Origin of the sequence: Candidatus Pelagibacter sp. (assembly GCF_052048095.1) — a bacterium.
In the GTDB taxonomy this organism is placed as follows: domain Bacteria; phylum Pseudomonadota; class Alphaproteobacteria; order Pelagibacterales; family Pelagibacteraceae; genus Pelagibacter.
Map to the genome: position 1 here is coordinate 1 of NZ_JBNAKG010000001.1, position 57,671 is coordinate 57,671.

Genomic DNA, 57,671 nt, shown 5'->3' on the forward strand with positions numbered 1-57,671 from the left:
ATATAAAAATTATCTTTAAAAAGTTTAAACAATAAAAAAGTAATAAAAAAAGCAAATAAAACTAAAATTGGTAAATTAAATATATAAAATAAAATCAGACATAAAGTTAAAGTTAGTATAGAAATTAAACCATAAACTCTCTCAATAAAAAAAAAAGAAAAAATTCTGTCTTTTTTTTTTAATCTTTTACTAATTAGATAATATTTTAACACCTCTCCCATCCCAGTAAACGAGAGGATATTGAATACAAATGAAACAAGGGAAAAAAATAAGTAATCTTTGAAGTTAGTTTTTAAAATATTTTTTGAAATAAAAAAAAGTCGTAGAGAATTTAAAAGAATTAAATTAAGAGTAAAAAAACTAACGATTAGGAAAATTTCTAATTTAAATAACTCTAATTTTGTAATATCTATATTGTATATATTTACAATTGAATACAGAAGTAAAAAGGAAATTACACTCAGTATTATATTCTTCATGAAAAAAATACTTTTATGTTCAGAGTTTTATTATCCACAAGTTGGTGGTGTTGAGATACATAATAAAATTTTATTTGATTATTTCAAGAAAAATAAATTCAAAGTGTATGTTGCTACATCATTTAATGCAAAAAGACTAAGTAATAATAATATTTTTGAATTTAAAATTAAAGGAAACTTTGTAAGAGGTTACTCAGGTGAAACAAAAAGATATCAAGATTTTTTGATAAAAGAGAACTTTGATTTGATATTTTTTAATGCGGCACAACAATGGTCTTTTGATTTGGCTTTACCTGTGATAGAAAATATCAATTCCAAAAAAATATTATTTCCATGTGGATTTTCAAGACTTGGTAACTATTTCTATTTCCCATATTTTAAATTAATAAAACTAAAAATAGATTATTTTGATGAAATAATTTGTTCATACAAAACTTCAAGAGATTATAAATTTTTGAGTGAAATCTTTAAGAAAAAAATCCATCTAATTCACAATGGATCAGAAAAAATAGTTAAAAGATATAATCATAAAAAAATATTTCGTGATTTTAAGATAAAACCAAATACTCAGGTTTTTATGAACGTCTCGAATATTAAATTTAATAAGGGTCAGGAGAGAGTAATAAGTTTATTTGATAAAATACCACATGAAAACTCAATATTGTTTTTAATGGGTCAAAATCACTCAAGTTTTTATTTTGTTTATATTAAAATTTTGATTTTTTTATTTAATAAAAAAAATAAAGGAAAAAAAATTTATCTGTTACCACCAAACAATATAATTAAGCAAAAACTTTATAGTATATCAAATTTTTTTTTATTTGGTTCCAGATTAGAATATGATCCTTTGGTTATGTATGAAGCAATCGTATCAAAAACAAAATTTATATCAAATGATGTTGGGTCATGTAAAAATGTAATCAATGATAATTATGGATTAGTTTCAAATGATGATGACAAAAAGATTCAATACATATTGAGAAAAATAAAAACAAATAGAGTGAAAAATTTAAGTGTTAAAAATTTTTTTTGGGATACAATTTGTAAAAAGTACTTTGGTGTTTTTGAAAAATATTTAAAATAAATTAATTATAAGTTTAAATCTACATTGATCATCTCTTTAACTAGTTGACTTAAATTATATTTTGGTTTCCATTTTAAGATTTTTTTGGCTTTTGAGGAATCTCCTACTAATTTTGGAACTTCTAATGGCCTGAAATATCTTGAATCTATTTTTACAAGTAGTTTTCCATTTTTTTTATTTAACCCAATTTCATTAATACCTTTACCTTTCCATATAATTTTTATTCCTACTTCGTTAAAGGACATTTCAACAAATTTTCTTACTGAAAAAGTTTTTCCTGTTGAAATAACAAAATCATCTGGTTTTTTATAATTAAGTATCTTCCACATACTTTCTATATAATCTTTCGCATGTCCCCAGTCTCTCAAAGCATCTAGGTTACCTAAATAGAGTGTTTTTTGCTCTTTTTTTGCAATTTTTGCTACTGCCATTGTTATTTTTTTTGTCACAAAAGTTTCACCTCTTCTAGGACTTTCATGGTTAAACAAAATTCCATTACTTGCAAAAATACCATATGCTTCTCTGTAAATTTTAGTAATCCAATACGCGTAAAGTTTCGCTGCAGCATAAGGGCTTTGAGGTGAAAATTTAGTTTTTTCGCTTTGGGGATATTCTTTTACATTACCGTATAACTCAGATGTAGAGGCTTGATAAAATTTTATTTTTGGATTAACCGATTTAATAATTTCTAAAATTCTTAAGGAGCCTAATGCATCACAGTTAGCAGTATACTCGGGACTTTCAAAACTAACAGCAACATGAGATTGCGCAGCTAAATTATAAATTTCAGAGGGATTAATTTTTTTTATAATATTCATTAGAGATAAGCTATCGGTTAAATCTCCATAATGTAAATGAAAATTACTTTTGGTTTGTGGTTCTCTGATAATGTGATCGATCCTTTGAGTATTGTAAGAAGAGCTTCTTCTTTTGATGCCATGTACTTTATACCCTTTTGATAAAAGAAATTCTGCTAAATAGGAACCATCTTGACCAGTAATACCTGTAATTAATGCTATTTTTGAATTCATAATTAAAAAATTATTTTCTTAATAACATATAACTAATTTATTAAAATAACTAATCATAATTAAAAGTTAATTTTAATTTAAAATGATATTTTAATTCTATGATTTATTAGTATTTATCTTTTTTTCCCAGTTTATTTGACTTCTTATAGTTTTAATCAAAGGCGTTTTGTATCTTAAAAAACCTGTCTTTTTTAAAAATTTATCATCGCAAAATATTTTTTCTACATCACCTTTTCTTCTATTTGTAATGTTTAATTTAATTTTATTTTTAATGATTTTTTCAAATTCTTTAACAATTTCTAAAACTGATAGTCCATATCCATAACCACAATTAACAATGAATGATTTTTCAATTTTAGCTTTGATTATATTCAAATGAATTGCTGCCAAATCATTTACATCTATATAGTCTCTAATACATGAACCATCATGAGTATCATAATCTTTGCCATAAATATTAATCTTTAATTTTTTATTTATAATATTATTTGCTAAAACTTTGAATAGTTGACCAGAGTTGTTTATTGGACCAAATTTCATATTATGCTCAGCACCCACAACATTAAAATATCTTAAAATAATATATTTGAATGAACTTTTCTGAGAATAATTTTTTATCAATTGTTCGCACATCATTTTTGTTAATCCATAATGACTTTCTGGATCTAAGAAAGATTTCTCTTTTACTTTTACTTCACCAATTTTTGGATTGCCATAAACTGAACATGTAGAGGAAAATATAAATTTTTTTATATTTTTGTTTTTTAAATATTTTAATATTTTTACTGTTTTAAAAACATTATTTAAATAATATTTCTTAGGATTAAGCATAGATTCTTCTACACTTAATGATGCAGCAAGATGTATGATGCTATCTATTTTAAATTTATTAAAAATTTTATCTAAAGATCTCAGATCAGCAAAATCGGACTTAAAAAAATGACATTTATTGTGAACTAACTTCTTATGACCTGTAGATAAATTATCTATTACAATTACATTATATCCTGAAATAATTAATTTTTGTGTAATTATACTCCCAATATAACCAGCTCCACCAGTAACTAAAATATTTTTCATTTTTTTAAAAAATTATTTACAGCTTTTAAAAGATTATTGTAATTTTTTTTTTTCAATTTTTTTGATAGTTGTTCGTTGTTGACTATTATTGATCGAATATGAGCATTTTTTGCAGCCAAATGATCATTTAATGAATTACCTATAAAAATCGAATCTTTTCTATTAATATTATATTTCTTTATGGCTTCATCTATCATTCCAGAATTAGGTTTTCTACAATTACATTTTATCTTTAACTTTTTTACCTCACCTTTAAAACCTTTATGGGGGTGATGTGGACAGTAATATATATCATCCAGATAAACTCCATTTTTACCCAATATTGTTTCCAGTCTATCATGACTTTTATTAACATTTTCTTGCGAAACAAAACCCTTTGCAATAGCTGGCTGATTTGTAATGATTACTACTAGATACTCTGAGTCATTTATCTTTCTTATGGCCTCTATTGTTGTTGGATAAAGTTTGGTTGGATTCGAGTATCTAAAATTTTTTGCTTCGTAATTCATCACTCCATCTCTATCAAGAAAAATACACTTGTTAGTTTTTTTTTTATAAATTCCAGAATTGAAATCTTTTAAAGCTTCATAATATCTTTTTTTTGTGCCAATGTCTTTTGTATACTCTCTAGAATTGTATGTTAAAATCCTTTTTCCTTTCTTTAAACAATCATTTATAAAATTTCTTGTTAAATCTGATTTCGAGTTTTTTTTTATCAAATTAATAAGATTGGAGTTAATTAAATAAATCCCTGACATTACTAAATTTTTAGTAACATAATTTTTTTTTCTATTTTTAAAATATATTTTTTTAACTCTATTATTTTCATCTACCTTTATTAAATCACTATCTGCTGGATGATTATTTGGGTGAGTAAAAAAAGAAATATCTCCTTTGTTTTTTTTATGAAAACTAACAAATTTTTTTAAATCTACATTAAATAATAAGTCTCCCATAATAATTAAAAGTAGCTCGTTTTTTACTTTTAAATTTGTCAAACTGCCGGCAGTACCTTTCAATTTTTTCTCAACAAAATATTTAAATTTTATCTTATTAATATTTAAATAGTTTAATATTTCATGGGACTGATTTCCTAATAAAAAAATTGGAGGTTTGCTAATTTTATTAAATTTAAATTGATTTAATATTAAATCTAAAAGATTTTTTTTTCCAAATTGAGCAAGAATTTTAGGTTTTTCAGATACAGATTTAAATCTCGATCCTTTGCCTCCACATAAAATTATAGCTTGCATCTATTTATTTTTTATTATTGAAAATATTTCACTAAATCTTTTTTCAAATGTATGATCAGTTAAAGTTCGTTTTTTTGCATTTTCAGCAACTTTAGATCTTATATCTTCGTTTGTTAAATAAAAATTAATTTTTTTTTTTAAATCATTGTAATTATCAAAAGTAACAATTTCTTTATCAATAGAGAAATATTTATTTAAATATTCTACATTTTCAGATATTAAAAAACACCCAAGTCCAGTTATTTCAAATACTCTTCCTTTTATTTGTCTAGTATTTTTTTTAAAATAATTTTTTATATTCGTAAATATTGTAAATAAATTATAGAATCTGTATGTATTTCCACTTTTTTTTAAAAATATTTTTATAAAATTTTTGAAGTTTTTATTTGTAGATGATGAAGAAAAATTAAGATTAATTTTACTTTTTTGAAAAATATCAATCATTTCATCAAATTCCACTCTTCCATTTTCCCAGCCATTTCCTCTGCAATAAACGTTAAATCCGTCTTTTGTTAATTTTTTTATAATGTTCCTTCTATTTGAGTGAGGTTGTCCAACAAATGAAACGTCAAAGATTTTTTTCTTATCATTAAGATCAGTATTGGAATAACTGTAATTATTAAAACCCCATTGCGATAATATTATATTGTCAAATCCGTTACTTTTATATTTTAAAACTGAATTTTCATCAGTAGTGACAATATAATTGAACAATTTCAACTTTTTTTTAGAATAATTGTCAAATCTCCAATGATCGTCAGACATCCATGCTATAGAATTAACTTTTGGTTTTTGTTTTAAATATTTTAAAAATTCATCAGAAAATTCATCTTGAAACAAAACAAAAAAAGCAAAATCAAATTGAAAACTATCTATAATTTTTTTTGCCTTCTCATTGAATTTTTTTTCTCCATATAAATTTATTAGATCAGTTGGAAAATTGAAAACTTTGGAATTTTTAAAATTTTGAAATGTTTTAAGAAAATTTACATATTCAAAAGAATATCCTAACTCCTTTTTGCCATAGTCGTATTTGTAACCAGAATAAAATATTTTCATAAAATATACTAAATAAAAAATTTTTTTAACTTTCTTGTTATATAAAAAGAAAATAACAGCGACATAATCTTTAGATTTAAACCATTTATTATCTTTTTTAAAAACCATTTTTCAAAAAATCTGAAATTTAACATTATTTTAATTAGTATTATGCTTTCAAAGACATTCATCTTGTATTGGTTATCATTTATTTTTTTAAAATAATCTAAATTTCGAAAAAAAAATTTTTTTGATTTTATTCTTAATCCACTTTTATATTTCATTTTATACTTAGAGGAAAAAGATTTTGGATGATACCTATGATAGTATAAATATTTATCAATACATCCGATTTTAGCCTTAAAAAACATATTAGTATACATTATATAATCTTCGGGAAATAGGATTTTTCCAGAAGTTTGGTATTTAATAATATTTTTTTGAATTAATTCTTTTTTGAAAAATAAAGATCCATGAGCGAACAAAGAGTCTACACAGAGTTTATTATAGTAAAAATTTTTATTTTTAAAAAAACAATTATTTTTTTCAAATATATTGTTGTTTTTATCAATTCTGTAAAAGTTACAACCAACCATTTCGAATTTGAATTTTTTTAAATAATTAAGTTGTAACTCGATTCTTTTAGGATGACTTATGTCATCAGCATCCATTTTAGCAAAATATTCACATTCGCTTTTTTTTGCTAATTCTAACAGTTTTTGTGATGCTTTTATAATCCCATTATTTTTAGTGTATATATATTTTATTTTTTTATTTGACTTAACAAATTTTAAATACTTTTCTTGATTAACTTTATTAGATCCATCATCTAAGATGAATATTGTGATATTTTTATGAGACTGCTTTAATATTGACTCTACAGCACTAATAAGATAGTTCCCGTCATTAAATGTTTGTATTAGTATACCAACTTTATCTTTATTTTTTACTTTCATTAAATTTCATAATATATATTTCAAAAATTTAATCATGAAAAAAGAAAAAATTTTTATTGCGGGCCATAAAGGCATGGTTGGTAGTTCAGTACTAAGAATATTCAAAAAAAGAAACTATAACATAACAACTTTAGATAAAAAAAAAATTAATCTTTTAGATCAATCAAAAGTATATAAATTTTTAAAAGAAAAAAAATTTGATTCTGTAATAATTTGTGCGGCAAGAGCAGGAGGAATTTTTGCAAATAATAAATATAGGACAAATTTTATTTATGAGAATTTGCAAATACAAAATAATTTAATTTATGGATCTCATCTAAATAATGTTAAAAAATTAATCTTCTTAGGATCTTCATGCATATATCCCAAAGTTACAAAACAACCAATGGCTGAAGAAGATTTATTATCTGGATATTTAGAACCTACAAATGAACCATACGCTATTGCAAAAATAGCAGGAATAAAACTTTGTGAATCAATCAATATACAGTTTAATAGAGATTATAGATGTTTAATGCCTACAAATCTCTATGGTGTGAATGATAATTTTGATTTAAAAAATTCACATGTTATTCCTGCCCTAATAAGAAAATTTCATGAAGCAAAAATTAAAAATAAAAAAAAAACATTAGTATGGGGTACAGGAAAAGTGTATCGCGACTTCTTATATGTTGATGATTTAGCAGATGCAATTTTTAAGATTTATAAATTGCCTAAAAATCAATATAAAAAATTAATCAAAAATGTAAGTCATGTGAATGTAGGGTCTGGAAAACAAATCTCAATAAAAGATATAGCAACAAAAATAAAAGATGTAGTGGGCTTTAAAGGAAAGATAGAATTTGATAAAAATAAACCTGATGGTATGAAATTAAAAATGCTGAGTAATCGAAGAATTTTCAAAACTGGATGGAGACCAAAATTTTCATTAAAACTTGGTTTAAATCTTGCATACAATCACTATAAGACATTGACTAAATAACAATGAAATTCCTTAAACAAAAATTAAGAAAAAAAATTAAAGATGACATCATTGACAATATTGATCTTAAAAAAAAGATAATAAAAAAAAATATTGATGAGATTATTAAAGTACAAGAAATTTGTATAAGCGCCCTAAGATCAGGTGGTAAACTTATATTTTGTGGAAATGGAGGTTCTGCTAGCGATGCTCATCATCTGGCTACTGAGCTTCTAGTTAGGCTGAGACCAAATATTAATAGAAAACCTATACCAGCGATTTCATTAAATTTAGACACAACTTCTTTAACTGCTTGTGGAAACGATTATAGTTATGACATCTATTTATCTAGAATGTTAGAAGCTTTAGGAAATAAGAATGATGTTCTAATTGTAATTTCTACAAGTGGAAACTCAAAAAATATTATAAAAGTTCTTAAAAAAGCAAAAAATATGAAAATCAATTCTGTAGCTTTATTAGGAAAAAAAGGAGGAGCTGCAAAGAATTATTGTGAAAATAATATTATTATAGATTCAATTAATACAGCAAGGATACAGGAAGCTCATATTTGTATAGGTCACATCTTGATGGAAATAATTGAAAATCATTTGATTAATGAAAAAAGTTGAAGTTTCAATAATACTTTCAACTAAAAATTTCAAAGATATTGAAAAAATAAATGAGAATTTTCAAAATTCTCAAGTTAGTTATGAAATAATTGCAGTAGGACCTTCTGAAAAAAATTATGAAATAGATAAACTTAAGATCATTCAAAGTTTTACGAAACCAGTTCAATGTTTGGAGATTGCAAAAAATATTTCTATAGGAGATTGGTTGCTCATTTGGTCTGATGATATGTTTTTTTTAGAGATAAAAAAAGATAATTTAAAGAATTTGATTGATTTAGCAAAAAATAATAAAAACTCCCTTATTTCATGCCAGCTTGTCAATGAGATAAATAGAGATTTAAATTCTCATAGATATGATACTTCAAATCCAAACTCTCCAATTTTGCCCTTTGCCGCTCCTCTGAAGAATGAATGGATTAAGTTAAATGGGTTTTATGACAGGAACTTTATTGCAACTTTAGCAGATATTGATCTTTATTTGAGATTAATGACAAAAGGTTTAAAAGTAAAAATTGGAGATATTAAAATTATAGAAAGGCATAAATCAAATTATTCTCTTAACTCAGACTATCACTCTAAAGACAGAGGGGTATTAAATAAACTCTGGCTTAAAAATATAAAAAGAGGAGTTATTGAGAGAGAAAACGAAATTTCTCCTTTCAACAAAAATCAATTAAATTTACCTCAAGGTCCTCGTGGAAGATGGATATTTAATAATAGCTTCTATTTTAATTATTGTTTAAATTTATATTTTAAAATTTCTAATGAAATATTTAAATTTTATATTATTAAAAAATTTGTTTATATTTTTTTGAAACAAATTCAAAAAATTACAAAAAAATTTTATTTCTATTTTTTTTAAATGGATTTAAGGGATAACCTGCGCTAAAACCACCAAATAGTGGCTTTTTATCAAAAAAAGTAGGTTGAATAGTGATTTCAATAGTATCTCTATTTTTTTTTGGCAAATTAGCCCTGTGGTAAAGATGGTTTGAGTCAAATATTACGATCGGATTTCTGCCACAAACTGAGAAAATTAAAGTTTCATTTTTTTCTGCGTTTAAAATTTCAAGACTTGGATTTTTTTTACCAAAAAATCCTTTATAAATCATTATCTTAACTGTCTTATGAGGAAACATATCATAATGAGCACCTACTTTTTCATTATTTAAACTTTTTGATTCTGGTAAATATCTCCAAATTCTTAAATTTACTATTCTATACTCAGACTTAAAGTAATTCTTTATTATCAAATCAAAATCTTTATCAGATCTTACGTAATCATCAATTTTAATTAAAAATGATTTTTCAATGTCATAAACAAATTGTTGATTATCTTGGTCTGACACTTTTTTTTTAGAATAAGTGAAATTTTCCAAGTGATTATGGATAATTTTCTGATGTGAGTTTAACTTTTTTTCTAGCAAATTAAATAAGATTTCAGGTGTTTCCTTTTCTTTAATTATTTTTTTATAAAATCCATTTTTACAAAAAAAAACAGTTACTTTATTTTTCTTATAATAATTAAAAAAATTAATCATAGTACACAAAAAACTTTTTAATATGTGTAAGATAAATGATTTATTTGGATGTGATACAAAATATGTAAAATAGGGATTAAATTTATAAAATGGATAAATTTTAATTTTTTTTTTTATTTTATTTTTAAGACTCATTAGTAAACGCATTTTTCCTAAACCAAAAACATCCACATGCATAATTATTTTTTGAAACTAAACTTGGATCTGCATTAATTTTTAGACCTGTATTATATCCATCATCATCAATTAAACTAAATTCAATTAATTCAAGTTCTTTAAAATATTCAATTATTTGCTCATAACTAAAAACTCTATGAGCATTAAAATAAATATTTTTTTTTCCAACTGGGACAACAAAAATTAAATTGCCATTATAGTTTAAAACTCTTTTAATTTCATTTATAGCTTTAACGCTCCCATCTATATCAAGATTGTCGCCATATCTGCCAAGACCTATGTGCTCTACAACGTGCATACAACTTAAAAAATTTATTGAGGAGTTTTTGATATCTTTCATGTCTGTTAAGTTAGTTGTTTTAAACTCTAAATTTTCAAGGTTAATATTAGGTTTTTGTATATTGTGATGTATTATTTTAGTATTAGCTGAGCTGATAGTCACAAATCGCAGATCAGATCCAAAATCATGAAGAATTTCAGGTTTTATTTTATTTAATATTCTTGATGCCCAAGCAGTATGATAAAGATAATGAGGATCAAATGGATGTTTTTTTTTATTATCAAATAATTTTGGTAAAATTTTTATTTTAAATATTTCATTAAGATTAAAATTAGAAAATTTTATTAATTGAAAAAAAAAATGTGGAAGTTTAATTATATAAAAAATTCCTTTTAATATTTCTCTCATAAATATTAACTTTTGCTGTAATAAATTATTTGGCTCCCAGTATTGTCAATTCTGAACGGAACTTGCAAAAATTTATTAAAACATTTAAGAAATCTTCTTTGCTTGTTTTTTGGTACTAGAAATAAAATAAATCCACCACCACCAGCACCTAAAATTTTACCTCCGTAAGCACCTTGTGAATATGCTTCAGAAAAAATTTGATCTATTTGATAATTAGTGACCTTTTCTGATAGTTTTTTTTTTAAATCCCATTGGTCTTTAAGTGCTTCACCGAATTTTTTAAAATCTATTTTTTTTTTAAAAAAAATTTCTTCTAATGCCTGATCGGTTAATCTTGATATATCATTGAGACTATTTATGTTTTTATTACTTTTGATATTTTTCACTTTATCTTTTGCTATTGAATTTGCTTTCCTTTGTAATCCAGTAAATAATAAAATAGAGTTTTCCTCTAGCTTAATTATCTCCTCTTTAGAGAAAAAGATATTATTTACTTTTAAATTACCATTATTTTCAAATACAATATGATTTAACCCGCCAAAAGCAGCTGCAGTTTGATCTTGTGAACCAACCTTTTCCCCAATTAAATTCCTTTCAACATGGATTGCCTCCATTGCTAACTGTTTTTTTGTAATGTTTTCATTTCTTAATGTATAAAGAGCGTGCAAAAGAGAAACTGTAAATGTCGAGCTTGAACCTAGACCAGACAAAGCAGGAAGATCTGCGCTATGAACAATTTCTAGCCTATCATTATTTTTAAATTGCAAAAATTTTAAACATTCTCTTATTGATGGATGTTTTATTTCAACAATTTTTTTAACTTCTTCTTTTTTAAAATAACGCAATCGATAATTATAATTAAAAAAAGGTGGTAATGATCTTAGATTAATATAACAGTATTTATCTATGGTGGTGCTTATTACTGATCCGTTATTATCTTTATACCATTCTGGATAATCAGTTCCGCCTCCAAAAAAAGATATTCTAAAAGGTGTTCTAGAAATTATCATTTAGTTAAACTATATTTTCTCTATACCATTTTATGGTATTAAATAAGCCTTCTTTCATCTCAATTTTTGGATTAAAGTTTAATAATTTCTTGGCCTTAGAAATGTTTATCAGTCTTTTTGGTATCATTGTTGGCTTTGATTTATCAAACTCAATTTTTAAAGACTCAGCACTTTCTAATTCAATAATTAAATTTAATATTTCCTTAATTGTGATACCTTTACCAGACGCTAAGTTAATTATATCAAATTCATTGAAATCAAAGACAATCTTATTCAAACCATCAATAAAATCATCAATATATAAAAAATCCTTAAGATCTTCGCCATCCCCCCACACATTAATTGGGTTTTGTTTTTCAACAACTTTTCTAATTAGTGAAGCAATAACTTTGGATTTCTCAATATCAAATTTGTCATAAGGCCCATATAAATTACCAGGTCTTACAATTATTGTAGTCATTTTTCTTTTTATTTTTTTTGAATATATTTCACATACTTCTTCAGTAAATTTTTTCATCCAGCCAACAACATGATATTTCTCAAAAAATGAATATTGCGAATCCTCTTCTTTAACAGCATAATCAACATGGGGATACACAGTATTGCTACTTATAAAAACAAATTTTTTTACACCACATTCGTATGCGGCCTCGAGCATATTTAAGTTCATTCTGATGTTTGGAGTAAGATGGACTAATGGAGTTTTTTCCATAATTGCTGCACCAGAGGAATTTGCGGCACACATCACTACTACATCAATTTCTCTACACAGTTCTTTGCATTCTGAGATATTCTCTAAATCAGCTTTTTTGTAATCTACACCTTTTATTTTTAAAAAATTTTCATTATGGAAATAATTTGACCTAATAACATTAAACTTTCCTATTATTGATTTAAGATAATTTGTACCTATAAATCCAGAACCTCCAGTTACTAATATATTTTGCATTTTTACTTATCTCTATCAGAAAGAATGGGGTTATCTATTTTCCAATTGAAACCGAATTCAGGATCATTCCACTTAATAGTAAATTGAGACTTCCTATCATATTGGGTATTTTGTTTGTAATGAAAAATTGCTTTTTCACTTAAAACAACATGTCCATTACCAAACTTTGGCGGAACTAGAATTTGCAACCTATTCTCTGATGAAAGATCAAAACTTTCCCATTTTTTAAATTGATTAGAGTTTTTATCGTTATTGACTACAATTAATTGAAAGTTTCCATATAAACATGAAATTAATTTCCAGGTGTCATCATTCCCATGGATTCCCCTTAGTACATTTTTCCTTGAAACTGAAATGTCATCTTGTAAGAAATTTATATCTATCTTATTTTCAATCATAAAATCTTTGTTATAAGTCTCAATATATTCTCCTCTAAAGTCCTTAAAAACAGATGGTGTGATTTTTACTACTCCGTCTAATGAAGTCTTTTCTAAAATCCAATTATCGTAAGTTTTAGCTGTCATTCTTAAAATAATTATGTCTTAGATCGTTTTCATTCTTATTTTTTAAATACCAATTCCAAGTTCTTTTAAGACCTTCTTGTAAGTCAACTTTTGGCTCATATCCAATAATTTTTTTTGCATTATCTATGTTCATTATTCTTCTTGGAAAACCAGAATTTTTGGTAGTATCAAATTCATAATTAAATTTTTGAACTTTCGTAAGACTTTCAACCAACTGTTTTATAGAATATCCTTTTCCACTACCCAAATTTAAAAATTCCTGTTCACCAGTACCTTTAATTAAAGTTAAAATTACACCATCAGCAACATCCTCTGCATAAGCAAAATCTCTAATTGAAGATCCATCACCCCAAATCACAACAGGATTTTCTTTATTATAAATCCTATTCATCAGAGTTGGTATTACCATTGCATTTTCAGGATCGAAATTGTCACCAGGTCCATAAACATTACAAGGTCTTACAATATAATAATCTTTTAGATCATATTGTTTTTTATAAGCTTGAATTTGCAATTCTGCCATTCTTTTGGCCCAGCCTGGAAACATATCCATTGGTGGTTCAGAAAAACTTGAATCTTCCTCTTTAAAAATTTCTCTACTTGAGTATGCACCAATTGAACTTGTATAGACTAGTTTTTTTATTGAATTTTGCCGACATGCTTCTAAAAAATTTGTGTTCATCATTATTAATGGGACAAAAAAACTTGCAGGTTTTTCAATAGTAACTTTTACAGAACCTTTAATACCCGACATATGAAGTGCATAATCTTTGTTTTTTGAAACCTTTTTACAGAAGTTAAAATCTGTTAAATCTCCAAAAACATGCTCTGCTCTTTCATCAACATTTATTTTATCCAATGAAATAATTGTAACTTCGGCCTCATAATCACATAATTTATTAACTACAGATCTTCCAATTAAACCTGTGCCACCTGTAACAATTACTTTTTTTTTTTTAAAAAAATCTATTAACTTATCTTTTTTCATAATTTATTTTTCGCCAATATAGATTATTTCATCACAAAAACTATATAATTCTTTCTGATGAGCAATTATTATAATAATTTTTTCCTTCTTGATCTCCAAAATTGTTTCTTTAAATTTATTAATATTTTCAACATCTAAATTATTTACTGGTTCATCAAAAAAAAGAACATCTGAGTTTTTATAAATTGCTCTTGCAATTGCAAGTCTTTGTTTTTCTCCACCAGAAATCATTTTTGCATTATTTTTAATTGTAGTATTGGTTCCATATTCAAGGTTTTTTATAAAGCTTTTTAAACCTGACTCCTCTAATGCTGAATTTGCTTTATCAATTTCTTTTGAAATTTTTTGCTTTTGATCGTCTAAAATAACATTATTTAGCAATGTATCTTCGTTAATAAAAATATTTTGAGGAACAATTGTGATTTTATGAAACCAACTTGATTTATCAATAGTTCTTAAATTTGATCCATTGACCAAAATATCACCTTTATAATTTTCAATTAAACCCGCAATAATGTTTAATAATGTAGATTTTCCAATCCCTGACTCACCTTTGATTGCATATATTTTGTTTTTTTCAAATTTATATGAAAAATTTTTTAATAAATCATTTTGAGAATTTTGATGTTTAAAAGAAAGATTTTTAATTTCAATGGACTTAATTTTACTTAATTCATTATTAACATCAGTTTCTCGCTGAAGAAATGTTTCTTTTTTAAAGTTATATTCTAGAGGATTTTTTAAAGCACTTACTGATGAAAAATGTCCTTTTACAGATATAAATAAACTATAAACTAATTGAAAAGATGGAGCAACTTTTACAAAAACAATAAAGATTAGTGCAATTTTAGCAAGATAAAGAAAAAATTTATTTTGATCAAACAAATAAAAAATTAACACCATACCAAATATGAAAAAAATAATTTCTAATAAATGCTTAGGAAGTATTGCTATAATATCATTTTTTGCCTCAAGTCTGTTTAATTTCGACGAAAAATTAAATAGTTTGTCACTTTGCTTTTTGAGCAAATTTGAGATTTTAAAAAAAATAAAATTATTTATTGTCTCATCAACACTTTTTATAACTTTTTGAAATTGATCAGATAATCCTAATGAATTTCTTTTAGCTGCCTTTTTAAGAATTTTATAAATTGAAATATAATAAAGAAATAAAACACCAAACATAATGAAAGAAATTTTTGGTTCTACATAGGTGACTCCTAAAACCATGATTATTATAGTAAAAAGTTTATTTAAAATTGTTGAGATTGGTGAAACGAACATTGATATAAATCTTTTTACTTCAAAAATTATATCTTTCAAAATAGAGGCGCTATTAATATTTAACAAATTTAGATATTCCATTTCAGTATAATATCTAAAAACACGGTATTGAAATTTTCCAATTATTTTACTCCAAAAATATGAAAAGTTATATAAAAGTATTAGATTAAAAATATTAAATAAAATAAAAAAAACAATTATTAAAATAAATAAAAGTTTTACGAAATCATCTAATTCATAATTTAAAAATATTCTAATGGCTTCAATTTTGTCATTAGGAATAATTTGGTTTCCAGACAGATTTTGGAGGCTTAAAATAAAGGGATAAATTAAAATTATACTTAAGAATTCTAATATTGATAAGAATAAAGATGCAACTGTAAGAAAAATTAACCTTATTTTTTCTTTTTTTGAAATATTTTTTAAAAAGAATTGATATGCTTGAAAAATATTCATTTTTCTACTTATAGTTAAAAAATTTTTTATTTTTAAACACTTCAATAATTTTATTCAAAAAACCTAACCAAAAACTTTGATAAATTAAATTGATTAATTTGCTAAAAAGAAAATGTAGAGAGTAAATTGGTCTTATTTTTTTAAATTGAGGAAAAAAAATGAGATAAAAAAAATATTGAAAAAAAAAATTAAACTTAATTGAATTATTTACATAAGAAATTTTATTAATATCCCTATCTTTAAAAATAAAATTTCTTAAATTTTTTAGAATAAATCTTTTTCTTGCTTTTGAAATTTGATTTCTTGTTTTTGAAACATTTTGCATATTATTAAATTTCTCAGTCAAACTTTTTTCGTGCTCACGTCCATAATTTGCAATGGTATTTATATACTTTCCAAGAAAACCTTCTTTAATGGCAAGAAATTCTAATGTTTCAAAAAAATCAAAATTTAAATTTTGGCTATCAAAAGAATATAAATTAGTAGCTGGCTGTTCAATTATGTTTTTGACTACTTTAGTGGACCAAACACAATTTAATTCATTAATGTGATACCCTGTTGCGGCATAAAAAGGTAAAAAATTTTCATGACTAGGCATTTTACACTTTAAATAAAATTCTTGATTTATACTGTTCAATTTTTGATTTCTTTTCCTTTGTAAGCTATTGGCATATACGAATGAGAGCTTTTGATCAGACTCGAGTTCAAAAACTGCTGTGCTAAACCATTCATTATCTATATATCCATCTGTTGATGTTGTAAAAGTGATATATTTTGTATTTACGTTCTTTATTCCATGTAAATATGCATCACAAGTATTTACATTTTTATCTACATTAAATATTTTGATTTTATCATTTTTTAGTAATTTAATTTTTTCTAATGAGTTATCAGTAGAGTCACTATCAACCAAATATACTTTAAAATTATCAAAATTTTGTGATAAAATACTTAAGCATGTTTGTTTAATATATTTGCCAGAATTTTTATTGATCATTACTACTGTTAAGTCACTCATATCAACTTTCTAAATTTTAAAATACATTCTATTAAAAAATTTTTAATTCTCTTAATAATTAATAGAAGAGGGAAAAAAATGATAAAGATAATTTTTATAATAATGCCTAATTTAGAGTTAAACACAGCATTAATAGAATAAATAATTAGGTTTATATCATGAATTAATTTTTCTTTTAAGAAACTAAAGAAGTTTTTTGGCATCTTATTTTCATGAAATCTTTCATGATAATCATACACTCTACAATAAAAAAGTGTCTCTTCTAATACATCAATTTTAAGGTTGCTTAATATCTTGATACCCATAAGAGTATCCGCATCATTTTCAAATTTACTCAAATTAAGATAAGGCAACATGTTTTTAAAAGTCTTTTGTAGTATAACTGAGGACAAGAGTAATGGTATTACATCACCCTTAAAAAAGAAATTTATAATTTTAAAAATATTAGGCCTGCCTTTAAAATAAATATTTTTCTTAAAAAAAATTTTTTTTTTTTTTGAATTTTCGTTAATATAATAACCATTACAGATGACCATATCTGAGTTTGTTTCTTGAATTTTTTCAATCAGTTTTAAAAAAAAATTTTGATCTAAATAATTATCATCATTTAAAACGATCAAATATTTTCCAGAAGCATGTTTAATCAATACCGAAAAACAATCATTACCATTTCTTTTCTTTGTATCCAAAATATATTTGATTCTTTCATCTCTTTTTTGAAATGATTTAATTATTTTTTGGGAATTATCAATTGATTGATTATCTAAAATTATCAATTCAAAATTTCTAAATGTTTGTCTAGTTACGCATTCTAGTGTTTCTTTTAAATATTTTTCACCATTGTACACTGGCATTAATAAAGATAATAAAACCTGGTTATTATTATGAACTTCGCTCACTTACTTTAAAATAATAAATATAAAATGTTTAATATTTTTCTACCGATCAATTTAAATATTACTAAATTGCATTGGTAACTCCTCCATCAATCACAATATTACTTCCATTAATATAACTAGATTCATTAGAGGCTATAAACAAACATAATTTTGCTACATCTTCCGATACTCCAATTTTCTTAGTTGGAATATATGAATTAACAAATTGTTTAAATTTTTTTGGATTTTTTTTTTTTTCATAATCCCATCCTGTGTCTTTAATTAATATTGGGCCTGGAGATATAGAATTAAAAGTTATATTTTTTTTTGTAAAAGCATGCTTGTGTGAAAAAGATTTAATTATTGCATGTTGAGCAGATTTTGCAGCATTAAACCAAATTCTATCACCTTTCTTGGCTTCTATTCCGCAAGTTGAACCAATTGCAATTACTCTTCCCCAATTATTTTTAATCATAGATGGCAAAAAATTTTTTGAAAAAAGAATAACTCCTCTGTTATTTTTTTCATAAACTTCCTCCCATACTTTATTGTTCGTTTTAAATAAATCATCATTTCCCCATCTACCACCACCACCAACATTATGAATTAAAATATCAATTTTTTTAAAATATCTTAAAACTTTAAGAGAAAATTTATCTGGAAAATCTCTATCTAAAATATCTCCATTTTCTATCAAGCTTTTAGTTTTAAATTTTGAAAGTTTTTTTTTTGTATTCAATATTTTTTTGTCATCTCTAGAAAAAGAGACAATATTAGCACCATGTTTAGCAAATATTTCAGCACAAGCTAATCCTATTCCATGCGTACCTCCAGAAATAAAAGCAGTTTTATTTTTTAGATTAAAATTCAAATTATTTTGGTCTCCAAGCAATAAAATTATATCCCTCGATCATTAAGCTACCAAACGGACTTTTCATTTTTTTTAAGATTTTAATTTTATTTTTTTTTTCTAATTTTTTTAAATATTCTAATAAATTATCTGTGTATCCTCTTTTTCTTTGAAAGAAATCAGCTGTAAAATCAACTAATTTACTTGTGTCATAAAATTGTGGTGCAGGTTCTACATGTAAAACAATTTTAGGTTTTTTGGCAATAACAAAATTTATAAAATCATAGATTTTGCCAGACAGTTGTTCTAAAGCTCCAGACGTATATATTGCAGAATTATTTTTAATCTCTAGTTTCTTATTTGGTTTGATCATATCAAATTGAAAACATCTCATGTTTAATTTTTTCTTTTTTGAAACCAATTTAAGTAAGTCTACTGAAGTACTTACAAAATCTGATGCATATAGTTTTTTATTAGGAAATATCTTAGATAATTCAACCATATTATGGCCAGTACCAGCGCCAAACTCATAAATATTTTCTACATTTTTGAGGTATTTTCTAAAATACCAGTTTCTATATATGTTTACCATTTCTACCTCAAAATTTGGGGATCGACTTTTGATTAATTCTCCACCGAGTCTAAAATATTTATTCTCTCTTGCTGTATAAAATTTTGGTGTTAATGAATTTGATTTTTTATATAAAGAAAGGGCTTCTCCCCAGCCATTATGCCATTTCTCAGTTCTACCTTTCCCAGCAATAATTTGACTATCAAGTCTTATTCTTTTTAATATATCAACAAGAACTTTGTCTCTCTCTTCGCCTTTAATATAGTTAAAGATAATTTTTTTTTTAACTAAATGAGAGCAAAAATTTTTAATTTCTGATTTATTTGTTTTAAATAGCTCTGATAAAATTTTTATATTTATTTTCATATTATTGAATGTATACTTAATTAATTTAAATTTTATAGCACAAAAATTATTATCATATGAAATCTGCACTTATAACTGGAATAACTGGAATGGTTGGCTCGCACCTAGCAGATTATTTACTTAAAAATACCAATTGGAAAATTTATGGATTATCAAGATGGAGAAGTCCATTGGATAACATTGATCATTTGTTAAACATTGCAAATAAAAAAAATTCTAATTTGAAGTTTATTTATGGAGATTTAAATGACTATAGCTCGCTGGTTGACTGTATAGAATTATCAAAACCAGATTATGTCTTTCATTTGGCAGCTCAAAGTTATCCGAAAACAAGTTTTACAGAAGGAAATCTTACATTAGAAACTAATATTATTGGAACATATAATTTGTTAAATGCAATTAATAAATCAAAATATAATCCATATATTCATGTTTGTTCTTCATCAGAAATTTTTGGTAAAGTTCCCAAAGATAAATTGCCAATAGATGAAAAGTGTAATTTCCATCCAGCTTCACCCTATGCAATATCAAAAGTGGGGACAGATTTAATTGGAAGATATTTTTATGAGGCATTTAATTTAAAAATTTTGGTTACTCGAATGTTTACTCATACAGGACCAAGAAGAGGAGATGTATTTGCAGAGTCAACATTTGCTAAACAGATAGCTTTGATTGAGAGAAAAAAAATTCCACCTATAATTAAAGTTGGAAATTTAAAGTCTCTGAGAACATTTGCTGATGTAAGAGATGCGGTCAGAGCATATTTCATGCTATTAACAAAAAGACCAATACCTGGCGAAGCCTATAATATTGGGGGCAATTTTACTTGCACAGTAGGTGAAATGCTTAATTATTTAGTTTCATTGTCAAAAGTTAAAAAAATAAAAATCATGACAGATAAGAATAGATTAAGACCAATTGATGCTGACCTTCAAGTTCCAAATACCTTAAAGTTTCAAAAACATACTGGCTGGAAACCTAAGATTAAATTTGAAAAAACAATGCTTGACTTATTGAATTATTGGAGAGACAAGGTCCAAAAAAATAATTATCTAGATAGATAAATGATTACTAAAAAAGAATTAATTGATTTCGAGTTAGAAATAAAAAAGATCTATGAAGCTGGTAAAATAAGAGCCCCTATTCATTTATCAGGAAATAATGAGGATCAGTTGATAAAAATATTTAAAAATATAAAAAAAAATGATTGGGTGTTTTCAACATGGAGAAATCATTATCATGCTCTTCTAAAAGGTATACCAAAAGATTGGTTAAAAAAAGAAATAATTGCTGGAAGGAGTATGGGAATAAATAATATAAAACATAGATTCTATTCCTCAGCTATTGTAGCTGGAATAATACCAATTGCTTTAGGTGTAGCAAAATCTCTTAAAATAAAAAAAAAATCTAACTCCAGCAAAGTTTGGGTGTTTATTGGTGATATGACTTTTGAGACTGGTATATTTCATGAATGTTATAAATACGCTAAAAATCATAAACTACCGATAAAATTTGTGATTGAAGATAATGGACTAAGTACAAATACGCCCACTAAAAAAGTTTGGATTAAAAAAAGTAAAATACCAAAAGATATTATCTATTATAAATACAAAAGGAAATTTCCTCACCATGGAACTGGTGGTTGGATTTTATTTTAAGCAAATTATGAAATACAAAAATGAATTAATTAAATCAATGAATTATCTTGCTAAGAAACCAAATACACTGTTTCTAGGTCAGTCTGTAGAATTTTCTGGAAATGCCATTTACAATACGCTAGTTGGAGTTCCTAAGAAAAAAAAATTAGAAATGCCAGTATTTGAAGACGCACAGATGGGCATGTCTTTGGGTTTAGCTATGAACGGTTACATTCCTATAACTTGTTACCCAAGGTTTGATTTTTTAATTTTGGCTTTTAATCAACTCGTAAATCATCTCGACAAAATAAGATTAATGTCTCGAGGTGAGATTAAGCCACAAGTAATTATTAGAACTTCTATTGGATCAAAAAACCCTCTAAACGGTGGCCCACAACATACTCAAGACTATACAGAAATTTTTAAAAAAACTTTAACTGAAGTAAAAGTAGTTTTTCTAAACACACCAAAACAAATATTCCCTGCTTTTAAAAAAGCATACAATGATAAAAACAAACACTCATACTTATTTATTGAACATGGTGATTTTTATAATCAAAAATGAACAATGATAAAATAAGTGTAATTATTCCCACTAATAATCCTAATAACTTAAATAGTATTATTAAGAACTTATCGTCTAAAAAAATAGACTACGAAATAATATTTATTGGACCTTTTAAGGTTAATAAAAGAAAGGTTAAAAAAAAGGTTAAATTCATTGAATCATATCTAAAACCCACTCATTGTTTGCAGTTAGGTTTGTTTTATTCCACAGGCAATTATTTAATTCAAATGGCAGATGATTGTTTATTAAAAGGTCATAATGATCCACTTTATTATTTATATAAAAAAACTAAATCAAATCCCAAAAAATTAATTTCTTGCAAATATAGCGTGAATGGAGTGCCTTCAAAAAATTATGAATATAATTATCTACCTTGGGATGATTCTACTAATTTGCCTATTGCACCTTTAATGAAAAAAAAAGATATAATAAGAGTTGGGGGTTACGATAAAACATTTATTGCAGTTTTGTCGGATATAGATTTATACTTAAGGTTAAGACAATCATGTAAATTAGATTTTTATTATTCGAAAATATTTGTTGATGAAAATAAAAAACATAATAAATCTAACAATCTCCTACCTACTTACTGGAACCATGATAGAAATAATTTAGATAAATTTTGGGTGAAAAATAAAAAAAAACCATACCTATCAAAAAAAAGAAATGAAATAATTCAAAAATTTGACAATTCTCCAAAACTTATAAATAAACCTCAAGGAAATCTAGGGAAATGGCTTTATAATAACAAATATTATTTTAAATTCATTGACAATAGGTTTTCAAAAATATTATTTTTTATAATTGGTATTACTAACAATACACGGCGTTATTATATAAATAGTATTTTAAAAAAATTTAAAATGATATAAGAATTTTAAATTATATGAATGTTGCAGAAATAATTGCTTTAGAGTTAAAAAAAAATTCAATTAAAGATATTTTTATGCTTACTGGTTATGGTGCGATGTATCTAAATGATGCAATTGAACAAACTGGTATAAAGTACTATGCGGCAAGAAATGAAGCTGCAGCGCCTATGATGGCTGAAGCATATGCAAAGGCAAAAAATCAAATGGGCGCGGTCTGTGTAACAGCAGGTCCAGGTGCAACTAATGCTTTACCTGGATTAGCGGAAGCATTTGTAGATAGTGCACCAATAATTGTAATAAGTGGCCAAGTAGAAAATAGATTTTGTGCTGATACTTATAAAAATTTAAATATTAGAACACTTGGCACAGCAGAGTTTAGTATAACAAGAATCTTAGATAAAATAACAAAATATGCAATCAAGATAGATAATCCTAATAAATGTTTGTACCTGATCCAAAAGGCTCTATACTTGGCAAGATCTGGTAGACCTGGTCCTGTTTGGATTGAAGTACCATTAGATATTCAGTCAGCTAAAATTAAGAGCCCGAATAAACTTAAGAAATACTATCCTCCTAAAAAAAATACAAAAAATAATACTAAAGATATTATTAAAATAATTGAAAAAATTAAAAATTCAAAAAAACCTCTATTTGCGATTGGAAATGGATTAAAACAATCAGATCAATTAAAAAATTTTAAAAAATTACTATCAAAAACAAAAATTCCTTTTATTACAACTAGGTTTGCTAATGACTTATTTCCCTATTCACATAAACAAAACCTTGGTTTATGTGGCATAAAAGGAGTTCCTCATTCAAAAAAAGTTACGGATGACTGTGATCTTTTAATTTCTTTTGGCAATAGGTTTTCACCAACTTTTTGCTTAGGAAATCCTAAAACTTTTGCAAAAAATGCATATTGTGTATCGATTAATAACGATAAAGATGAATTAAATTTAGATTTAAAAACAATAAATCAAAAAGTTACTGCGGATCTAGAAACTTTTATACCTAAATTTTTGGAAATAGCTTCAAAAATAAAATTTCCAAATTTTGATGATTGGGTGAAATTTTGCAATATCCAAAAAACCAAAGATGTAATTCCAAACCTTTATAGTAAAAAAAATCCAATAGACCTTTATAGGTTTATGTATTTATTAGGAAACAAATGTACAAAAAAACATACCCTAGTTACCGATGCAGGATCAAACTATTATATTGGTGGACAAGCTTGGCATTTCAATAATGGTGGCAAAGAAATATCTTCAGGGGCTAATGCAGCAATGGGGCTATCTTTGCCTTTGTCAATTGGAGCAGCTGTTAGTGATAAGAAAAGTCAAGTACTCTCAGTAACAGGAGATGGATCAATAGAACTTAATATTCAAGAACTTAAAACAATTTCACATTATAAGCTTAATATTAAAACATTTGTAATTAATAACGGCGGTTATGTTTCAATGAAAAAATGGCAAGATAATTTCTTTGCTGGTAATAGACTTGATACAGAAGATCTAACCGGTGTAGGCACTCTAAATTTTCACCAAATAGCTAAAGCATTTGATCTTAAATATGAAATAATAAGCAAAGAAAAAGAAATAAATTCCAAATTAAAAAAAATTCTTTCTAACAATCAGCCATACTTAATTGAAGTTGTTACAGACCCTAATCAAAAAATTTATGGTAAAGAATTCTAAAAAAATACTTAAATTAAAAAAAAAAATTAGAGAAATAAGATTTAACTTTTTAAAGCTAATAAGCAAAGGAGTAAAATATCACATAGGTGGTAGTCTATCAATTTTAGATATAATCGTTTGCTTGATCTATACTAAAAAAATTGACTTGACCAAAACATCAAAAACTAGAAATAAATTTATTTTGAGCAAAGGTCACGCATTAGGAATATTTTATACAATATTGATGGATCTAAATTTATTGAGTGAAAAAAAATATTTTAGTCAAATTAAAAAACATAAATTTGGAGGCCAATTAGACACTTATAATTGCAAATATGTTGATTGGAGTACTGGTTCATTAGGACATTCAATAGGTGTCTCAATAGGGATGGCTATAGCTAACCCTAATAAAAAGATTATTACTATCGTTGGAGATGCTGAAATTGATGAAGGATCTGTTTGGGAAGGATTATTTTTTATTTCTGAGAAAAAGATTAAGAATGTTCATATTATCATTGACAGAAATAGACTATCAGCAAGTAGTTTTATAGAAAAAAAAGAAGTATTAGATAAAAAAATATTAAATCAGCTTGATTTGAATATTTATAGAGGCAATGGTCATAATTTAAAAGATATTTTTAAATACTTAGAAATAATTGATAAAAGTAAGTCATCATTGGCTATTTTTGATACCATTAAGGGAAATGGAATTCCAGAATTTGAAAATAGCTTAAAATATAGTCATGGACAACCTGATAAAAAATTAATTACACAAGTGTTAAAAAATCTACAAAGCTAAAATATGAAAAAAGATATAAGAGACATTTTTTTTGAAAATATTAGGGATCAATTTTTAAAAGATAAAAAAATGCATATTTTGACTAATGATGCTGACGTCTACAGTCTTCAGTCAATAAAAACAAATAAAAGATTTATTGATGCAGGCGTTGCTGAACAAAACTTAGTAAATATGGCTGCAGGTTTAGGGGTTTATAACAAAAAAGCTTTAGTTTATGGTTTCTGCACCTTTTTGACTTTTAGGTGTTATGAACAATTAAAATTTAATATAGCAAGTCATAATTCTAATTGTAAGATAATTGGAGTAGGTCCTGGTTTTTCATTTTCTAATGACGGCCCTACCCATCATGGAATACAGGATATTCAATTATTCAATCTAATTCCTGAATTTGAAATAATAAATATTTCAGATAATAATTTAGCTAATATTGTATCTAAAAACTTATTCAAAATTAAAGGGCCTGTATATGTGAGATTAGAAAAAGGTGTTCAAAATTATAATTCAAATATAATTTACAATTTAGATCAAGGCTTCCAATTTACTAAAAAAAATAAAACTTCAAAAAAAGTGATCATTACCTCTGGCTATTTTTGTAAAATAGCTAATGAAGTATCAGATAAAAAAAAAATTGATGTGTTAAATTTGTTTAGGTTAAAAAATTTTAATCACAAAAAATTTATTAATATTTGTTCTAAATATGATGAAATAGTGATCTACGATGAGAATACAGAATATGGTGGTATTTTACCAATAATATTAAACATATTTAATAAGGGAAAAATAAAAGCAAAAATAAAAACATTATGTATTAAAGACAAACAATATTTCATTTACAGTGATAATAGAGAAAAAATCTTATTTAAATTAAAAATTGATAGAAAGTCGTTAGAAAAAATTGTTTAATTTTATTAAGAAGATCTGATTTCTTTAAACATTTTAGCGAGATATTTTACAATCATCAAATGTTTTGTTTTTAAATAGATGTTGTAAACAAAACTAAACTCTAGTCTTAAAATCTTATCTAGAAAGAAGTAAACATAGTTATATTTTAAATTATTGATTAAATCACCATTATTTTTCCACTTACCATAAGGAGGCTGAGTAAAATTTATTAAATTTTTTTCTTTAAATTTTTTAACTTTTTTAACTCTCTTTAAATTAAATTTTCCTTTTCTAAACCATAATCTCTGAAAGTATTTTTTATCAAAATTAGAGTTTCGATTGTACAGTGATGGTTCAATGATGTTCCTTTCTCTTTCTTCTATAATAATATCTAAGTACTTAATTTGATATCCTTTTGACAAAATTCTCAAATAAAGATCTAAATCATAAAATGTAGCTAAAAAACCTTTATCGATTCCACCAACTTCAAAAAATAATTTTTTTTCTATAATCGGTGCCACGGGTAATTGCATGTAGTTGTATTCTTTTTCTGGAACCCATGTTTTAACTCCGTATGATTTAAGTTTAAGAGATAATAATTTTTTACTATTAATTAATTTTTTATTTTTATTAATTTGTTGAAGAATATTTTTTTTAGAAAAACTTATATCGTCTGATAATAAACAGATTAAATCATATTTGCTATTCAAGGCTCCAATTTGAAAGCATTGGCTTGGTTTTACAAAAGTTTTTATAAATTTACAATTTGGCGGTAAACTATCTGCATAGCTCTTCTTAGGTCCAATAAAAATTATTTCGTACTGAAAATCATCATCGTGTATTTCTTTGCTGATAAACTTCCAATATTTTGGTCTAATGCTTGGACAAATAAATGAGATCATTTATTAAATTAAATTTAATTCTGATAATTTACTCTTCCAATTTGGATTGTCTTTGATGATATTTAATACTTTTTGTTTTGATTTACTATTATCTTTTTTTAATTTTGTTTCTAAATGATCTAAATAGTACCAAACTATAGGATCATTCGGAGCAACAATATTTGCAATGTATTCAAGGTATTTTTGAGCTTGTTCTATTTTTATAGGGTTTTCAATTTTCTTTAATCTTTCATAGTTTAAAGTATAGTTCATATAAGACCAAACATCTCTGATTTGATCTTTAGATGGAACATCATTCAAATTTGAACTAAATACATTCATAAAATTTCCTAGTAATGCTTCAGCATTCTTATCTTTTTCTGCAGCTTTTCTATTACCACCATAACTTCCGCCAATATATTTTACCTCTGATGTTTTTTGTTCAGACAATAGTCCATCACTAGACATTTGATCAAAAATAGGGGTATTAGGCAAAGGTTGTAAAGGAGAAACTTGGTACCAATCTAAATCCATTTCTAAGCTTACTTTAACAGTGTCATAAATATTGGAAAAAGTTTCATTTGGAAAACCAATCATTAAGAGAACTCTAGTATTTATATGAGGGTATTTTTTAAGTATTTCAGCTGCATTCAAAAAATTTTTTACTGTTCCTGGTTTTCGAATTTGTTTTAATATTTGTGGATTTCCTGACTCCATTCCTAGATATACTCCTATACATCCCCCCTTATAAGCTGATTCTATAACTTCTTCAGTTATAGCAGAGCATATTATTCCATTGGATGCATCCCAAGTAATATTTACGTCTTGTTTATCCATTTGAGTAAATAATTCTATAGCTCTTTTTCTATCGTATAACAAATCATCATCTAAGAACATAATGTGATCAACATCTTGTTCATGTCGCAAATATAACAATTCATCAATCACGGATTGAACAGATCTTGCTCTCACTTTCTTACCATTAAAATTTCTTACGCTACAGAAAGTACAGCTCGCTCTGCAACCTCTATTACTTAGCACTGTTGAAAATTTTGCATCGGATTTTTTTAAATAAGCAAAACTTCCAATTTTACCATATTTACCAAAATTATTAGCGGGCATCATGGAATGGTTGGGTGATATATCTAAATCCTCCCCGCTAGGCACAACTCTGTCGTCTATTTCAAAAAGCTTTCCATCTATATCTCGAAAAACAATTTGTCTAAGAAACTCGATATTACCCTTTGAATTATTAATTGTATTAATGAAATCTGCAAAAGCGATTTCTGATTCGAATAAGAAAAAATAATTTACATTCTTTAAATCATTTATAAATTGTTCTTTTGTTATCTCTGATTGAATTGAATTTGTTATATGTACACCCCCCACTGCCATAGGAATTTTAAACTCTTTATAAATATGATCGACAACATTTTTTAGAGACTTGTGTGTCATAGTAAACATACAAGTTAAACCAATCAGATCAGGACTAAATTTTTTAATCCTCTCATTTAAATGTTCAAAAACAATTTTGTTATAATCAAATTTTTCTACCTCATTAGCTTGAGTCAGCAAATGATCATTAAGATTTAATATTTCCACATCATAGCCTCTCTTCAGTAATTGATTAGAAATTATACCTAGTCCATAGGGTGGATAATTAGGATATCTTTTCAATTTAGCAGTTTCTAAATTGAACATTTCAATATCTCCATCTGGAGGATTAATAAGTAAAATTTTTTGAAATTTTTGCTCTCCTATTGTTTTAATGAAAGACTGTCTAAATAATTCTATATCTTCTTCTATTGGAAACTTGAATGAAATATTTTTTAACATAGGCTATCTATACTTTATTTTACAAAATTGACAAATTTTAAAAAAAAACATAAGTTTATATTGCCGAAATGCATGGTGGGAAATTTGTGTGAAACTCATAAGCTGTACCTGCAACCGTAAAGTCGGAGCGCCACCCGGTTAAGACCTTTGAGAGTGAGGGCCAGGAAGAGTCTAATTCTTAAAAAAAACAAGGGCATAAATTAATTTTTACTTAAAAGGAGTAAAATAAACAATATATGTCTAAAGTTTTTCTTTTTTCTTGTATCTTGTTGCTATTTTTTTTACCTCAGAAAGTCTTAACGGAAAATTCAGAGAGTTGTAAATGGTACAATAATGCGAGTCGGCCTTGCTTAGAAATTACTACAAATTTATCAAACTCTTCCGAGTTCTCTAAAAAGACAGTAAATAAAATTATAATTAACAAAAAAACCATAGATGAAAGCGGTGCTATCGATCTAGTAGATGTTATGAAGTTAGTTTCAGATGTAAATATAACAAGATCTGGACCTGTTGGACAACAAGCATCAATATTTATGAGAGGAACTGGTTCTAATCACACCTTGGTTATGATAAATGGTGTGCCAATAAATGATCAGTCTACCACGCAAGGGTTACATGATTTTGGAGTTGATTTTATTCAAACAATTCAACAAATAGAAATATATCCAGGCTCAAGTGCTGCACATTTTGGTAGTAATGCAATTGGTGGTGCAATTAATATTATTCTTACAGGTGATTTTAAGGATTATTATTCTTTTTTTACAGATAAGAATAATAATTATAATTTAACTGTAAATAAATCTTATATTTATCATAATTCATCTTTAAATTTTAAATTCGGCCAAGTGGATCATGAAACTATTAGTGCTAGAGGAAATATAGATGATGAAAAAGATGGTGTAAAAAATAATTCATTTAATCTAAATTACCAAAATTATTTAAATGATAATACAAGATTATTTTTCACAAATTATTTAAGAAAGACTGTCTCTGAATATGATAATTCAAATATTAATCAAACTGGTTATGAAGGCGATAATCGATTTGGATCATTCCAATTAGGACTAGAAAATCTCGATAAAAAAAAGAAGAGAGATTATCTAATCTATTACAATCATTATGATAGAGAGTATGATGAGAGAGGAGTAATTGATACCTATAAAAGTAGTACGCTTGGATTAAAATATGATTACTCAAAAACTTTTAATGAAAATTTTTCAACTGGTTATGGAGCGGATTATAAATATGATAATGGAAAGTTTGATAATAAAGGATCTTATGAGGCGTCAACAAAAGGACATGCTGACAATTTATCTTTATATGGCAACGTAGGTATAAACATTTTCAAAAGGTCGAATATTTCAGTTTTTACAAGAAATGACAAACACAAAACGACAGGAAATAATTTAACTTACAAAATTAATTACCAGTATAATTTGGATAAGTTTATAGTAGGAACAAGCTATATGAACGGTTTGAGAAATCCGACCTTATATGAACTATATGGTACAGACAATTTTGGTTATTCGGGTAATAGGAACCTTAAACCTGAAAAAAGTAATACTTATGAAATTTACCTTGATTATAAATTTATTGAAAATACTAAGTTATCTTTAAGGTCTTTTAGATCAAACGTTAAAAATAATATAGAATATGTATCAAATAAGTATGTTAACGATGATGATGATGTAGATCTCAATCAATCTGGTGTGAATGCAAAAATTACATATCAAAAAAATAAAACCAATTTAGAAATATTTACATCATCACTTAGTTCTAAAAAAGAAAATGGAGCACCACAGCTTAGAAGGCCAGAAAAAAATTTTGGAATAAATTTTTCAAAAAAAATTAGAAACCAATATTTTAATGATCTAAAATTTGGGCTAAACTATAATCATTATGGAAAACATTTTGATACTCATAGTAGTACTTTTAATACGATTGAGGTTGATAGCACAGATTTATTAGATTTATCTTTAAATAAAGAAAATAAAAATAATATTATTTATTTTAAAATAACAAATCTTTTAGATGAAAATTTTCAAAGACCTCACGGATTTAATCAAGAACAAAGGATGTTTAAAATTGGATTCAAATATTAAACTTGTATTGTTAAATTAAAGTGTTAATTAATAATATGAACTACATAAAAGTAGCCTTAGGAATTCTTATTGCACTTTCAGCAAGTAGATTTATCCCCCATCCTCCTAATTTTACTAGTCTTTTAGCTTTAAGTTTTTATATCCCGGCTTTTTTTGGAATTAAATTCATACCGATTGTTATCTTGGCTCTTTTTTTGACAGACATAATTATTGGTTTCCATTCAACAATGCTTTTTACATTTGCAAGTGTGTTCGCTATTGGTTTTTTATCAAAATATTTATATCAATCTGTTTTAATAAGATTATTAGGAGTATTTTGTGGTGCAACAATATTTTATTTATTAACTAACCTTGGTGTGTGGATAAATGGTTCATACGGATATACTCTAAGCGGGCTTGTTAGTTGTTATATTTTAGCGTTACCTTTTTTTGGAAATACGTTAATTTCAACTTTGTTATTTTCCGCAATAATAGAGACTGTAAACAAATTGTATGGAAGAACGTCAATAAGATTAATTAAATAATATATCTATAAATCAAAAATTTTTTTCAGTGCATAAATCAAGCCAATTGAGCTATTAGTACTGGTCAGCTGCACGCATTACTGCGCTTCCACATCCAGCCTATCAACGTGGTGGTCTACCACGGCTCTATTGGAAGAACTAGTTTTGAGGTGAGTTTCCCGCTTAGATGCTTTCAGCAGTTATCTCGTCCATACTTAGCTACCCGGCACTGCAGCTGGCGCTACAACCGGTCCACCAGTGGTATGTTCAACCCGGTCCTCTCGTACTAGGGTCAACTCCTCTCAATTCTTCTACACGCATAGCAGATAGGGACCGAACTGTCTCACGACGTTCTGAACCCAGCTCACGTACCACTTTAATTGGCGAACAGCCAAACCCTTGGGACCTGCTCCAGCCCCAGGATGTGATGAGCCGACATCGAGGTGCCAAACACTGCCGTCGATATGAGCTCTTGGGCAGTATCAGCCTGTTATCCCCGGCGTACCTTTTATCCGTTGAGCGATGGCCCTTCCACTCAGAACCACCGGATCACTATGACCGTCTTTCGACTCTGCTCGACTTGTCAGTCTCACAGTCAGGCAAGCTTATGCCATTGCACTCTACGAACGATTTCTGACCGTTCTGAGCTTACCTTCGCACGCCTCCGTTACTATTTGGGAGGCGACCGCCCCAGTCAAACTACCCACCATACAATGTCTTGATGCCGGATGACGGCAATCAGTTAGATACCAAGAAAAACAAAAGAGGTATTTCACTGGTGACTCCACAAAAGCTGACGCCTTTGCTTCAATGTCTCCCTCCTATACTAAATATGTTTTTCCTAATACCAATGTAAAGTTGCAGTAAAGGTGCACGGGGTCTTTCCGTCTAACTACGCGAACTCCGCATCTTCACGGAGAATTCAATTTCACTGAGTTGATGTTGGAGACAGCGGAGAAATCGTTACGCCATTCATGCAGGTCGGAACTTACCCGACAAGGAATTTCGCTACCTTAGGACCGTTATAGTTACGGCCGCCGTTTACTGGGGCTTCAGAAATGAGCTTGCACCCATCGCATTAACCTTCCAGCACCGGGCAGGCGTCAGACCCTATACATCCACTTACGTGTTAGCAGAGCCCTGTGTTTTTGATAAACAGTCGCTTCTCCCTGGCTTGTGCCACCCATCTCTAGTTGCCTAAAAACAGGTCTTCCTTATTCCGAAGTTACGGAAGCATTTTGCCGAGTTCCTTCAACATCATTCTCTCAAGCGCCTAAATATACTCTATTAATCCACCTGTGTCGGTTTAGGGTACGGTCTAATGATGGAGCTATTTCTTGGAACCTTTTCGCGGCAAGCTCAATCCATTAAGAACTCACAACTTACAAGATCCGTCACTACCATCTGGTTAAGGAATATTAACCTTATTTCCATCGACTACGGCTTTCGCCCTCGCCTTAGGTGCCGACTAACTCTGCGCGGATTAACCTTGCGCAGAAACCCTTGGATTTTCGGCGAAGAAGTTTTTCACTTCTTTTATCGTTACTTATGTCAGCATTCGCACTTCTGATACCTCCAGGATCTCTCACGAGTATCCCTTCACAGGCTTACAGAACGTTCCGCTACCGCTTATAAAGTTCGAAAACTTTATAAACCCACAGATTCGGTATATGATTTTAGCCCCGTTACATCTTCGGCGCAGAAACTCTATTAGACCGGTGAGCTGTTACGCTATCTTTAAAGGATGGCTGCTTCTAAGCCAACCTCCCGGCTGTTAAGGAATTTCCACATCCTTTCACACTTAATCATAATTTGGGGACCTTATCTGGTGGTCTGGGCTCTTTCCCTCTCGACCATGGACCTTAGCACCCACAGTCTGTCTGATGAAGAACAATACTTAGCATTCGGAGTTTTATTAGGTTTGGTAAGAATCTCTTCCCCCTAGCCCATTTAGTGCTCTACCTCTAAGCATCTATTTATTCATCGCACTACCTAAATAGTTTTCGCGGAAAACCAGCTATCTACGAATTTGGTTGGCCTTTCACCCCTTACCACAAGTCATCCAAAGACTTTTCAACGTCAACTGGTTCGGTCCTCCGGTAAGTGTTACCTTACTTTCAACCTGCTCATGGTAAGCTCATTCGTTTTCGGGTCTAATTCATTAAACTTATCGCCCTATTAAGACTTGCTTTCGCTGCGCCTACACCTAGATGGCTTAAGCTTGCTTAATAAATTAAGTCACTGACCCATTATACAAAAGGTACGCCGTCACTCTAAAAAGAGCTTCGACTGATTGTAGGCATGCGGTTTCAGGTTCTATTTCACTCCCCTAATAGGGGTTCTTTTCACCTTTCCCTCACGGTACTAGTTCACTATCGGTCACTGAAGAGTATTTAGGCTTAGAGGGTGGTCCCCCTATATTCGAGCAGGATTTCACGTGTCCCGCTTTACTCAAGAATTTAATTAAACATTACTCATACGGGACTATCACCCTCTCTGGTTAGCTTTTCCAAACTATTCAAATTTTTTTAATTAAATTACTGGCCTGTTCCGCGTTCGCTCGCCACTACTAACGGAATCTCAATTGATTTCTATTCCTCTGGTTACTTAGATGTTTCAGTTCTCCAGGTTGTCTCTTTAAACCTATGTATTCAGTTTAAAGTACCACATAAAGTGGTGGGTTTCCCCATTCGGAAATTTTCGGATCAAAACTTACATACAGCTCCCCGAAACTTATCGCAGTATATCACGTCCTTCATCGGCTTTCAGTGCCAAGGCATCCGCCACACGCCCTTAAACGCTTGATTTATGCACAGAAAAAAATTCTGTGTTGAATCAAATTTTTATTTGAACATTAACTTGATAACAAATTGTTAATGTTCGGATATAGATATTGATATTATTAAATTTTATTTACAATTTTACATAGCTAAGTGTTTTGGTGGAGGATAGCGGGATCGAACCGCTGACCTCCTGAATGCAAATCAGGCGCTCTCCCAGCTGAGCTAATCCCCCCTTAATCTTTTGGTGGGCCGAGAAAGACTCGAACTTTCGACCCCACCCTTATCAAGGGTGTGCTCTAACCAACTGAGCTACCGGCCCCCATTCAAGAGAAACACTCACTTTTAAGAAGAGAAACGAGGACGGTCAACATTAACCTGTGTATTATTTAGAATGAAAACGAGTTTTCATTCATCCTTAGAAAGGAGGTAATCCAGCCGCAGGTTCCCCTACGGCTACCTTGTTACGACTTCACCCCAGTCGCTGACTATACCGTGGTCAAGGGTTTTAAACCTTGCCTTAAGGTAGAACCAACTCCCATGGTGTGACGGGCGGTGTGTACAAGACCCGGGAACGCATTCACCGTGGCACGCTGATCCACGATTACTAGTAATTCCAGCTTCATGCACTCGAGTTGCAGAGTGCAATCCGAACTGAGGCATCTTTTAAGGATTTGCTTAACGTCGCCGTCTTGCTTCCTGTTGTAGATGCCATTGTAGCACGTGTGTAGCCCAACACGTAAGGGCCATGAGGACTTGACGTCATCCCCACCTTCCTCCAGCTTATCACTGGCAGTTCTTTCAGAGTGCCCAACTTAATGATGGCAACTAAAAGTGAGGGTTGCGCTCGTTGCGGGACTTAACCCAACATCTCACGACACGAGCTGACGACAGCCATGCAGCACCTGTGTTTCGTCCGGCCGAACCGAAAACTTTAATCTCTTAAAGTCGCGACGAACATGTCAAGTGTTGGTAAGGTTCTGCGCGTATCTTCGAATTAAACCACATGCTCCACTACTTGTGCGGGTCCCCGTCAATTCATTTGAGTTTTAACCTTGCGGTCGTACTCCCCAGGCGGTGTGTTTATCGCTTTCGCTGCGACACTGAAAATAAATTTCCAACGTCTAACACACATCGTTTACGGCATGGACTACGAGGGTATCTAATCCTCTTCGCTACCCATGCTTTCGTTCCTCAGTGTCAGTAATGATCCAGAAAGCTGCCTTCGCAATTGGTATTCTTTCTAATATCTACGAATTTCACCTCTACACTAGAAATTCTGCTTTCCTCTATCATACTCTAGCTGAAAAGTTTTGATGGCAGTTCCAGAGTTAAGCTCTGGGATTTCACCACCAACTTTTTCAACCACCTACGAACTCTTTAAGCCCAGTAATTCCGAACTACGCTAGGTCCCTTCGTATTACCGCGGCTGCTGGCACGAAGTTAGCCGGACCTTCTTATTCGGGTACAGTCATTTTCTTCCCCGACGAAAGAGCTTTACAACCCAAGGGCCTTCTTCACTCACGCGGCATCGCTGCATCAGAGTTTCCTCCATTGTGCAAGATTCCCCACTGCTGCCTCCCGTAGGAGTTTGGGCCGTGTCTCAGTCCCAATGTGGCTGATCATCCTCTCAAATCAGCTATTGATCATAGTCTTGGTAGGCCATTACCCTACCAACAAACTAATCAAGTGCAGGCTCATCCAATGGTGCATAAAGCTTTCTCCGTAAAGACTTATCCGGTATTAGCACAAGTTTCCTCGTGTTATTCCAGGCCAAAGGGCAGATACCTACATGTTACTCACCCGTCTGCCACTAAGTATTGCTACTTCGTTCGACTTGCATGTGTTAGGCGTGCCGCCAGCGTACGTTCTGAGCCATGATCAAACTCTCAAGTTTAAAAACGGCGCACACTAGCTTCTATACAAATTCTAAGAATAAAATTTGTATAATGTTGAAGTGTGTACGACAAATTTTGGTAACCTTAACCGTCCACACTTCTCTTCTTAAAATATTAACTTTTTAAATAACTAATGAGCACAAAAAGCTCACAAATTCTCATAAATTTATTGAAAAACAATAAGTTTTGGAGAAAGTTCGATGCTTATAGGCTAATTTTTTGGGAAATCAAGCGTTTTAAAAGTAAAAAAAACATTAAAAAAGCATTGAATTTATTGGTTTTTTTGATTTGTTACTCTGAATGTTTTCAGTAAATTTTTATTCAATCAAAAATAAAACAATTCAATTTTTTCAAAAAAATTGGCAAATATTTTCACTAAATTCATTAGTTTTTTTGGTCATAATAATTACGATTAGCATTAATAATCAAAACTCAAAAATTAAATTAGAAAAAAAAAATTTAATTAATAATATTTTTTTTCAAAAAACTATAAGCGATACTTTTTCAAATTTAGATCCAAAGTATCAAGATATAAATCATTTAGTAAAATCTGGAGAGACATTTGCTGGTATTTTAAGAAACTATAATATCAGTGAAAAAGAAATAGAACTAATAGCCTCAAATTTAAAAAAAGAAACTAACTTAAATAACATTAAACAAAATCAGTCTTTAAAGATATTAATAGATAGACCTAACAAAAAGATTAAAGAATTTACATATAAAATTTCCAATACTAAAAGAATAACTTTATCTAGAGATTTTGTTGAAAATAATTTTATTCCTAAAATTTTAATTTCAAAACTTGATAAAGAAATTGTATATGAAGAAAACTTAATACAAAGTAGTTTTTACAAAGCTGCTGTTGATAAAAAAATTCCTATAAATTTAATTGTAGAATTTGCACGAATTTATGGTTTTCAAGTTGATTTTCAGAGGGACATAAGAAAAAAAGATAGATATCAAATTTTGTATGAAATCTATGTAGATCAAGAAGGTAAGGTTAGAGACATAGGTAATATTTTGTTTGCAAATCTTGAGCTTAGCGGAATAGATAATGTTCTTTACTACTTTGATTATGAAAATCATGAAGGTCATTATGATGAAGCTGGAAAAAGTAATAGAAAATTCCTAATGAAAACTCCGATTAATGGAGCTCGCCTATCTTCTTCTTTTGGAATGAGAAAACATCCAATTGATGGATTTAATAAAATGCACAGAGGTACTGATTTTGCTGCGCCAGAAGGAACTCCAATAATGGCATCTGGTGATGGAAGAGTTACAAAAGTAGGTTGGTGTGGTGGTGGAGGAAATTGTGTAAAAATTAAACACAATTCAACATATCAAACTATTTATGCACATATGTTAAAATTTGCATCAGGTATTAAAACTGGAACAAGGGTTAAGCAAGGTCAAATAATTGGGTTTGTTGGTTCAACTGGAAAATCTACAGGTCCTCATCTACATTATGAGGTAATTGAAAATGGAAAACATATTAATTCACAAAAACTTAAATTACCTTCTGGAAAAATATTGAAGGATAAAATGAGAAAAATTTTTGAAACTGAAAAAATAAAACTCAATGTTCTTAAATCTGAAAAAATTATAGGGTAATTAAACAATCTTTTTTTGTGTTTCAGAACTGACTAATACCTCAGAATCTTTTTCTACATCTTCGTTATCAACTGCTGTCGATATATCTGTTATTTTATCTAATTGTTTCTTTTTTTTAAATGATTCCTGCTCGTTTAAAATTCTTGTAAAATGATCTGCATGTTGAAAATAATTTTCAGAAAGTATTTTATCACCAGCCGACAAAGCTTCTCGAGCTAGATTGTTATATTTTTCAATGAGCTTAGGAGCATTATGATTATTTCTCCCTGGTGATTTTCTTTGAAAATTTTCATTGTTTGAAAAATTAGAAGAAAATTTTACTCTATCAACATTATTATTCGATTTAAAATTTCTGTCATTTCTTCTAAAATTTGATCTTTTATTATTATTGTTTCTAAATGTTACCATAGTATTTAATTTTTTTTGGTTGATACAATTGTTCTGTTGAGACCAGAAAAATCCTTTATAACTTTGTTAATAAAAAAGCCATTAGCCTTTAGTATTTTTTCTACTCCTAACTTCTGATTATATGCAAATTCTATAATCAGTTTTCCTTGTTTTTTTATCAATACTGCAGATTTTTTTATTACTTTATTGATAATTTTTAGACCGTCTATACCACCTTTTAAAGCTGAAGAAGGTTCATAATTTTTTACACAACCATCCAAATTATTATATTCAATGTTATTAATATACGGAGGGTTTGTAACTACTATATCATATTTTCCGTTGTTAAAATTGTCAATATCAGATTTTATTAATTTTACTCTTTTATCTAGCAATAATTTTTTTGCATTAAGCATACTATTTTCAATGGCTTTTTTATTTATATCAATACCTGTCCCTTTAAAATCTTTCCTTTCAGACAAAATACTCAATAGGATACATCCCGATCCAATACCTATATCTAGCATTCTTAAATTAGATTTATTTTTTGTTAACCTTAAACATTCCTCAACAATAAATTCTGTTTCTGGCCTTGGTATTAATACATTCTTATTTACTACAAACTCATGTTTCCAAAATTCTTTTTTGTTTGTTAAATATACAATAGGTTCTTGTTTAGATCTTTTTGTTAAAAGAGTTTTATAATCATCAATGTTTTCACTTGTTAACTCTGTCGTTTGATTTAGTATGATATCTTTTCTTTCAATCTTTAACACTTTTGATAATAAAATCTCACTATCAATTATATAAGATTTTATACTATTTGACCTTAAAAAATCATTACCCATTGATAAAGCTTGAATTACATTCATCTTATTATTTTAAGTTTACTAAACTCTCCTCTTGTGCCTGTAAAATTAAAGACTCAATCATTTCTTCAAAGGCTTCTCCTGCTAAAAATTCTTCAAGTTTATGCAATGTTAAATTAATTCTGTGATCAGTAACTCTGCCTTGTGGAAAGTTATAGGTTCTAATTCTTTCTGACCTATCGCCTGTTCCAATTTTAGTTTTTCTATCTTTAGATCGTTCTTGATCAATTCTATTTCTTTCTAATTCATAAAGTCTTGATCTTAAAATTTTCATTCCTTTTGCTTTATTCTTATGCTGAGATTTTTCATCTTGCTGAGAAACTGATAATCCAGTTGGTATATGTGTTATTCTAACTGCACTATCAGTAGTGTTAACTGATTGTCCACCAGGACCACCTGCTCTAAAAACATCTATTCTTAGATCTGAGTCATTTATTTTAAGATCTACTTCTTCAGCTTCTGGTAATACTGCAACTGTAGCGGCAGATGTATGTACTCTTCCTTGTGTCTCAGTATCTGGAACTCTTTGAACTCTGTGAACACCACTTTCATATTTTAATGTAGAATAAATATTAGTACCTTTTATAGAGGCAATGACTTCTTTTAAACCTCCTGCTTCACTTTTGGATATAGAAATTAATTCTAAAATCCATTTTTTTTTATGACAAATTTTTTCATACATTTTAAACAAATCAGAAGCAAATAAACTTGCCTCTAATCCACCGGTCCCAGCTCTTATCTCTATTATTGCGTTTTTTTTATCTGCTTCGTCTTTAGGTAGTAAAAATAATTTTAATTTTTTTTCTATGTTTTCGTAATTAAAGTTTAATTCATTTAATTCTTGTTCTGCCATTATTTTAATTTCATTATCACTTTCTTTATCGTTCAAAATTTTCACTAATTCTTCTTTTTCACTTTCAAATGAAATATATTTTTTAGCCTCATCAATTATTTCATTTAAGTCTGAATATTCTTTAGATTTTTCTGCAAATAATTTTGTATCTAAACTGCTAGATGATAGTTCTTTTTCTAATTTAGAATGTTTATTAATTAAGTCTTCAATATTTTTTTTTGGAATCATTAGTTATTTTCTATCTTTGATCTCTAAAGCTTTTTTTTCAACTTCTTGAACTACTTTAGAAATAATATCATCTGTAAGAATTTTTTCTGATTGTACCCCTGATAGGTACAACATATTATTACCTTTTCCTCCACCAGTAATCCCAACATCAGTCATTGACGCTTCTCCGGGTCCATTCACAACACATCCAATTACAGACAGTGTTACTGGCTCTTTAATATGGGACAATTTTTGTTCTAAAATCTTAACTGTATCAATAACTTTAAAAGCTTGTCTGGCACAAGAAGGGCAAGATATAATCTTAACACCTCTATTTCTTAAATTAAGAGACTTTAAGATTTCATTGCCAACTTTTACTTCTTCAACTGGATCATCAGAAAGTGATACTCTTATAGTATCTCCGATACCATTTAATAATAATTTTCCAATTCCAATTGACGATTTTATACTGCCTGGAACAAAGCCGCCTGCTTCTGTGATACCTAAATGCAAAGGATAATTGGTCTTTTCTGACAATAGCTCATAAGCTGCTATAGATAAAAATACATCAGAGGATTTAACACTTATTTTCATATTTTCAAAATTTTGATCCTCAAGAATTTGAATATTTCTTAATGCACTTTCTACAAGAGCTTCAGGACATGGTTCTTTAAATTTTTCGAGTATATCTTTTTCTAATGAACCAGCATTCACACCAACTCTAATGGAACAGTTATTATTTTCTGCGGCGCTGATTACTTCTTTAATTTTATTTTCATCACCAATATTTCCTGGATTAATTCTTAAACAGTTTGCACCGTTTTCCGCAGCTTCTATTGCCCTTTTATAATGAAAATGAATATCTGCAACCAATGGTATTTGTGTTTCTTTCTTAATCTCTTTTAATGCTTTAGTCGATTCTTCATCGGGGCAAGAAACTCTAACTAGGTCTGCTCCGGCCTCCTGGATTTCTAATATCTGTTTAATTGTAGAATAAGAATCAGAAGTTAATGTATTTGTCATTGATTGGACTGAAATAGGATTATAACCACCCACTTTCACTTCACCTACATTGATAACTTTAGTATTTTTACGCTTAATTTCTCTAAATGGTCTGATGCTCATTAATGATTAGTCTAATTTAAATTCTTTATGTAAACAAGCCACTGCTTTTTTGATATCTTTATTTGAAATAAGAACAGAAATTTTAATTTCTGAGGTTGTTATAACATTAATATTAATTTTCTTTTTTGCTAAAGCATTAAACATTCTATAAGTAATTCCTGGAGTTGTAATCATTCCAACTCCTATGATAGAAATTTTTGATAAATTTTTATCAAATGAAATTTTCTTGTATTGTATCTTTTTATTATTTCTAATTAATTTTTCAGTTTTTTTTAGATCATCAGATTTAATTGTGAAGGTAATATCTGTTTCTTTTTTATTTAAAGAAATATTTTGTACAACCATATCAACATTGACAGAGTTATCAGATAAAGGCTTAAAAATAGCCGCTGCAACACCTGGTTTGTCTTTAACACCAATAATAGTTATTTTTGCATCATCTTTTGTTGATGATATCCCCGTTATAATTTGATTGCTAAATATTTTTTTACTTCCATTAATCAATGTACCTTCTTTTTTAACGAAAGATGATTTTACAGTTATATCTATTTTGTTTAATTTTGCATCTTGAACTGACGTAGGTTGCATAACTTTTGATCCTAAGGAAGACATCTCAAGCATCTCATCATAAAAAATTTTTTTTATTTTTTTGGCTTTTTTATTAATTCTAGGATCTGTAGTATAAACTCCATCAACATCGGTATAGATAATACATTCATCAGCTTTTAAAAATTTAGCCAACATTATTGCCGATGCATCTGATCCACTTCTGCCTATAGTGGTTAATCTTAACTGAGAATTTATTCCCTGAAATCCAGTTATTATTGGGATGCCTCCATTATTCATAAAGTTTTTTAATTCTTTAGTCTTGATATTTGAAATTCTAGAATTTGAATAATTTCCCTCTGTTAAGATTGGTAACTGCCATGATAACCAAGATCTTGAATTTTGACCTAATGCTTTTAATTTACCAGCAATTAATGCGCATGCCATTTGTTCGCCTGTAGACACCAAAGTATCATACTCTGCTGAGTCAAAATTATTACTTATTAATTTTGTTTTTTTTATCAAATCATTTGTTACCCCGCTCATTGCTGAGGAGATTGCGGCAACTCTTGTATTTTTCTTTTTATAAGAGAGAATTATTTTACTTACAGCTTTTATTCTTTCTATTGACCCAACAGAAGTTCCACCAAATTTAAGCACTATTGTTTTAGTTTTCATTGAAAATAGTAATTATTAAAATTTTATTAATTGATAAAATACATCTAAAGTATTATGTCAACAATTTATAATATATGAATACTATAAATCAAAAAGAGATTGAAAAATTTTCTAAAATGGCTGATGAATGGTGGGATACCAATGGAAAATTTAAACCTCTACATAAATTTAACCCTATTAGAATTAAGTACATAAAAGAGAGTATAATTGAGGAATTTAATCTTAAAGATACTGACAGCGTTCCATTAAAAGGTATAAAAATTCTTGATATTGGCTGTGGAGGAGGACTTCTATCTGAACCAATGTGTAGACTTGGTGCCGATGTTACGGGAATTGATGCATCAAGTAAAAATATTGAAATAGCAAAAATTCATGCTGAAAAAAATAATTTGAAAATAAAATATATTTGTACCTCACCAGAAAAAATTAAAGACACTCAATATGACGTAATTTTAAATATGGAAATCATTGAACATGTAGAAAATGTTGATTTATTCTTAAAATCCTCTGTAAATCTTCTAAACAAAAAAAGTTTAATGTTCGTTGCAACTTTAAATAAAACTCTCAAATCTTATCTATTTGCAATAATTGGAGCTGAATATGTATTGAGATGGTTGCCTATCGGAACACATGAGTGGGAAAAGTTTGTGAAACCAAAGGATCTTGAAGATATGTTGACAAGTCACGGCATGAAGTTAATTAAAACAGATGGTGTTAAATTTAATCCTATTTTAGATAAATGGAGTTTAAGTAAAGATACTTCAATTAATTATATATCAAAATATTCAAGAAATTAATTATCTTTATTCTCAACCCAAGGGATCATTTGAGTCTCTATGCCTTCTTCTGCAAGTTCTTCAATATCGTTTTTAGTTGCTTTGCCAAAAATGCCTTTTTTTCTTTTTTTGTTTCCATAATGAATCGATCTTGCTTCATATGCAAAATTATCACCAACGTAATCTAGATTTTTTTCAACGAAATTTTTATATTCTTTAAGCTTCTTCTTAATTTCAATAGACTTATTCAAATCATCACCAGCAGTTTTATTTCCTTTTGTAGAAATGTAAGGAGACATTAATGACTTTTTAACTGTATTAGATCCACAATTGATGCACGTAAGTAATTTTTTTTTTAATAAATTTTCATATTTATCAGATGACGCAAACCAACTTTCAAATTCTGAATTACATTTAAAGCAGTGTAATTGATACTTAATCATGTTATTTAGATAAAAATTTTTTACAATTTTTCAACACCCTTTAACTTCTATAGTCAGCGTTAATTTCAATATATTTTTTAGTAAAATCCATCGTATATGTCGTAAAACTTTTTTTTCCTATTCCTAACTCAACCTCAATTTCAATTGCGTAATTTTTCATATAATCACCTACTATACTCTCATCATATTTTTCAATTAATTTACCATTAGCAACTATCTTGTGTTCTCCAAACTTTATAGACAATTTAGTTAAATCTATTTCAATGCCAGATTTTCCTATTGCCATTACTATCCTTCCCCAATTAGGGTCTTCTCCAGCTATAGCTGTTTTTACTAGTGGAGAATTTGCAATTGAAAATCCTATCGTACGTGCATCTTTTTCTGAATGACAATTTTTAACATTTATTGTTATAAATTTTGATGCACCTTCTCCATCAGCAACAACTCTTTTAGCTAAATTTAATAAAACTTGATTTAGACTTTTATCAAAATCAAAGATTTTTTTATCACTTATACTATTTATTTTTTGATTATTTGCTTTGTTAGTTGCAAAAATTGAAACCATATCATTTGTACTTGTATCACTATCACAAGTTATGGCATTAAATGTGTTAGAAATATTTTTTAATAATAATTTTTTTAAAATATCGTTAGGGATTTTGGCGTCAGTAAAAATATAGCATAATGTTGTTGCCATATTAGGTTGAATCATACCAGAACCTTTTGCAATTCCATAAATTTTAACCTTGGAGCTTCCTATAAAACATTCTTCCATAGCCAATTTTGGCTTTGTGTCGGTAGTCATCATGCCTAAAGCAGCTTTTGTCCAGATAAATTTATTTTGTGTGTATTTTATTTGATCTAATAATTTTGGTATATTTTTTTTTATCTTTTCATAGGGAAATGTTTCACCTATCGTTCCTGTGCAACCAAATAAAATTTGTTCAGATAAGATGGTTATTGGATTATTATCGTCTTCTTTTTGTTTTTCAGTTAATTTAAGTGAAATCAATTCCGCAAGTTTTTGCATACTTTGATATCCTTTGACTCCAGTAAATGCATTAGCATTTCTTGTGTTAACTACTAACGAATAAACTTTTTCGTTTCTTTGATTTTTGTTCCATTTTATATTTTCAGATACAATCGTTGATTGGGTATAAGCTGATGCATGATTTGCACCATCTCTAAAATAGAATATCACTAGATCATCTCTAGAATTACTATATAAATTTGCTGATACTGTAGAAATCGCTACGCCATCAATGTGGTCTAAATTTTGGTAATCACCCATCGTAGACTTATTTTTTTGAGATGAAAAAAGATTTTTAAAATTAATTCCCATTGTATTTAAATTATAAATTTAATAATTATATTAGTGCTAAATATTAAATATTAAATCAAAAACTCATGCTAAATCCTCTGAAATTCGTAACAAAACTCTTTAAATCAACAAATGAAAAAGAGTTAGAAAGGATTTCATTAATTGTAAAAAAAATTAATGAGCTTGAAAATGAGATATCCAATTTAAAAGATGAAGAATTTCCAAAAAAAACAAAAGAATTAAAACAGAAATTAAATGATGGCATTGAGCTAAACAAAATATTACCTGAAGCTTTTGCTTTGGTTAGAGAGGCCTCAAAGAGAACGAGAGGTGAAAGACATTATGACGTCCAAATAATTGGCGGTGTAGTTCTTCATGAAGGAAAAATATCTGAAATGAGAACTGGTGAAGGTAAAACTTTAACGATTACACTTGCGGCATATTTAAATGCTTTAAGTGGTAAGGGTGTTCACATAGTTACAGTTAATGATTATTTGGCAAAGAGAGATTCAATTGAAATGGGTCTTGTTTATAATTTTTTAGGAATTAGTTCTGGTTATTTAAATAATGATCAAGATGATTTTGAAAGAAAAAAAAATTATGCATGTGACATTACTTATGCAACCAATAGTGAACTTGGTTTCGATTACTTAAGAGACAACATGAAATTCTCTACTGAGGAGATGGTTCAGAGAGAGCATCATTTTGCAATAGTCGATGAAATAGATTCTTGTTTAATTGATGAGGCCCGAACACCTTTAATAATATCTGGAGCTGCAGAGGATAGAACAAACCAATATCTTGCAATAGATCGGTTAGTTAGGCAATTAAATAAAGATGATTATGAAATTGATGAGAAGGATAAAAATATTCTTCTTACAAACAAAGGAATATCTAATGTAGAAAATTTATTTTCTAATGCAGGAATATTAAAGAATAATAATTTTTATGATCCTGAGAATTTAACTTTAGTACATCACGTTAATCAAGCTCTTAGAGCAAATCATTTATTTGAAAAAGGCAAAGATTACATTGTGAAAGATGGCGTTTTAAAAATAATCGATGAACTAACAGGAAGAATATTAGAAGGAAGAAGATACGGAGACGGATTACATCAAGCGCTAGAGGCTAAAGAAAAAATTGAAATACAAGCTGAAAATCAAACTTTAGCATCAATTACTTACCAAAATTATTTTAAATTATATTCAAAAATTTCAGGATGCACTGGAACTGCAGCAACTGAATCACAAGAGTTTTTTGAAATATACGATTTAAATGTGATTGTAATCCCAACAAATAAACCAATGATAAGAAATGATTTTAATGATCAAATTTTTAGAACTGAAAAAGAAAAAAATGTTGCCATTATTAATCAAATCAAAGAATGCTATGAAAAAGGTCAACCTCAATTAGTCTTCACATCAAGTATTAATAAATCAGAAATTTATTCTGAATTATTAAATAGAGAGAAAATCAAACATGTAGTTTTAAATGCTAAAAATCACGCAAATGAAGCTGAAATAATAGCAAATGCTGGTAAAGAAAAATCTGTAATCATCACAACAAGTATTTCCGGAAGAGGAGTTGATATTCAGCTTGGTGGAAAAAAAGACTCTGACACTAGTGAAAATTTAAAAGTTGAAAAAGAAAAAATTAAAAATTTAGGTGGTCTATTTGTTATTGGTACTGAGAGAATGGAGTCTAGAAGAGTTGATAATCAAGCAAGAGGTAGAGCCGGTCGTCAAGGAGATGAAGGTTGCTCAGTATTTTTTGTAAGTTTGGAAGATGACCTAATGCGAATTTTCGGCTCAGAGTCTATGAATAATATTCTTGAAAAACTTGGACTTAAAGATGGAGAAAGCATAGACCATCCCTGGATAAATAAAGCGCTTGAAAGAGCTCAACAAAAAGTAGAGGCAAGAAACTTTGATATCAGAAAAACATTAATTAAATTTGATAATGTACTAAATGACCAAAGATATGTCATCTTTTCACAAAGAAAAGATGTAATGAATTCTGAAAATATATTTAAGTATTCTGATGAATTTTTGAATGAAAGTATTGATGATTTAATTAGGCTCAAATTTAAAAAGAAAACTGATGTTAAAAATATAGATTTTGAAAATAGATTAAAGAGTTTACTTGGAAAAAATATAAATGAAGAAAAAATAAATCAATTTATTAATTTTTCTGACAAACAGTTAAGAGACGAAGTTATTAAACAATTTAATTTATCAAGGGATGAGAGGATCAATGAGATCGGAGAAGATCAGGCTAAAGAAATTGAAAAAAGAATTTTTTTACAATCTGTAGATATAAATTGGAAATCTCATATTCAATATTTAGAACAACTAAGACAAGTTATAGGTCTAAGATCTTACGGTCAAAGAGACCCTTTAATTGAATATAAGAAAGAAGCTTTTGGATTATTTGAAAATTTACTTGAAAAATTAAAAACTGATTTTTTAATACTATTATTTAATTTAAAAATTGTGAGACAAACAAATGAAAGCTCACAAACACCAAAAAATACCAGTGATGACCCTAAATGTTTATTGCTTGTTAAAAAAGGTGAAAAGATATCGAGAAATGATAGATGTGAAGCTACAGGTAAAAAATACAAAAATTGTTGTGGCGCTCTATAGAATAAAAGCAAGTGCAATAATCACAGAAATCACTAAAACACCTAAACCAATTTGAATTTTTTTAGAATTCTTTAAATTAGATAATAAATTATTCACATTATTATCCTTGTTTTCATTCAAACTGCTTAATTCTGTTGAATTATCCATGAAACCCTTGTCTCTTCCTATCTTTAAAAACTTTGATTTTCTTTGCTCAAATATTTCTTCTCGTGTCATTTGATTAAATATATTCAAATTTTTTTGAATACTATCTTTTACATTTTCTAAAATTGTATCTTTATCACGATGCGCTCCTCCAACTGGCTCAGGAATAATTTCATCTATAACTTTAAGTTCAAGTAAGTCTTTAGCGGATAACTTCATAGCTTTTGCAGCATCTAACATTTTTTTTGGATCTCTCCATAAAATAGTTGCACATCCCTCTGGAGAAATAACTGAATATATAGCATTTTCTAACATTATAACTTTACTAGATGATGCAAGTGCAATCGCACCACCTGATCCACCTTCACCAATAACAATTGCAATTGTTGGAACAGTTAACTGCATACAATTTTCAATTGACTTAGCAATTGCCTCAGCTTGACCTCTTTCCTCTGCACCAACACCTGGATATGCACCTGGTGTGTCTATAAAAGATATGATGGGAATATTAAATTTATTTGCTAATTGCATAAGTCTAATTGTTTTTCTGTAACCTTCTGGACGCATCATTCCAAAATTTCTTTCTATTCTACTTTCAAGATTGTCACCTTTTTCTTGGCCAATTACTAATACTGAATTCCCATTAAATTTTGCAAATCCTGCTAAAACAGATTTATCTTCCCCATAATATCTATCACCAGATAACGAAATAAAATCTTCAAATAGATTATCGATAAAATATTTTGATTTTGGTCTATCTTCATGTCTTGCAACAAGTGTTATTTGCCAAGGGTCCAAATTAGAATAAATTTCTTTTAATTTAGAATTTAATTCATTTTGTGTTTTTGATATTTTTGACGTATCGACCTCAGAAATTCCCTCTTCTTTATTGTAAGGATCTTTTAGTTTATCGAGCTCAGTTTCCAGATTTTTAATATCAGATTCAAAACTTAAGTAATTTTTCATATCTATTAAGTATTATAGTCACATAATAGTGAAAAAAGGCAACAAAATGATTGAAAACAATATTAATATTCTTATATGAACCGTTCGTTAATATTATGTCAATAAAGTACAAAAACGTTGAAAATTTAAAAGTTTCTGAAGAACTGCTTAATTTTGTAGATAAAGAACTTTTAAAAGATACCGCAGTTTCCCCTGAAAAGTTTTGGAGTGGATTTAGTAAAGTTGTACACGACTTAGCACCTAAAAATAAAGATCTGATTAAAATTAGAGAAAAGATACAGCAAAAAATTAATGAGTGGCATAAGTCACGAAAAGGAAATGAAATTAACTTAGAGGAATATAAAGATTTTTTAAAGAGTATTGGTTATTTAAAAGAAGTAGGACCTGATTTTAAAATTGAAACAAAGAATGTTGACGAGGAGATAACTTCAATAGCTGGTCCACAATTAGTTGTTCCAATTATGAATGCTCGTTATGCGCTTAATGCAGCTAATGCAAGATGGATGAGTTTATACGACAGTTTATATGGAACAGATGCAATTGAAGACTCAGAGGATAGCACATCGCAAAGATATGATCCTGAAAGAGGTGAGCTTGTAATTAAATACGGAAGAGAATTTTTAGATAAATTTTTTACATTAAAAGACTTTAGTTGGAAAAAAATAACTGGAATTGCAGTACAAAAAGGTGAGCTTAAACTTTTAAAGGGTGTTGATGTTACAACTTTAAAAGACAGTGTAAAATTTATTGGACACAGAGGTGAAGCTGATAATCCTTCAGCTATAATTTTGAAGAATAATAATCTTCATATAGAGATTCTTAAAAACCCAAGAGCATTTAGTGCTCAACAAGATCATGCTGGTATTAGTGATATAATTTTAGAATCAGCTGTATCAACAATATGTGATAACGAAGATAGTGTTGCAGCTGTTGATGCTGAGGATAAAGTTTTGTGTTACCGAAATTGGCTGGGTTTAATGAAAGGTGATTTAATTAGCCAATTTGAAAAAGATGGTAAAACCTTTGAAAGAAAATTAAATCCAAATAGAAGCTATATTTCAAAAGACGGCAAAGGTTTAAAATTACATGGCCGTAGTTTATTGCTTGTAAGAAATGTTGGTCATCTAATGACTAATCCATCTATATTATTAAATGATGATAGTGAAATTCCAGAAGGTTTAATGGATGCTTTCATTACTACAGCTGCAGCACTTCATGATTTTAAAAGAAAAGGAAACTCAAGAACTGGTTCCATTTATATTGTAAAACCAAAAATGCATGGACCAGATGAAACTGCCTTTACTGATAAAATTTTTTCACGAGTTGAAGAGGTTTTAGGCTTAGAGCAATATACTTGTAAGATCGGTATAATGGATGAAGAAAGAAGAACCTCTTCAAACTTAAAAGAATGTATTAGAACTTTAAAAAATAGAGTTTTCTTCATCAATACTGGATTTCTAGATCGAACAGGAGATGAAATGCATACGTCAATGGAAGCTGGTCCAATGATTAAAAAAGGAGATATGAAATCCTCTAAGTGGATACAAGCATACGAGAATAATAACGTAGATATAGGTTTGATGTGTGGCTTTTCTGGAAAAGCTCAAATTGGTAAAGGGATGTGGGCAATGCCTGATAAAATGAAAGATATGTTGGACCAAAAAACAGGTCATTTAATGGCCGGAGCTAATTGTGCTTGGGTTCCATCACCAACAGCAGCAGCTCTGCATGCAATTCACTACCATGAAATAAATATTTTTGATGTACAAAAAGATTTAACAAAGAGACAGCCTGCAAAACTTGATGATCTATTAACAATACCTGTTGCAGATAGACCAAATTGGTCTGTAGATGAAATTAATTCAGAAATTTCAAATTCAGCTCAAACTCTTCTTGGTTATGTTGTAAGATGGGTTGACCAGGGTGTGGGATGTTCAAAAGTTCCTGATATTAACAATGTTGGTCTTATGGAAGATAGAGCGACTTTAAGAATATCTTCTCAGCATATTGCAAACTGGATACATCATGGAATAACAACAAAAATTCAAGTTACAGAAATTATGAAACAAATGGCTAAAGTTGTTGATGATCAAAATAAAAATGATCCAAAATATGTAAAAATGAGTGATAATTTTGATAGTTCAATTGCATTTAAAACAGCTTGCGATTTAGTTTTCAAAGGAACCGATCAACCTTCTGGATATACAGAGCCACTTCTTCACGAAAATAGAATACTAAAAAAAGCTAGTCAGAACTAGAATTTAGATCAGATCTATATTTAAAAGCAGAGTACAAAGTTCCATCATCTAAACTTTCAATTTCACCACCTACTGGTAATCCTTGTGCTAATTTAGTTATTTTAACACCTGTATTTTTTAAGCTGTCTTGAATGTAATATGCAGTAGTTTGACCTTCGACTGTTGCACTTGTTGCCAAAATTACTTCTTCAATTTTCGATTTTTTTACACGCTCAACTAAAGAATTGATCAATAGATCATCCTTTTTTTGTCCAGCAGAAGAAATGGTGCCACCTAATATATGAAAGTAGCCTTTAAATATACTTGAGCTTTCAATGCTCCATTGATCTGAAATATTTTCAACTACACAAACCTTGTCATATTTTTGATCAATTATTTGACAATCGTTAAAATTACATTCAATTGAAGTTGATTTTAGAATGCCACAAATTTTACATCTTGCTATATTTTTATAAACGTCTGCTAGTGCCTTCGCCATTGGTTTTATTAATTCATCTTTGTTATTAATTAATTTTAAAACAATTCGTTTAGCTGATTTTGGACCTAGGCCAGGTAATCTGGATATTACCTTTATTAATTCATCAATTTCATTGTTATTTTGCATTAATTACAATGGCCATTTAAAACCTGGAATATTAAAGCCACCTGCTGCTTTAGATATTTCTTCGTTAGTTTTGGTCTTTAATTCTGATTTTGCATTATTATGTGCTGCTACTATTAAATCTTCAATTATACCTTTATCCTCTTTTAGAATTTCATCAGAAATTTCAATTTTGCTCATTTCTCCTTCACCATCTAAAGTTACTTTTACAGAGTTTGAGCCAGAAACACCTTCAACTTTGATATTTTTAATTTTTTCTTGGCTTTCTTTCATCTTAGCCTCTAGTTCTTTAGCTTTATCAAGAATTTTTGTAAAATCTGTCATCAGTCTTCCTTGCTTATTTTTTTAATATCTATCAATTTAATATCTGGAAATTTTTCTTTGAGATTTGAATATAATTTTGTTTTTTTGAAATTTTCAATTTCATCAATTTTAATTTTTTGTAATTTTTCTTTTAATGATATCTCACCGATAGCTTTACTCAATGTTATGATCCATCTACTACCCGTCCATTCATTAAGTTTAAAAGTTAAATCTTTAATAAAGTTTTTGTCTAATTTTTCATTAAAAGAGATTTCAATTCTTAAATTTTCAAATTTAACTAAATTTACATTATTCTCTAATTCATATTTAAGTTTAATTTCTTTTTTTTCGTTACATACTTCAATTAAATCTTCTAACGAATTTATATTTAATTTATTAATGCCAACTGGTTCAGATTTTTTTTCTTTTTCTGGTACAATCTCGTTTAGTTGAGAAATATTTTTAATTTGATTTATAGTTTTATTGGAACCTATTTCTTCATCTGATAGCTCAGGTTTTTTTATATTATCATCACTTTTTTGAGGTTTAGCTGGTTCATTAATACTTTTTTCTTCTTTTAAATCTTGTAAATAAATTAGTCTTAACAAAAACATCTCTATTGAAACATTTTGATTAGATACAATATCAAGTTCCCCAAGAGTTTTAATTGTAAACTGCCAAAATAATATTAATGATTTTTTGTCTACATTTTCAGATATTTTTTTAATCTCATTGTATTCTTCATCATTAAGCGTGAAGTTAGTACTTTCGACTGTCAAAAACTCAATATTCTTCAAATAATATAGTAATTCTAGAAAATCATTTATAAAAACTTTTGGATCAACACCTTGGTCATAAATGTGTCTATATAGTTCTAATGTTTTGGCTTCACTACCTTCCAATATAAATCTAAATAATTCAATTAATTTTGATTTATCAAAAAAACCAAAAATTTTTTGAGCTTTATTTAAATTTAATTCCTCATTGTCCAAGTTGGATAACAATCCTCTATCTAGCAATGATAAGGCATCTCGTACGGAACCTTCAGAGATTTTAACAATCAATTTCAAGGCATCGTCGGTAATCTTACCATTTTCTTTTGCTGACACATCTTTTAAAAATTCAAAAAGTTCTGTAGATTTAATTCTTGATAGGTCAAATCTTTGACATCTTGAAACTACTGTAATTGGGATTTTTTTTATTTCAGTTGTGGCAAATATAAATTTTAAATACTCTGGTGGTTCTTCTAAAGTTTTTAATAATGCATTAAATGCTTGTTTACTAAGCATATGAACTTCATCGATTATAAAAATTTTATATTTTGAAGAAGTAGGTCCATACCTTGAGAATTCAATAAGGTCACGTACGTCGTCAACTCCTGTTTTACTTGCGGCGTCCATCTCTAAGACATCTATATGATTTGAATTAGATATAGCTTCACAATTTTCACAAAGAGTTTCTTTGCAAATATTTTCAATTCCATTTTTACAGTTCAAAGCTTTTGCAACAATTCTTGCTGTTGTAGTTTTTCCAATTCCTCTGATACCTGTGAATAAATAAGCATTCGGAACTTTATTTGATTTAATTGAATTAGTTATAGTTTGCACAACAACATCCTGACCAATTAGTTGATCAAATGTTGAAGGTCTATATTTTAAAGCTAATACTTTATTGTTTTTATTCATAAAATTTTAGGAGACTAGAACCTGAATAACTGTCTCTACGACTGCTTCCGTTAAGATCTGGTCGGGTTCAAGCAGCACCCACCTCTAGCCTCCACAAGTATTATAACAGTAAAAAATTATTTTCCTCAAGAAAACTTTATTTTTTAATTCTAGAATTGTCTGCTTCAAAAACACCTAAGACGTGAAAATCTTCACAATGTAATCCTAGTTCCTCTAGAGATTTCTGGACCTTGGTATCTTCTATGTGTCCATCTAGGTCACAAAGAAAAAAATATGAGTCAAAAGTATTCTTCTCAGGGTAACTTTGTAATTTTGTCAAATTAACACCGTTAATTGCAAAACCGCCTAATGATTGATAAAGAGCGGCAGGTTTGCTTTTTAATTTAAATAAAAAAGAAGTTATATATTTTTTCTCTTTAAATTCAGGTTGATAAACATTTTTTCCCATAACTAAAAATCTTGTTAGATTTCCACTTTCATTCTCAATATTTTTTTTTAATACTTTTAGTCCATAAGTTTCAGCACTCAAAAGAGATGCTATCGCAGCCTTAGTTTTATCTTTTTGTTTTGCAACCATTTCTGCTGAACCTGCTGTATCTGCTCTGACGTGCTCAGTAAAATTTTTTTCTTTTATAAAATTTGAGCACTGGGAAAGAGCTTGTGCGTGCGAGTACACATCTTTTATTACCGAAATATCTGAGTCTTCTGTTCCTAATAAATTATGTTCAATTTTTTGAAAATATTCTGCATATATATTTAATCTGTATTTAAAAATTAAATATTCAATTCCGATATTACCTGTAATCCTATTTGATTCAGGTACAACAATTCTTGAATCAGGATCTAAAATTCCTTTTTCAAAACATTCATCAAAAGTTTTGCACGGTATTGCTTTTGCCTTAGGATCAATATTCTGTGATGCTATATGAGAATATGCACCATAAGTGCCTTGAAAATATATTTTTTTCATTTTAATTTTTATATTCCATAATTTTTTTTATAGCCAGATAATCTTCCATAGTATCTACACCTATTGGACTAAATTTTGCTAGCGCCACATTAATATTTATTTCATTATCTAAGGCTCTTAATTGTTCTAGTTTATTTTTTTTCTCATTATCTGTTTGTTCTAAATTTACAAATTTCTCTAAAATATCTTTTGAATAACAATAAACTCCAATGTGATGATAAATATTTTTTTTAATCATTGAAATTTTTCTTTGAAAATTAATTGCCATTGGAAAATTTTGAAAATCTAAAAGTTCGCTTGTTTTTACTTTGACAACATTAGGGTTATCATAATAGCTATCTTGATTAACTTCTGATGCTAAAGTTCCCATGTTTGCCTCTTGTTCAATCATTTTCTTATTCAAATTTTTAATATCTTCGATATTAATCATTGGTTCATCACCTTGAATATTCATTATAAAATCAATCTTATCATCTCCATGTTTTTTCAACGCTTGAAATATTCTATCTGTTCCAGTTTTATGACCTTTGTCAGTTAATATTGCATTTCCTCCATTATTTTTTACGTCATCTAGAATTTCTTTATCCTCTGTTGCAACAATAACATCACCTATATTTGCTTCTGTTGCTTTTTTAAATACTGTAGAAATTATTGATAGATTATTAATTTTAAGAAGCGGTTTCCCTGGGAGACGCGTAGCTGACATTCTTGATGGTATTATTATTAGAGTTTTCATACTTCAAATGAATATAACAGGGGCAAAATTGACCAGTTAAATTAAGTTTATTTTTTTTATTACATGTTATACGTACTTTTGATTATATAAAAATGGATTCATTCGAACTTAACAAAATTATAGCTGCAGTACTTTTAGTAGCACTACTAGTGATAGGTATCGGTAAAGTATCTGACATGATATTTTATGTAGAAAAGCCAGAGAAACCAGGTTATGCGGTTGAAGTTGAACAGGTATCAAGTGGATCTGCATCAACTAAAGATGTCGTTGAAAAGGTTGTAGATATAGCTGCGCTAATGGCTTTAGGCGATGTTGCTAGTGGAGAAAAAATATTTAAAAAATGTGCTGCCTGTCATTCAATAAACAAAGGTGGCAAACATAAAATTGGACCAGCGCTTTATAATGTTGTTGGAAGAAAAGTTGGGGCAGTAGAGGACTACAAATATTCTAAAGCACTAATAGCTTATGAAAAAGATTGGACTTTTGAAGAACTAAATGGTTTTTTAATTAAACCAGCAAAACATATTAAAGGAACTAAAATGGCCTATGCGGGTCTAAGAAAAGAAGCTGATAGAGCCTCTGTAATAAAATATTTAAACGAAAATTCTGATAACCCTCTTCCGTTACCTTAATTTACCAAAACAATATAATAAGATACTCTTTTGCACATGAATTCGATTCAGTGCTTGTAACCATACTTGTGAATTCTTACTTTGAAAAACTTTTTCCTCAACTTCGTTTCCTCTAGGTAAACAATGAAGAAAAATATAATTTTTTTTTGCATTTTTTATTAGTGAACTTGTGATTTTAAATTTTTGAAAAGATTTTAGTTTTTTGCTTTTATTCACTTTATCATTGAGCGATATAACTTTATCAGAAAAGATTACATCAGCATCTCTTATTGCGTCAATTGCATTGTTATAAATTGAAATTTTATTTTTAAATTTTTTTACCCATCTCATGATATTTTTTTTGGGAGTATAATTTTTAGGACATCCAATAGATAATTCAAAATTAAATTTCACTGAAGATGCAATTAAACTATTCAAAACATTATTTGAATCTCCAACCCAACTTATTTTTAAATTTGAAATATTTTTTTTGGTTAATTCTTCTATAGTAAAAATATCTGATAAAATTTGTGTTGGATGTGAAGAAGGACTTAGTCCATTTATAACAGGAATTCGAGAATACTTTGCAAATTCATCAATTTTTTTGTCATCATCAGTTCTAAGCATAAATCCATCTCCATAAGTGGATAAAATTTTTGCAGTATCCTCTAAACTTTCGCCACCCTGCCCCAAATGTAATTCATTAGGTCTAAGTGTAATTGTTCCACCTCCAAGTTGTTTAATCGCTAAATTAAAACTTAATCTGGTTCTTAAACTAGACTTTTCAAACATTTGAATTAAGAATTTTCCTCTTAAAGGAGCATCTTTATCAATTTGTAATGTATTTAAATTCTTTCTATTTTTTTTTCTTTTTTTTGCATCAGTTAAAATTTTTCGTAAATCAACTAATGAAATATCTTTTAAATGTATGAAATGATGCATTAAAATTTTTTACAAACTTTTTCAATGATTGAAATTGCTTCGTCTATTTCTTTTTTACTAACATTCAATGGCGGCAAAACTCTTACTACATTTTCAGCGGCTCTTATTGTGAGCAACTTATTATCCATTAGTTTTTTTATAAAAGTAGTTTGATCTACTTTTAATTTTATGCCAATTAAGAAACCTCTACCTCTAATCTCATCTATAATTTTAGAATATTTATTTTTTAGATTACTTAATTTTTTATGAAAATATTGAGAATTTTTTTTAACACTATTTAGAAATTTTTTATTAGAGACAATATCAAAAACTTTATTTCCCACACTCATAGCTAAGGGATTTCCACCAAATGTTGTACCATGTGTTCCTGCTGTCATAGCAGATGCTACTTTCTTGTTCATTAAAACTGCTCCTATTGGAAAACCTCCTCCAATTCCTTTTGCTATTGGAACAATATCAGGTTTTACTTTTGATTTTTCAAATGCAAAAAAATCGCCAGTTCTTCCAATTCCACATTGAACTTCATCTAAAATTAATAAAATTCCTTTTTTGTCACAAATTTTTCTCAGCTCTTTAAGACACCAATCCGGTATAACTTTAATTCCACCTTCTCCCATAATAGTTTCAACCATAATAGCAGCTGTATTTTTTGTTATCTTCTTTTTAAAAGATTTGTGGTCTCCAAATATAAAGTGGTCAAATCCGTTGACTTTTGGACCAAAGCCTTCTGTCATTTTTTTTGATCCGCTTGC

The 57,671-nt window shown here is 28.3% G+C and carries 52 protein-coding genes, 2 tRNA genes, 2 rRNA genes and 1 riboswitch (1 of these 57 running past the window's edge); of the genes, 18 read left to right on the top strand and 38 right to left on the bottom strand.

What is annotated here, in order from left to right; translation table 11 throughout:
- Positions 1-212: hypothetical protein (locus ACTT9P_RS00005; protein WP_440908646.1), on the bottom strand; the 212-nt coding region annotated here is incomplete at its 3' end.
- A gap of 265 nt (positions 213-477) precedes the next feature.
- On the opposite strand from ACTT9P_RS00005, the gene ACTT9P_RS00010 reads away from it, so the two are divergent.
- Entirely contained in the window at positions 478-1,563 is a 1,086-nt protein-coding gene (locus ACTT9P_RS00010; RefSeq protein ID WP_440908647.1) for a glycosyltransferase, read from the top strand.
- Between the two features lie 5 nt (positions 1,564-1,568).
- Here ACTT9P_RS00010 and gmd read toward each other — a convergent pair whose 3' ends face one another.
- The 5 genes from gmd to ACTT9P_RS00035 all read right to left on the bottom strand — a co-directional run bounded on the left by gmd (position 1,569) and on the right by ACTT9P_RS00035 (position 6,921).
- A complete protein-coding gene (gene gmd, locus ACTT9P_RS00015) occupies positions 1,569-2,594 on the bottom strand; it encodes a GDP-mannose 4,6-dehydratase (protein WP_440908648.1) in 1,026 nt (341 codons plus the stop codon).
- 96 nt (positions 2,595-2,690) lie between these two features.
- Positions 2,691-3,674 (bottom strand): UDP-glucose 4-epimerase GalE, encoded by a 984-nt coding sequence (gene galE / locus ACTT9P_RS00020; protein WP_440908649.1) that lies wholly within the window; start codon positions 3,672-3,674, stop codon positions 2,691-2,693.
- Positions 3,671-4,927: an HAD-IIIA family hydrolase gene (locus tag ACTT9P_RS00025; protein WP_440908650.1), complete on the bottom strand. Its 1,257-nt coding sequence runs from the start codon at positions 4,925-4,927 to the stop codon at positions 3,671-3,673. The genes galE and ACTT9P_RS00025 overlap by 4 nt, the downstream gene beginning before the upstream one ends.
- On the bottom strand, positions 4,928-5,986 hold the full coding sequence (locus ACTT9P_RS00030) for a CgeB family protein (protein ID WP_440908651.1): 1,059 nt from the start codon (positions 5,984-5,986) through the stop codon (positions 4,928-4,930).
- Positions 5,987-5,994: 8 nt separating this feature from the next.
- Positions 5,995-6,921 (bottom strand): glycosyltransferase family 2 protein, encoded by a 927-nt coding sequence (locus ACTT9P_RS00035; protein ID WP_440908652.1) that lies wholly within the window; start codon positions 6,919-6,921, stop codon positions 5,995-5,997.
- A gap of 34 nt (positions 6,922-6,955) precedes the next feature.
- Between ACTT9P_RS00035 and ACTT9P_RS00040 the strand changes: the two genes are divergently transcribed.
- From ACTT9P_RS00040 to ACTT9P_RS00050, 3 genes are read left to right on the top strand one after another with little or no spacing between them, the layout of a single operon-like run.
- Complete coding sequence (locus ACTT9P_RS00040; protein ID WP_440908653.1) at positions 6,956-7,903, top strand: GDP-L-fucose synthase family protein; 948 nt, start codon at positions 6,956-6,958, stop codon at positions 7,901-7,903.
- 2 nt (positions 7,904-7,905) lie between these two features.
- Entirely contained in the window at positions 7,906-8,511 is a 606-nt protein-coding gene (locus ACTT9P_RS00045; RefSeq protein WP_440908654.1) for a D-sedoheptulose-7-phosphate isomerase, read from the top strand.
- Complete coding sequence (locus tag ACTT9P_RS00050; RefSeq protein ID WP_440908655.1) at positions 8,498-9,373, top strand: hypothetical protein; 876 nt, start codon at positions 8,498-8,500, stop codon at positions 9,371-9,373. The genes ACTT9P_RS00045 and ACTT9P_RS00050 overlap by 14 nt, the downstream gene beginning before the upstream one ends.
- On the opposite strand, the gene ACTT9P_RS00055 is transcribed toward ACTT9P_RS00050, so the two are convergent.
- From ACTT9P_RS00055 to ACTT9P_RS00105, 11 genes are all read right to left on the bottom strand, one after another.
- Positions 9,342-10,187 (bottom strand): hypothetical protein, encoded by an 846-nt coding sequence (locus ACTT9P_RS00055; RefSeq protein WP_440908656.1) that lies wholly within the window; start codon positions 10,185-10,187, stop codon positions 9,342-9,344. The two genes, ACTT9P_RS00050 and ACTT9P_RS00055, sit on opposite strands and share 32 nt — an antisense overlap.
- On the bottom strand, positions 10,177-10,917 hold the full coding sequence (locus ACTT9P_RS00060) for a DUF268 domain-containing protein (protein ID WP_440908657.1): 741 nt from the start codon (positions 10,915-10,917) through the stop codon (positions 10,177-10,179). Before ACTT9P_RS00060 ends, ACTT9P_RS00055 begins: the two co-directional genes overlap by 11 nt.
- 5 nt (positions 10,918-10,922) lie before the next feature.
- Complete coding sequence (locus tag ACTT9P_RS00065) at positions 10,923-11,927, bottom strand: GHMP family kinase ATP-binding protein (protein WP_440908658.1); 1,005 nt, start codon at positions 11,925-11,927, stop codon at positions 10,923-10,925.
- Positions 11,928-11,931: 4 nt separating this feature from the next.
- Positions 11,932-12,876 carry an NAD-dependent epimerase/dehydratase family protein gene (locus ACTT9P_RS00070; RefSeq protein WP_440908659.1) on the bottom strand — a complete coding sequence of 315 codons (945 nt, stop codon included), beginning with the start codon at positions 12,874-12,876 and terminating at the stop codon, positions 11,932-11,934.
- 2 nt (positions 12,877-12,878) lie between these two features.
- Complete coding sequence (locus tag ACTT9P_RS00075) at positions 12,879-13,400, bottom strand: dTDP-4-dehydrorhamnose 3,5-epimerase family protein (protein WP_440908660.1); 522 nt, start codon at positions 13,398-13,400, stop codon at positions 12,879-12,881.
- Positions 13,390-14,388, bottom strand: coding sequence for an NAD-dependent epimerase/dehydratase family protein (locus ACTT9P_RS00080; protein ID WP_440908661.1), 999 nt, complete (start codon positions 14,386-14,388; stop codon positions 13,390-13,392). Before ACTT9P_RS00080 ends, ACTT9P_RS00075 begins: the two co-directional genes overlap by 11 nt.
- A 3-nt stretch (positions 14,389-14,391) precedes the next feature.
- Positions 14,392-16,128: an ATP-binding cassette domain-containing protein gene (locus ACTT9P_RS00085; protein ID WP_440908662.1), complete on the bottom strand. Its 1,737-nt coding sequence runs from the start codon at positions 16,126-16,128 to the stop codon at positions 14,392-14,394.
- Between the two features lie 4 nt (positions 16,129-16,132).
- On the bottom strand, positions 16,133-17,146 hold the full coding sequence (locus ACTT9P_RS00090; RefSeq protein WP_440908663.1) for a glycosyltransferase family A protein: 1,014 nt from the start codon (positions 17,144-17,146) through the stop codon (positions 16,133-16,135).
- Entirely contained in the window at positions 17,143-18,000 is an 858-nt protein-coding gene (locus tag ACTT9P_RS00095; protein WP_440908664.1) for a glycosyltransferase family 2 protein, read from the bottom strand. Before ACTT9P_RS00095 ends, ACTT9P_RS00090 begins: the two co-directional genes overlap by 4 nt.
- Before the next feature lie 106 nt (positions 18,001-18,106).
- The gene (locus ACTT9P_RS00100; protein WP_440908665.1) at positions 18,107-18,895 is read right to left on the bottom strand and encodes an SDR family NAD(P)-dependent oxidoreductase; all 789 of its coding nucleotides are present in this window, start codon (positions 18,893-18,895) and stop codon (positions 18,107-18,109) included.
- Between the two features lies 1 nt (position 18,896).
- The gene (locus ACTT9P_RS00105) at positions 18,897-19,811 is read right to left on the bottom strand and encodes a hypothetical protein (protein WP_440908666.1); all 915 of its coding nucleotides are present in this window, start codon (positions 19,809-19,811) and stop codon (positions 18,897-18,899) included.
- Positions 19,812-19,867: 56 nt separating this feature from the next.
- Here ACTT9P_RS00105 and ACTT9P_RS00110 point away from each other — a divergent pair, with 56 nt between their 5' ends.
- From ACTT9P_RS00110 to ACTT9P_RS00140, 7 genes are read left to right on the top strand one after another with little or no spacing between them, the layout of a single operon-like run.
- Complete coding sequence (locus ACTT9P_RS00110; RefSeq protein ID WP_440908667.1) at positions 19,868-20,875, top strand: GDP-mannose 4,6-dehydratase; 1,008 nt, start codon at positions 19,868-19,870, stop codon at positions 20,873-20,875.
- A complete protein-coding gene (locus tag ACTT9P_RS00115; RefSeq protein WP_440908668.1) occupies positions 20,876-21,469 on the top strand; it encodes a thiamine pyrophosphate-dependent enzyme in 594 nt (197 codons plus the stop codon).
- A gap of 7 nt (positions 21,470-21,476) precedes the next feature.
- Positions 21,477-22,013, top strand: coding sequence for a hypothetical protein (locus tag ACTT9P_RS00120; protein WP_440908669.1), 537 nt, complete (start codon positions 21,477-21,479; stop codon positions 22,011-22,013).
- The gene (locus ACTT9P_RS00125) at positions 22,010-22,888 is read left to right on the top strand and encodes a hypothetical protein (protein ID WP_440908670.1); all 879 of its coding nucleotides are present in this window, start codon (positions 22,010-22,012) and stop codon (positions 22,886-22,888) included. The genes ACTT9P_RS00120 and ACTT9P_RS00125 overlap by 4 nt, the downstream gene beginning before the upstream one ends.
- Before the next feature lie 14 nt (positions 22,889-22,902).
- The gene (locus ACTT9P_RS00130) at positions 22,903-24,582 is read left to right on the top strand and encodes a thiamine pyrophosphate-binding protein (RefSeq protein ID WP_440908671.1); all 1,680 of its coding nucleotides are present in this window, start codon (positions 22,903-22,905) and stop codon (positions 24,580-24,582) included.
- Complete coding sequence (locus ACTT9P_RS00135) at positions 24,566-25,360, top strand: 1-deoxy-D-xylulose-5-phosphate synthase N-terminal domain-containing protein (protein WP_440908672.1); 795 nt, start codon at positions 24,566-24,568, stop codon at positions 25,358-25,360. Before ACTT9P_RS00130 ends, ACTT9P_RS00135 begins: the two co-directional genes overlap by 17 nt.
- Before the next feature lie 3 nt (positions 25,361-25,363).
- Positions 25,364-26,263, top strand: coding sequence for a hypothetical protein (locus ACTT9P_RS00140; RefSeq protein ID WP_440908673.1), 900 nt, complete (start codon positions 25,364-25,366; stop codon positions 26,261-26,263).
- Between the two features lie 5 nt (positions 26,264-26,268).
- On the opposite strand, the gene ACTT9P_RS00145 is transcribed toward ACTT9P_RS00140, so the two are convergent.
- Together ACTT9P_RS00145 and ACTT9P_RS00150 are read right to left on the bottom strand one after the other, a co-directional pair.
- Positions 26,269-27,144, bottom strand: a complete 876-nt coding sequence (locus ACTT9P_RS00145; protein ID WP_440908674.1) for a glycosyltransferase family 2 protein — start codon at positions 27,142-27,144, stop codon at positions 26,269-26,271.
- 3 nt (positions 27,145-27,147) lie between these two features.
- Entirely contained in the window at positions 27,148-28,959 is a 1,812-nt protein-coding gene (locus ACTT9P_RS00150) for a B12-binding domain-containing radical SAM protein (RefSeq protein WP_440908675.1), read from the bottom strand.
- Positions 28,960-29,019: 60 nt separating this feature from the next.
- A riboswitch (adenosylcobalamin-variant (AdoCbl-variant) riboswitch) is annotated at positions 29,020-29,100 on the top strand.
- 95 nt (positions 29,101-29,195) lie between these two features.
- Between ACTT9P_RS00150 and ACTT9P_RS00155 the strand changes: the two genes are divergently transcribed.
- Both ACTT9P_RS00155 and ACTT9P_RS00160 read left to right on the top strand, forming a co-directional pair.
- Positions 29,196-31,061: a TonB-dependent receptor plug domain-containing protein gene (locus ACTT9P_RS00155; RefSeq protein WP_440908676.1), complete on the top strand. Its 1,866-nt coding sequence runs from the start codon at positions 29,196-29,198 to the stop codon at positions 31,059-31,061.
- Between the two features lie 35 nt (positions 31,062-31,096).
- Positions 31,097-31,585 carry a DUF6580 family putative transport protein gene (locus ACTT9P_RS00160; protein WP_440908677.1) on the top strand — a complete coding sequence of 163 codons (489 nt, stop codon included), beginning with the start codon at positions 31,097-31,099 and terminating at the stop codon, positions 31,583-31,585.
- A gap of 33 nt (positions 31,586-31,618) precedes the next feature.
- Here ACTT9P_RS00160 and ACTT9P_RS00165 read toward each other — a convergent pair.
- The 4 genes from ACTT9P_RS00165 to ACTT9P_RS00180 all read right to left on the bottom strand — a co-directional run bounded on the left by ACTT9P_RS00165 (position 31,619) and on the right by ACTT9P_RS00180 (position 36,241).
- Positions 31,619-34,371, bottom strand: a 23S ribosomal RNA gene (locus tag ACTT9P_RS00165).
- Between the two features lie 132 nt (positions 34,372-34,503).
- A tRNA-Ala gene (locus tag ACTT9P_RS00170) sits at positions 34,504-34,579 on the bottom strand.
- A gap of 10 nt (positions 34,580-34,589) precedes the next feature.
- Positions 34,590-34,666: transfer RNA gene (locus ACTT9P_RS00175), tRNA-Ile, on the bottom strand.
- A 100-nt stretch (positions 34,667-34,766) separates the two neighbouring features.
- Positions 34,767-36,241, bottom strand: a 16S ribosomal RNA gene (locus ACTT9P_RS00180).
- The 16S and 23S rRNA genes sit together here with 2 tRNA genes alongside, the layout of an rRNA operon.
- 301 nt (positions 36,242-36,542) lie before the next feature.
- Here ACTT9P_RS00180 and ACTT9P_RS00185 point away from each other — a divergent pair.
- Positions 36,543-37,853, top strand: a complete 1,311-nt coding sequence (locus ACTT9P_RS00185; protein ID WP_440908678.1) for a LysM peptidoglycan-binding domain-containing M23 family metallopeptidase — start codon at positions 36,543-36,545, stop codon at positions 37,851-37,853.
- Here ACTT9P_RS00185 and ACTT9P_RS00190 read toward each other — a convergent pair whose 3' ends face one another.
- From ACTT9P_RS00190 to ACTT9P_RS00210, 5 genes are read right to left on the bottom strand one after another with little or no spacing between them, the layout of a single operon-like run.
- The gene (locus tag ACTT9P_RS00190; protein WP_440908679.1) at positions 37,854-38,261 is read right to left on the bottom strand and encodes a DUF4167 domain-containing protein; all 408 of its coding nucleotides are present in this window, start codon (positions 38,259-38,261) and stop codon (positions 37,854-37,856) included.
- Positions 38,262-38,266: 5 nt separating this feature from the next.
- Positions 38,267-39,112, bottom strand: coding sequence for a peptide chain release factor N(5)-glutamine methyltransferase (gene prmC, locus ACTT9P_RS00195; RefSeq protein ID WP_440908680.1), 846 nt, complete (start codon positions 39,110-39,112; stop codon positions 38,267-38,269).
- Positions 39,113-39,116: 4 nt separating this feature from the next.
- Entirely contained in the window at positions 39,117-40,190 is a 1,074-nt protein-coding gene (gene prfA, locus ACTT9P_RS00200; RefSeq protein ID WP_440908681.1) for a peptide chain release factor 1, read from the bottom strand.
- A gap of 3 nt (positions 40,191-40,193) precedes the next feature.
- The gene (ispG, locus tag ACTT9P_RS00205; RefSeq protein WP_440908682.1) at positions 40,194-41,294 is read right to left on the bottom strand and encodes a flavodoxin-dependent (E)-4-hydroxy-3-methylbut-2-enyl-diphosphate synthase; all 1,101 of its coding nucleotides are present in this window, start codon (positions 41,292-41,294) and stop codon (positions 40,194-40,196) included.
- Between the two features lie 6 nt (positions 41,295-41,300).
- A complete protein-coding gene (locus tag ACTT9P_RS00210) occupies positions 41,301-42,518 on the bottom strand; it encodes an aspartate kinase (protein ID WP_440908683.1) in 1,218 nt (405 codons plus the stop codon).
- 74 nt (positions 42,519-42,592) lie between these two features.
- On the opposite strand from ACTT9P_RS00210, the gene ubiG reads away from it, so the two are divergent.
- Positions 42,593-43,315, top strand: coding sequence for a bifunctional 2-polyprenyl-6-hydroxyphenol methylase/3-demethylubiquinol 3-O-methyltransferase UbiG (gene ubiG, locus ACTT9P_RS00215; RefSeq protein ID WP_440908684.1), 723 nt, complete (start codon positions 42,593-42,595; stop codon positions 43,313-43,315).
- On the opposite strand, the gene ACTT9P_RS00220 is transcribed toward ubiG, so the two are convergent.
- Positions 43,312-43,737 (bottom strand): DUF1178 family protein, encoded by a 426-nt coding sequence (locus tag ACTT9P_RS00220; RefSeq protein ID WP_440908685.1) that lies wholly within the window; start codon positions 43,735-43,737, stop codon positions 43,312-43,314. The two genes, ubiG and ACTT9P_RS00220, sit on opposite strands and share 4 nt — an antisense overlap.
- A gap of 40 nt (positions 43,738-43,777) precedes the next feature.
- Positions 43,778-45,079 carry a bifunctional glutamate N-acetyltransferase/amino-acid acetyltransferase ArgJ gene (argJ, locus tag ACTT9P_RS00225; protein ID WP_440908686.1) on the bottom strand — a complete coding sequence of 434 codons (1,302 nt, stop codon included), beginning with the start codon at positions 45,077-45,079 and terminating at the stop codon, positions 43,778-43,780.
- A 65-nt stretch (positions 45,080-45,144) separates the two neighbouring features.
- On the opposite strand from argJ, the gene secA reads away from it, so the two are divergent.
- Entirely contained in the window at positions 45,145-47,703 is a 2,559-nt protein-coding gene (gene secA / locus ACTT9P_RS00230; RefSeq protein ID WP_440908687.1) for a preprotein translocase subunit SecA, read from the top strand.
- On the opposite strand, the gene ACTT9P_RS00235 is transcribed toward secA, so the two are convergent.
- Positions 47,698-48,813 carry an acetyl-CoA carboxylase carboxyltransferase subunit alpha gene (locus ACTT9P_RS00235; RefSeq protein WP_440908688.1) on the bottom strand — a complete coding sequence of 372 codons (1,116 nt, stop codon included), beginning with the start codon at positions 48,811-48,813 and terminating at the stop codon, positions 47,698-47,700. The genes secA and ACTT9P_RS00235 overlap by 6 nt on opposite strands.
- Positions 48,814-48,908: 95 nt before the next feature.
- On the opposite strand from ACTT9P_RS00235, the gene ACTT9P_RS00240 reads away from it, so the two are divergent.
- Positions 48,909-51,071 (top strand): malate synthase G, encoded by a 2,163-nt coding sequence (locus ACTT9P_RS00240; protein ID WP_440908689.1) that lies wholly within the window; start codon positions 48,909-48,911, stop codon positions 51,069-51,071.
- Here ACTT9P_RS00240 and recR read toward each other — a convergent pair.
- From recR to kdsB, 5 genes are all read right to left on the bottom strand, one after another.
- Complete coding sequence (recR, locus tag ACTT9P_RS00245; RefSeq protein ID WP_440908690.1) at positions 51,058-51,675, bottom strand: recombination mediator RecR; 618 nt, start codon at positions 51,673-51,675, stop codon at positions 51,058-51,060. The genes ACTT9P_RS00240 and recR overlap by 14 nt on opposite strands.
- Positions 51,676-51,678: 3 nt before the next feature.
- The gene (locus ACTT9P_RS00250) at positions 51,679-51,996 is read right to left on the bottom strand and encodes a YbaB/EbfC family nucleoid-associated protein (RefSeq protein ID WP_440908691.1); all 318 of its coding nucleotides are present in this window, start codon (positions 51,994-51,996) and stop codon (positions 51,679-51,681) included.
- Positions 51,996-53,660, bottom strand: a complete 1,665-nt coding sequence (gene dnaX / locus ACTT9P_RS00255) for a DNA polymerase III subunit gamma/tau (protein WP_440908692.1) — start codon at positions 53,658-53,660, stop codon at positions 51,996-51,998. Before dnaX ends, ACTT9P_RS00250 begins: the two co-directional genes overlap by 1 nt.
- A gap of 136 nt (positions 53,661-53,796) precedes the next feature.
- Entirely contained in the window at positions 53,797-54,630 is an 834-nt protein-coding gene (locus tag ACTT9P_RS00260) for a prephenate dehydratase domain-containing protein (RefSeq protein ID WP_440908693.1), read from the bottom strand.
- A 1-nt stretch (position 54,631) separates the two neighbouring features.
- Positions 54,632-55,366 (bottom strand): 3-deoxy-manno-octulosonate cytidylyltransferase, encoded by a 735-nt coding sequence (gene kdsB, locus ACTT9P_RS00265; RefSeq protein WP_440908694.1) that lies wholly within the window; start codon positions 55,364-55,366, stop codon positions 54,632-54,634.
- Between the two features lie 92 nt (positions 55,367-55,458).
- Between kdsB and ACTT9P_RS00270 the strand changes: the two genes are divergently transcribed.
- Complete coding sequence (locus ACTT9P_RS00270) at positions 55,459-55,998, top strand: c-type cytochrome (protein ID WP_440908695.1); 540 nt, start codon at positions 55,459-55,461, stop codon at positions 55,996-55,998.
- Here the strand turns inward: ACTT9P_RS00270 and argF are convergent.
- Together argF and ACTT9P_RS00280 are read right to left on the bottom strand one after the other, a co-directional pair.
- Positions 55,990-56,919, bottom strand: a complete 930-nt coding sequence (gene argF, locus ACTT9P_RS00275) for an ornithine carbamoyltransferase (protein WP_440908696.1) — start codon at positions 56,917-56,919, stop codon at positions 55,990-55,992. The genes ACTT9P_RS00270 and argF overlap by 9 nt on opposite strands.
- Positions 56,919-57,671 carry the 3' portion of an aspartate aminotransferase family protein gene (locus ACTT9P_RS00280; RefSeq protein ID WP_440908697.1) on the bottom strand. It continues 411 nt past the right edge of the window, so 753 of the gene's 1,164 nt are visible here — the last part of the coding sequence; the start codon falls outside the window, past its right edge; its stop codon occupies positions 56,919-56,921. Before ACTT9P_RS00280 ends, argF begins: the two co-directional genes overlap by 1 nt.

Excerpts from the sequence above, each read along its gene's own strand:
- ACTT9P_RS00235 (WP_440908688.1), bottom strand. The coding sequence starts at position 48,813 with ATGAAAAATTACTTAAGTTTTGAATCTGATATTAAAAATCTGGAAACT.
- ACTT9P_RS00150 (WP_440908675.1), bottom strand. The coding sequence starts at position 28,959 with ATGTTAAAAAATATTTCATTCAAGTTTCCAATAGAAGAAGATATAGAA.
- ACTT9P_RS00095 (WP_440908664.1), bottom strand. The coding sequence starts at position 18,000 with ATGCCAGTGTACAATGGTGAAAAATATTTAAAAGAAACACTAGAATGC.
- ACTT9P_RS00070 (WP_440908659.1), bottom strand. The coding sequence starts at position 12,876 with ATGCAAAATATATTAGTAACTGGAGGTTCTGGATTTATAGGTACAAAT.
- ACTT9P_RS00145 (WP_440908674.1), bottom strand. The coding sequence starts at position 27,144 with ATGATCTCATTTATTTGTCCAAGCATTAGACCAAAATATTGGAAGTTT.
- recR (WP_440908690.1), bottom strand. The coding sequence starts at position 51,675 with ATGCAAAATAACAATGAAATTGATGAATTAATAAAGGTAATATCCAGA.
- ACTT9P_RS00075 (WP_440908660.1), bottom strand. The coding sequence starts at position 13,400 with ATGACAGCTAAAACTTACGATAATTGGATTTTAGAAAAGACTTCATTA.
- galE (WP_440908649.1), bottom strand. The coding sequence starts at position 3,674 with ATGAAAAATATTTTAGTTACTGGTGGAGCTGGTTATATTGGGAGTATA.
- ACTT9P_RS00035 (WP_440908652.1), bottom strand. The coding sequence starts at position 6,921 with ATGAAAGTAAAAAATAAAGATAAAGTTGGTATACTAATACAAACATTT.
- ACTT9P_RS00155 (WP_440908676.1), top strand. The coding sequence starts at position 29,196 with ATGTCTAAAGTTTTTCTTTTTTCTTGTATCTTGTTGCTATTTTTTTTA.
- dnaX (WP_440908692.1), bottom strand. The coding sequence starts at position 53,660 with ATGAATAAAAACAATAAAGTATTAGCTTTAAAATATAGACCTTCAACA.
- gmd (WP_440908648.1), bottom strand. The coding sequence starts at position 2,594 with ATGAATTCAAAAATAGCATTAATTACAGGTATTACTGGTCAAGATGGT.
- ispG (WP_440908682.1), bottom strand. The coding sequence starts at position 41,294 with ATGAGCATCAGACCATTTAGAGAAATTAAGCGTAAAAATACTAAAGTT.
- ACTT9P_RS00125 (WP_440908670.1), top strand. The coding sequence starts at position 22,010 with ATGAACAATGATAAAATAAGTGTAATTATTCCCACTAATAATCCTAAT.
- ACTT9P_RS00065 (WP_440908658.1), bottom strand. The coding sequence starts at position 11,927 with ATGATAATTTCTAGAACACCTTTTAGAATATCTTTTTTTGGAGGCGGA.
- ACTT9P_RS00130 (WP_440908671.1), top strand. The coding sequence starts at position 22,903 with ATGAATGTTGCAGAAATAATTGCTTTAGAGTTAAAAAAAAATTCAATT.
- argJ (WP_440908686.1), bottom strand. The coding sequence starts at position 45,079 with ATGGGAATTAATTTTAAAAATCTTTTTTCATCTCAAAAAAATAAGTCT.
- ACTT9P_RS00090 (WP_440908663.1), bottom strand. The coding sequence starts at position 17,146 with ATGAGTGACTTAACAGTAGTAATGATCAATAAAAATTCTGGCAAATAT.
- ACTT9P_RS00085 (WP_440908662.1), bottom strand. The coding sequence starts at position 16,128 with ATGAATATTTTTCAAGCATATCAATTCTTTTTAAAAAATATTTCAAAA.
- ACTT9P_RS00025 (WP_440908650.1), bottom strand. The coding sequence starts at position 4,927 with ATGCAAGCTATAATTTTATGTGGAGGCAAAGGATCGAGATTTAAATCT.
- ACTT9P_RS00190 (WP_440908679.1), bottom strand. The coding sequence starts at position 38,261 with ATGGTAACATTTAGAAACAATAATAATAAAAGATCAAATTTTAGAAGA.
- ACTT9P_RS00080 (WP_440908661.1), bottom strand. The coding sequence starts at position 14,388 with ATGAAAAAAGATAAGTTAATAGATTTTTTTAAAAAAAAAAAAGTAATT.
- ACTT9P_RS00260 (WP_440908693.1), bottom strand. The coding sequence starts at position 54,630 with ATGAAAAAAATATATTTTCAAGGCACTTATGGTGCATATTCTCATATA.
- ACTT9P_RS00270 (WP_440908695.1), top strand. The coding sequence starts at position 55,459 with ATGGATTCATTCGAACTTAACAAAATTATAGCTGCAGTACTTTTAGTA.
- ACTT9P_RS00010 (WP_440908647.1), top strand. The coding sequence starts at position 478 with ATGAAAAAAATACTTTTATGTTCAGAGTTTTATTATCCACAAGTTGGT.
- ACTT9P_RS00060 (WP_440908657.1), bottom strand. The coding sequence starts at position 10,917 with ATGAGAGAAATATTAAAAGGAATTTTTTATATAATTAAACTTCCACAT.
- secA (WP_440908687.1), top strand. The coding sequence starts at position 45,145 with ATGCTAAATCCTCTGAAATTCGTAACAAAACTCTTTAAATCAACAAAT.
- kdsB (WP_440908694.1), bottom strand. The coding sequence starts at position 55,366 with ATGAAAACTCTAATAATAATACCATCAAGAATGTCAGCTACGCGTCTC.
- ACTT9P_RS00030 (WP_440908651.1), bottom strand. The coding sequence starts at position 5,986 with ATGAAAATATTTTATTCTGGTTACAAATACGACTATGGCAAAAAGGAG.
- ACTT9P_RS00160 (WP_440908677.1), top strand. The coding sequence starts at position 31,097 with ATGAACTACATAAAAGTAGCCTTAGGAATTCTTATTGCACTTTCAGCA.
- ACTT9P_RS00220 (WP_440908685.1), bottom strand. The coding sequence starts at position 43,737 with ATGATTAAGTATCAATTACACTGCTTTAAATGTAATTCAGAATTTGAA.
- ACTT9P_RS00045 (WP_440908654.1), top strand. The coding sequence starts at position 7,906 with ATGAAATTCCTTAAACAAAAATTAAGAAAAAAAATTAAAGATGACATC.
- argF (WP_440908696.1), bottom strand. The coding sequence starts at position 56,919 with ATGCATCATTTCATACATTTAAAAGATATTTCATTAGTTGATTTACGA.
- prfA (WP_440908681.1), bottom strand. The coding sequence starts at position 40,190 with ATGATTCCAAAAAAAAATATTGAAGACTTAATTAATAAACATTCTAAA.
- ACTT9P_RS00240 (WP_440908689.1), top strand. The coding sequence starts at position 48,909 with ATGTCAATAAAGTACAAAAACGTTGAAAATTTAAAAGTTTCTGAAGAA.
- ACTT9P_RS00055 (WP_440908656.1), bottom strand. The coding sequence starts at position 10,187 with ATGAGTCTTAAAAATAAAATAAAAAAAAAAATTAAAATTTATCCATTT.
- ACTT9P_RS00135 (WP_440908672.1), top strand. The coding sequence starts at position 24,566 with ATGGTAAAGAATTCTAAAAAAATACTTAAATTAAAAAAAAAAATTAGA.
- ACTT9P_RS00050 (WP_440908655.1), top strand. The coding sequence starts at position 8,498 with ATGAAAAAAGTTGAAGTTTCAATAATACTTTCAACTAAAAATTTCAAA.
- prmC (WP_440908680.1), bottom strand. The coding sequence starts at position 39,112 with ATGAATGTAATTCAAGCTTTATCAATGGGTAATGATTTTTTAAGGTCA.
- ACTT9P_RS00115 (WP_440908668.1), top strand. The coding sequence starts at position 20,876 with ATGATTACTAAAAAAGAATTAATTGATTTCGAGTTAGAAATAAAAAAG.
- ACTT9P_RS00105 (WP_440908666.1), bottom strand. The coding sequence starts at position 19,811 with ATGAAAATAAATATAAAAATTTTATCAGAGCTATTTAAAACAAATAAA.
- ACTT9P_RS00210 (WP_440908683.1), bottom strand. The coding sequence starts at position 42,518 with ATGAAAACTAAAACAATAGTGCTTAAATTTGGTGGAACTTCTGTTGGG.
- ACTT9P_RS00140 (WP_440908673.1), top strand. The coding sequence starts at position 25,364 with ATGAAAAAAGATATAAGAGACATTTTTTTTGAAAATATTAGGGATCAA.
- ACTT9P_RS00110 (WP_440908667.1), top strand. The coding sequence starts at position 19,868 with ATGAAATCTGCACTTATAACTGGAATAACTGGAATGGTTGGCTCGCAC.
- ACTT9P_RS00250 (WP_440908691.1), bottom strand. The coding sequence starts at position 51,996 with ATGACAGATTTTACAAAAATTCTTGATAAAGCTAAAGAACTAGAGGCT.
- ubiG (WP_440908684.1), top strand. The coding sequence starts at position 42,593 with ATGAATACTATAAATCAAAAAGAGATTGAAAAATTTTCTAAAATGGCT.
- ACTT9P_RS00120 (WP_440908669.1), top strand. The coding sequence starts at position 21,477 with ATGAAATACAAAAATGAATTAATTAAATCAATGAATTATCTTGCTAAG.
- ACTT9P_RS00040 (WP_440908653.1), top strand. The coding sequence starts at position 6,956 with ATGAAAAAAGAAAAAATTTTTATTGCGGGCCATAAAGGCATGGTTGGT.
- ACTT9P_RS00185 (WP_440908678.1), top strand. The coding sequence starts at position 36,543 with ATGTTTTCAGTAAATTTTTATTCAATCAAAAATAAAACAATTCAATTT.